Source organism: Mesorhizobium sp. 113-1-2 (assembly GCF_016756475.1).
Classification (GTDB): Bacteria; Pseudomonadota; Alphaproteobacteria; order Rhizobiales; family Rhizobiaceae; genus Mesorhizobium; species Mesorhizobium loti_C.
This window is the reverse complement of sequence record NZ_AP023242.1, coordinates 7,742,370-7,799,240: the sequence shown is the minus strand read 5'-3', so window position 1 is coordinate 7,799,240 and position 56,871 is coordinate 7,742,370. Positions and strand designations below refer to the sequence as shown.

At 59.6% G+C, this 56,871-nt stretch carries 50 protein-coding genes, 8 pseudogenes and 1 riboswitch (1 of these 59 cut by a window edge); of the genes and pseudogenes, 21 read left to right on the top strand and 37 right to left on the bottom strand.

The genetic code is table 11. The features are described 5' to 3' along the window. The 6 genes from thiC to JN279_RS38895 form a co-directional block, all read right to left on the bottom strand. Positions 1-399 carry the 5' end (the start) of a phosphomethylpyrimidine synthase ThiC gene (gene thiC / locus JN279_RS37445; protein WP_202351653.1) on the bottom strand. 1,437 nt of this gene lie to the left of the window's left edge, so the window shows 399 of its 1,836 coding nt (coding positions 1-399); it begins with the start codon at positions 397-399; its stop codon lies off the left edge, out of view. Positions 400-502: 103 nt separating this feature from the next. Continuing rightward, a riboswitch (TPP riboswitch) is annotated at positions 503-619 on the bottom strand. Positions 620-900: 281 nt separating this feature from the next. Beyond that, complete coding sequence (gene queE, locus JN279_RS37440) at positions 901-1,638, bottom strand: 7-carboxy-7-deazaguanine synthase QueE (protein ID WP_202296411.1); 738 nt, start codon at positions 1,636-1,638, stop codon at positions 901-903. After that, positions 1,635-1,991 (bottom strand): 6-carboxytetrahydropterin synthase QueD, encoded by a 357-nt coding sequence (gene queD, locus JN279_RS37435; RefSeq protein ID WP_044548957.1) that lies wholly within the window; start codon positions 1,989-1,991, stop codon positions 1,635-1,637. The genes queE and queD overlap by 4 nt, the downstream gene beginning before the upstream one ends. Beyond that, on the bottom strand, positions 1,991-2,689 hold the full coding sequence (queC, locus tag JN279_RS37430; RefSeq protein WP_202296409.1) for a 7-cyano-7-deazaguanine synthase QueC: 699 nt from the start codon (positions 2,687-2,689) through the stop codon (positions 1,991-1,993). The genes queD and queC overlap by 1 nt, the downstream gene beginning before the upstream one ends. A 413-nt stretch (positions 2,690-3,102) precedes the next feature. Further along, positions 3,103-3,363 (bottom strand): hypothetical protein, encoded by a 261-nt coding sequence (locus JN279_RS38900; RefSeq protein WP_342216307.1) that lies wholly within the window; start codon positions 3,361-3,363, stop codon positions 3,103-3,105. After that, positions 3,357-3,599: a Fic family protein gene (locus JN279_RS38895; protein WP_342216397.1), complete on the bottom strand. Its 243-nt coding sequence runs from the start codon at positions 3,597-3,599 to the stop codon at positions 3,357-3,359. Before JN279_RS38895 ends, JN279_RS38900 begins: the two co-directional genes overlap by 7 nt. Here JN279_RS38895 and JN279_RS38890 point away from each other — a divergent pair. The 3 genes from JN279_RS38890 (at position 3,525) to JN279_RS37415 (ending at position 7,041) form a co-directional block, all read left to right on the top strand. Beyond that, positions 3,525-3,722, top strand: a complete 198-nt coding sequence (locus tag JN279_RS38890; protein ID WP_342216398.1) for a hypothetical protein — start codon at positions 3,525-3,527, stop codon at positions 3,720-3,722. The two genes, JN279_RS38895 and JN279_RS38890, sit on opposite strands and share 75 nt — an antisense overlap. A gap of 470 nt (positions 3,723-4,192) precedes the next feature. Further along, on the top strand, positions 4,193-5,626 hold the full coding sequence (locus JN279_RS37420; RefSeq protein ID WP_202351652.1) for a phosphomannomutase: 1,434 nt from the start codon (positions 4,193-4,195) through the stop codon (positions 5,624-5,626). Then, the gene (locus tag JN279_RS37415) at positions 5,626-7,041 is read left to right on the top strand and encodes a mannose-1-phosphate guanylyltransferase/mannose-6-phosphate isomerase (protein ID WP_202351651.1); all 1,416 of its coding nucleotides are present in this window, start codon (positions 5,626-5,628) and stop codon (positions 7,039-7,041) included. The genes JN279_RS37420 and JN279_RS37415 overlap by 1 nt, the downstream gene beginning before the upstream one ends. A gap of 1,021 nt (positions 7,042-8,062) precedes the next feature. Here the strand turns inward: JN279_RS37415 and JN279_RS37405 are convergent. Continuing rightward, positions 8,063-8,434, bottom strand: coding sequence for a transcriptional regulator (locus JN279_RS37405; protein ID WP_244734336.1), 372 nt, complete (start codon positions 8,432-8,434; stop codon positions 8,063-8,065). Between the two features lie 676 nt (positions 8,435-9,110). Here JN279_RS37405 and JN279_RS37400 point away from each other — a divergent pair. Continuing rightward, on the top strand, positions 9,111-10,196 hold the full coding sequence (locus JN279_RS37400) for a cytochrome-c peroxidase (protein WP_096453556.1): 1,086 nt from the start codon (positions 9,111-9,113) through the stop codon (positions 10,194-10,196). A 626-nt stretch (positions 10,197-10,822) separates the two neighbouring features. Beyond that, entirely contained in the window at positions 10,823-11,506 is a 684-nt protein-coding gene (locus JN279_RS37395; protein ID WP_080511922.1) for a transposase, read from the top strand. A 303-nt stretch (positions 11,507-11,809) separates the two neighbouring features. Here the strand turns inward: JN279_RS37395 and JN279_RS37390 are convergent, their stop codons facing one another. From JN279_RS37390 to JN279_RS38635, 7 genes and pseudogenes are all read right to left on the bottom strand, one after another. Beyond that, entirely contained in the window at positions 11,810-13,303 is a 1,494-nt protein-coding gene (locus JN279_RS37390) for an NAD-dependent succinate-semialdehyde dehydrogenase (RefSeq protein ID WP_010913527.1), read from the bottom strand. A gap of 551 nt (positions 13,304-13,854) precedes the next feature. Further along, positions 13,855-15,513 (bottom strand): chaperonin GroEL, encoded by a 1,659-nt coding sequence (gene groL, locus JN279_RS37380; protein WP_202351650.1) that lies wholly within the window; start codon positions 15,511-15,513, stop codon positions 13,855-13,857. A 65-nt stretch (positions 15,514-15,578) separates the two neighbouring features. Beyond that, a complete protein-coding gene (groES, locus tag JN279_RS37375; RefSeq protein ID WP_010913529.1) occupies positions 15,579-15,875 on the bottom strand; it encodes a co-chaperone GroES in 297 nt (98 codons plus the stop codon). Between the two features lie 362 nt (positions 15,876-16,237). Beyond that, positions 16,238-16,729, bottom strand: a pseudogene (locus JN279_RS37370) (Tn3 family transposase); the annotation flags it as partial. Between the two features lie 268 nt (positions 16,730-16,997). Next, positions 16,998-17,810: an arylamine N-acetyltransferase family protein gene (locus JN279_RS37365; protein WP_010913531.1), complete on the bottom strand. Its 813-nt coding sequence runs from the start codon at positions 17,808-17,810 to the stop codon at positions 16,998-17,000. Between the two features lie 325 nt (positions 17,811-18,135). Further along, positions 18,136-19,455 carry an oxygen-independent coproporphyrinogen III oxidase gene (gene hemN, locus JN279_RS37360; protein ID WP_010913532.1) on the bottom strand — a complete coding sequence of 440 codons (1,320 nt, stop codon included), beginning with the start codon at positions 19,453-19,455 and terminating at the stop codon, positions 18,136-18,138. 245 nt (positions 19,456-19,700) lie between these two features. Then, positions 19,701-20,162: a hypothetical protein gene (locus tag JN279_RS38635; RefSeq protein WP_244734335.1), complete on the bottom strand. Its 462-nt coding sequence runs from the start codon at positions 20,160-20,162 to the stop codon at positions 19,701-19,703. On the opposite strand from JN279_RS38635, the gene JN279_RS38630 reads away from it, so the two are divergent. After that, positions 20,131-20,316, top strand: a complete 186-nt coding sequence (locus JN279_RS38630) for a hypothetical protein (RefSeq protein ID WP_202362419.1) — start codon at positions 20,131-20,133, stop codon at positions 20,314-20,316. The genes JN279_RS38635 and JN279_RS38630 overlap by 32 nt on opposite strands. A 65-nt stretch (positions 20,317-20,381) precedes the next feature. Here the strand turns inward: JN279_RS38630 and JN279_RS37350 are convergent. After that, positions 20,382-20,641 (bottom strand): annotated as a pseudogene (locus JN279_RS37350) (MFS transporter); the annotation flags it as partial. A gap of 104 nt (positions 20,642-20,745) precedes the next feature. On the opposite strand from JN279_RS37350, the gene JN279_RS37345 reads away from it, so the two are divergent. From JN279_RS37345 to JN279_RS37330, 4 genes and pseudogenes are all read left to right on the top strand, one after another. Continuing rightward, the gene (locus JN279_RS37345) at positions 20,746-21,135 is read left to right on the top strand and encodes a hypothetical protein (protein WP_080511923.1); all 390 of its coding nucleotides are present in this window, start codon (positions 20,746-20,748) and stop codon (positions 21,133-21,135) included. Between the two features lie 41 nt (positions 21,136-21,176). Beyond that, a complete protein-coding gene (locus JN279_RS37340; RefSeq protein ID WP_244734334.1) occupies positions 21,177-22,694 on the top strand; it encodes a radical SAM family RiPP maturation amino acid epimerase in 1,518 nt (505 codons plus the stop codon). A 290-nt stretch (positions 22,695-22,984) separates the two neighbouring features. Beyond that, positions 22,985-23,280, top strand: a pseudogene (locus JN279_RS37335) (acyl carrier protein). Further along, positions 23,281-24,488: pseudogene (locus tag JN279_RS37330) on the top strand (beta-ketoacyl-[acyl-carrier-protein] synthase family protein). Here the strand turns inward: JN279_RS37330 and JN279_RS39065 are convergent. Continuing rightward, positions 24,475-24,618 (bottom strand): annotated as a pseudogene (locus JN279_RS39065) (LysR family transcriptional regulator); the annotation flags it as partial. The pseudogenes JN279_RS37330 and JN279_RS39065 sit on opposite strands and share 14 nt — an antisense overlap. Positions 24,619-24,780: 162 nt before the next feature. On the opposite strand from JN279_RS39065, the pseudogene JN279_RS37325 reads away from it, so the two are divergent. Beyond that, positions 24,781-24,945 (top strand): annotated as a pseudogene (locus JN279_RS37325) (SDR family NAD(P)-dependent oxidoreductase); the annotation flags it as partial. A gap of 305 nt (positions 24,946-25,250) precedes the next feature. Continuing rightward, positions 25,251-25,442 carry a hypothetical protein gene (locus JN279_RS37320; protein WP_010913541.1) on the top strand — a complete coding sequence of 64 codons (192 nt, stop codon included), beginning with the start codon at positions 25,251-25,253 and terminating at the stop codon, positions 25,440-25,442. Positions 25,443-25,887: 445 nt separating this feature from the next. Here the strand turns inward: JN279_RS37320 and panD are convergent, their stop codons facing one another. From panD to JN279_RS37250, 14 genes are all read right to left on the bottom strand, one after another. Next, positions 25,888-26,340, bottom strand: coding sequence for an aspartate 1-decarboxylase (panD, locus tag JN279_RS37315; RefSeq protein WP_010913542.1), 453 nt, complete (start codon positions 26,338-26,340; stop codon positions 25,888-25,890). A 58-nt stretch (positions 26,341-26,398) separates the two neighbouring features. Continuing rightward, positions 26,399-27,382 carry a beta-ketoacyl-ACP synthase III gene (locus JN279_RS37310; protein WP_010913543.1) on the bottom strand — a complete coding sequence of 328 codons (984 nt, stop codon included), beginning with the start codon at positions 27,380-27,382 and terminating at the stop codon, positions 26,399-26,401. Next, positions 27,379-28,644, bottom strand: a complete 1,266-nt coding sequence (locus tag JN279_RS37305; protein ID WP_202351649.1) for an adenosylmethionine--8-amino-7-oxononanoate transaminase — start codon at positions 28,642-28,644, stop codon at positions 27,379-27,381. Before JN279_RS37305 ends, JN279_RS37310 begins: the two co-directional genes overlap by 4 nt. Further along, positions 28,644-29,279, bottom strand: a complete 636-nt coding sequence (gene bioD, locus JN279_RS37300) for a dethiobiotin synthase (RefSeq protein ID WP_202351648.1) — start codon at positions 29,277-29,279, stop codon at positions 28,644-28,646. The genes JN279_RS37305 and bioD overlap by 1 nt, the downstream gene beginning before the upstream one ends. Further along, positions 29,276-30,415, bottom strand: coding sequence for an 8-amino-7-oxononanoate synthase (locus JN279_RS37295; RefSeq protein ID WP_202351647.1), 1,140 nt, complete (start codon positions 30,413-30,415; stop codon positions 29,276-29,278). Before JN279_RS37295 ends, bioD begins: the two co-directional genes overlap by 4 nt. Beyond that, positions 30,412-31,407 (bottom strand): biotin synthase BioB, encoded by a 996-nt coding sequence (gene bioB, locus JN279_RS37290; RefSeq protein ID WP_010913547.1) that lies wholly within the window; start codon positions 31,405-31,407, stop codon positions 30,412-30,414. The genes JN279_RS37295 and bioB overlap by 4 nt, the downstream gene beginning before the upstream one ends. A 145-nt stretch (positions 31,408-31,552) precedes the next feature. Then, positions 31,553-31,900 (bottom strand): hypothetical protein, encoded by a 348-nt coding sequence (locus tag JN279_RS37285; RefSeq protein WP_044548973.1) that lies wholly within the window; start codon positions 31,898-31,900, stop codon positions 31,553-31,555. Between the two features lie 10 nt (positions 31,901-31,910). Continuing rightward, positions 31,911-32,792, bottom strand: coding sequence for a carboxylating nicotinate-nucleotide diphosphorylase (gene nadC, locus JN279_RS37280; protein ID WP_199201479.1), 882 nt, complete (start codon positions 32,790-32,792; stop codon positions 31,911-31,913). 1 nt (position 32,793) lies between these two features. Then, entirely contained in the window at positions 32,794-34,335 is a 1,542-nt protein-coding gene (locus JN279_RS37275; protein ID WP_202351646.1) for an L-aspartate oxidase, read from the bottom strand. After that, the gene (gene nadA / locus JN279_RS37270) at positions 34,332-35,306 is read right to left on the bottom strand and encodes a quinolinate synthase NadA (RefSeq protein ID WP_006333927.1); all 975 of its coding nucleotides are present in this window, start codon (positions 35,304-35,306) and stop codon (positions 34,332-34,334) included. Before nadA ends, JN279_RS37275 begins: the two co-directional genes overlap by 4 nt. 64 nt (positions 35,307-35,370) lie before the next feature. Then, positions 35,371-36,330 carry an NUDIX hydrolase gene (locus tag JN279_RS37265; RefSeq protein ID WP_010913550.1) on the bottom strand — a complete coding sequence of 320 codons (960 nt, stop codon included), beginning with the start codon at positions 36,328-36,330 and terminating at the stop codon, positions 35,371-35,373. 576 nt (positions 36,331-36,906) lie between these two features. Then, a complete protein-coding gene (nifA, locus tag JN279_RS37260) occupies positions 36,907-38,622 on the bottom strand; it encodes a nif-specific transcriptional activator NifA (protein WP_199201481.1) in 1,716 nt (571 codons plus the stop codon). A 654-nt stretch (positions 38,623-39,276) separates the two neighbouring features. Next, positions 39,277-40,308 (bottom strand): LacI family DNA-binding transcriptional regulator, encoded by a 1,032-nt coding sequence (locus JN279_RS37255; protein WP_010913552.1) that lies wholly within the window; start codon positions 40,306-40,308, stop codon positions 39,277-39,279. A 318-nt stretch (positions 40,309-40,626) separates the two neighbouring features. Then, a complete protein-coding gene (locus tag JN279_RS37250) occupies positions 40,627-42,060 on the bottom strand; it encodes a dicarboxylate/amino acid:cation symporter (RefSeq protein WP_202353886.1) in 1,434 nt (477 codons plus the stop codon). Positions 42,061-42,334: 274 nt separating this feature from the next. On the opposite strand from JN279_RS37250, the gene JN279_RS37245 reads away from it, so the two are divergent. The 3 genes and pseudogenes from JN279_RS37245 (at position 42,335) to JN279_RS39060 (ending at position 46,151) form a co-directional block, all read left to right on the top strand. Beyond that, positions 42,335-44,188, top strand: a complete 1,854-nt coding sequence (locus JN279_RS37245; protein WP_202327598.1) for a sensor histidine kinase — start codon at positions 42,335-42,337, stop codon at positions 44,186-44,188. Further along, complete coding sequence (locus JN279_RS37240; RefSeq protein ID WP_172352494.1) at positions 44,185-45,552, top strand: sigma-54-dependent transcriptional regulator; 1,368 nt, start codon at positions 44,185-44,187, stop codon at positions 45,550-45,552. Before JN279_RS37245 ends, JN279_RS37240 begins: the two co-directional genes overlap by 4 nt. Positions 45,553-45,611: 59 nt before the next feature. Then, positions 45,612-46,151: pseudogene (locus JN279_RS39060) on the top strand (IS3 family transposase). A 223-nt stretch (positions 46,152-46,374) separates the two neighbouring features. On the opposite strand, the gene JN279_RS38095 reads toward JN279_RS39060, so the two are convergent. Continuing rightward, a complete protein-coding gene (locus JN279_RS38095) occupies positions 46,375-46,644 on the bottom strand; it encodes a hypothetical protein (RefSeq protein WP_167316198.1) in 270 nt (89 codons plus the stop codon). On the opposite strand from JN279_RS38095, the gene JN279_RS39055 reads away from it, so the two are divergent. Together JN279_RS39055 and JN279_RS37225 are read left to right on the top strand one after the other, a co-directional pair. Continuing rightward, positions 46,535-46,849 carry a methionine adenosyltransferase domain-containing protein gene (locus tag JN279_RS39055; RefSeq protein ID WP_446720445.1) on the top strand — a complete coding sequence of 105 codons (315 nt, stop codon included), beginning with the start codon at positions 46,535-46,537 and terminating at the stop codon, positions 46,847-46,849. The genes JN279_RS38095 and JN279_RS39055 overlap by 110 nt on opposite strands. A gap of 132 nt (positions 46,850-46,981) precedes the next feature. Next, positions 46,982-48,148: an NAD(P)/FAD-dependent oxidoreductase gene (locus JN279_RS37225; protein ID WP_044551214.1), complete on the top strand. Its 1,167-nt coding sequence runs from the start codon at positions 46,982-46,984 to the stop codon at positions 48,146-48,148. Positions 48,149-48,221: 73 nt separating this feature from the next. Here the strand turns inward: JN279_RS37225 and JN279_RS37220 are convergent. Further along, positions 48,222-48,617, bottom strand: a pseudogene (locus JN279_RS37220) (IS481 family transposase); the annotation flags it as partial. 462 nt (positions 48,618-49,079) lie between these two features. Between JN279_RS37220 and JN279_RS37215 the strand changes: the two are divergent. The 4 genes from JN279_RS37215 to JN279_RS37200 all read left to right on the top strand — a co-directional run bounded on the left by JN279_RS37215 (position 49,080) and on the right by JN279_RS37200 (position 53,131). Next, the gene (locus JN279_RS37215; RefSeq protein WP_096453585.1) at positions 49,080-50,069 is read left to right on the top strand and encodes a nodulation protein NodZ; all 990 of its coding nucleotides are present in this window, start codon (positions 49,080-49,082) and stop codon (positions 50,067-50,069) included. A gap of 142 nt (positions 50,070-50,211) precedes the next feature. Continuing rightward, positions 50,212-51,312: a GDP-mannose 4,6-dehydratase gene (gmd, locus tag JN279_RS37210; RefSeq protein WP_010913561.1), complete on the top strand. Its 1,101-nt coding sequence runs from the start codon at positions 50,212-50,214 to the stop codon at positions 51,310-51,312. A gap of 72 nt (positions 51,313-51,384) precedes the next feature. Further along, positions 51,385-52,353: a GDP-L-fucose synthase family protein gene (locus tag JN279_RS37205; protein WP_202351644.1), complete on the top strand. Its 969-nt coding sequence runs from the start codon at positions 51,385-51,387 to the stop codon at positions 52,351-52,353. A gap of 235 nt (positions 52,354-52,588) precedes the next feature. Next, on the top strand, positions 52,589-53,131 hold the full coding sequence (locus JN279_RS37200) for a hypothetical protein (protein ID WP_202351643.1): 543 nt from the start codon (positions 52,589-52,591) through the stop codon (positions 53,129-53,131). Between the two features lie 302 nt (positions 53,132-53,433). Here the strand turns inward: JN279_RS37200 and JN279_RS37195 are convergent, their stop codons facing one another. The 5 genes from JN279_RS37195 to nifB all read right to left on the bottom strand — a co-directional run bounded on the left by JN279_RS37195 (position 53,434) and on the right by nifB (position 56,720). Continuing rightward, positions 53,434-54,345, bottom strand: a complete 912-nt coding sequence (locus JN279_RS37195; RefSeq protein ID WP_044548978.1) for an SIR2 family NAD-dependent protein deacylase — start codon at positions 54,343-54,345, stop codon at positions 53,434-53,436. Between the two features lie 40 nt (positions 54,346-54,385). Next, entirely contained in the window at positions 54,386-54,598 is a 213-nt protein-coding gene (gene nifT, locus JN279_RS37190; RefSeq protein ID WP_010913564.1) for a putative nitrogen fixation protein NifT, read from the bottom strand. Further along, the gene (locus tag JN279_RS37185; RefSeq protein WP_096453587.1) at positions 54,595-54,921 is read right to left on the bottom strand and encodes a nitrogen fixation protein NifZ; all 327 of its coding nucleotides are present in this window, start codon (positions 54,919-54,921) and stop codon (positions 54,595-54,597) included. Before JN279_RS37185 ends, nifT begins: the two co-directional genes overlap by 4 nt. 90 nt (positions 54,922-55,011) lie before the next feature. Then, on the bottom strand, positions 55,012-55,206 hold the full coding sequence (locus JN279_RS37180) for a 4Fe-4S binding protein (protein WP_010913566.1): 195 nt from the start codon (positions 55,204-55,206) through the stop codon (positions 55,012-55,014). Between the two features lie 32 nt (positions 55,207-55,238). Next, positions 55,239-56,720, bottom strand: coding sequence for a nitrogenase cofactor biosynthesis protein NifB (gene nifB, locus JN279_RS37175; protein ID WP_202351642.1), 1,482 nt, complete (start codon positions 56,718-56,720; stop codon positions 55,239-55,241). Positions 56,721-56,871: the final 151 nt, after the last annotated feature.

Below are 56,871 nucleotides of genomic sequence, written 5' to 3'. Positions count from 1 at the left end.
GATGCCGGCGCGCGCATAGGCTAGCTGCGTGACCGCCTTGCCTGCCTTGGCCCTGAGCGGCCGATTGCGAATGGGAAATTCCGGCGTCAGGCGCTCGCCCGTGACGAATCCATTGTCTTCCGGCCGGACATGGCGGCCGTCATAGGCTTCGACATCGCCGCGCGCCGTGACCCATTCGTGGCGAAGCCGGGCAAGGCCCTTTTCGATGTTGGTTTCGACAGCAGGGTCCGTATAGGGTCCTGACGGATCGTAGACGGTGATGGGCGGTTCGCCGGCCGTCGGATGGACGGAGATTTCGCGCATCGGCACCCTGATCTGCGGGTGGAGGACGCCGGATTTGTGGATTTTCCGCGAGGCGGGCAGTGGTCCCGTCGACACGGCGGGGGTGAGGGCATTCATCGTGAGGCTCCTTTGCTCATGCATTGGAGACCCAGTTCTGTGCCGGAAGGATGAAAAGACGCTTCTGCCAACCTGCCGAAACAGGACCTCGGGCGTAAACTCCCGCAAAGCGCTTGCACCGTCCCTACGCCAGTATGAACTGGATCAGGTTCAACGGGTCACTGCGCCGCGAAAGCCAGCAGTATCTCAGCCCCTTGCCGGGACTCCCCTGGTGAATGCATCGAATTGAACGGCCCTTCGCTATTTTGTCAAGCGCATTCGTCCCGCAGCGGTGATCGGCGACCAAACAAACCCAGCGGAAAAGCATGGTAGTATCGAGAGCAAGTCACGCTCCAGAGGAGCGGTGAAGCGCCCCCAATAAGGCGAGCCCTCATGCGGATTTCGGTGCCTTTTCCAGCACGGTGTTTTCGGGGCTTTCCGGAACGACGCTGCTGCCGCCCAGTTGGGTGAGATTGCTATAGAGGTCTGTCTTGCTCATCGTCGGCAATCCTTCCCCTTCGGCTAGACGCCCCGTTTGTTTCCCCAGAGCAGAACATGAAGCTGCGGCAGTACACGCGCCTCGAACCACATGTCACGGGTCACTTTTTCAACCAGCCATTCCATGCGCCTCATCACACCGGCCATGTCGATGAACGCGTCTTCGTTGCCGGGACGCGGCGGCGTGTGATTGCCGGGCTGCAGATAGACGGGTAATTGCGGGTAGCGCGCCGCGGCGTCTTTGGCATAGGCATAGTCATCTTCGTCGAAGACGACGAGCTTGAGCGCCGTCTGCGGCTTATCCTGCGCCGCCTCTAAGCAGGCGTCGAACGCGGCCCAATCTGTCGTCATTTCACTTGAGGGCGGCTTGGGGCTGAGTACCAGCACGTCGAGATCCGCGAACCATTGCTTAGACACCGAACCTTGGGTTTCCAATGCAAAACGGTAGCCCTCACCATGCCCGCGGTCGATCAACTGGCCAAGCGGCTGGATGGCCGGATTGCCGCCCGACAGCGATACCATCACGGGCTGACCGCCGGAAAGTGCAATGACCTTTTGCCAAACCGCGTCGGAAGACATCATCTCCCAATCATGGCGGAAGCGACGGTCCACCGCATGCAGGCTGTCGCACCAGGAACAGCGATAATCGCACCCGCCGGTTCTTACGAACACCGTCGGCAAGCCGATCAGCACGCCTTCGCCCTGAATGGTCGGCCCAAAAATCTCGCTCACCCGGATTCCGGGATGCAACGCGCAAGTCATGGTCGGTATTCCGCCCAGGTTTTCGGCGTCTCGCTCACCCGCACGGCGGAGGTTTCGGGTAGCCGCACCTTGCACCAGTCGTAGAAGTGCCTGGCCAGACATTCCGCTGTGGCATGGTCATGCCCCAGCACGTCGTTAAGATGCCGATGGTCGAACGTCCCATCGATGTAGTGCTTGAACGCCGCCAGATCTTGGTAGTCGCGCACAAAGCCGTGTTCGTCCAGTTCGCCACCTGAAAGCTCCACTACGACGATGTAGTTGTGGCCGTGCAGACGTGCGCACTGATGATCTGGTGGCAAGGAGGTGAGCTGATGCGAGGCCGAGAAGTGGAACTCTTTGGTAATGCGGAACATCACGCGCTCCTTGTCTGGATAGCGTGGAGCCAGAAGTCTGCGTCCTCATAATCTGTCGGGTCGGTGATGCCGGCCAGATCGAATGCTTCGCGCCGTTCGACGCATGTCCCGCAGCGACCGCAATGAAGTGCACCGCCCTTGTAGCAGGACCACGTCGCCTCGAACGGTGTGGCGTACTTTGCCCCCTCGCTGACGATGTCGGCCTTCGACATATTCACATACGGAGCGTACAGGCGGATATCGGCGTAGCCTGCGAGGGCATGGTTCTGCATCGTCTGAAAGGCGTCGATAAAAGCGGGCCGGCAATCGGGATAGATGAAATGATCTCCGCCGTGGACGGCAGTGGCCACCGCATCGGCCTTCTGCGCGGCGGCAACCCCGAAGGCGATGGCCAGCATGATGGCGTTCCTATTCGGCACCACCGTGATCCTCATGGAGTCTTCGGCATAGTGCCCGTCGGGCACGTCCACATTATCAGTCAGCGCCGAGCCGCTCAGGTTCCGGCCAACATCGCGGATATCGACGATCTGGTGCGGAACAGCCAGCCGCTTGGCGCAGATAGCGGCAAAGCCGAGTTCCTTTTTGTGCCTCTGGCCGTAATCGAACGAAAGCAGGCCAATGAGTTTCTGCTCGGTCGCCACCTTGTGAGCGAGCGAAACAGAGTCCAATCCGCCGGAGCAGATGACGAGGGCTTTCATGGTTTGAATCCTTGTTTTGACCGGGTAAGGCTGCGACCGGAGATTTCTCTGCGTTCCCACTACTCCACGGAGCCGGTTTTGTGAATGGGGTGGACGCGATTGAGCGCACGTACCTTGTTGTCAGCGTCCCCAAGATGACTTGCACGCGACTTGTCGCGTATCTTCGACCGCTGGGGTGCTGACGCCGACACTGCGTATATAGGCGTATAGATGATGCAGAAATCACTGCCGTGGCGCAGCAGCATTCCCGACACACCTTCGGCTTGTCCGGTTTGCCCCAGAACTTGACGTCCCGAGTTTCGGCGCTAACGCAAGGGTCGACCGGCAGTCCCAGGGAGAGGCTTCTGCCGCGTGCTTTGCCGTTTTCTGGTCTGCGCATAGATCGCCTCGAGCCGCCCGCGCTTCGTCATTGGTCAGAGCCGGTAATTCCTTTCCGAGGGCGCGGCTCGATAGGGGCCACCATTCTGGTTAAGGAAACGGAAGAGCAGATCGATCAGCCGCTTGGGCGTGTCGATAAAGGCATTCACCAGTTGCCGGAATTGATCGTAGCGCTGCAGAAAAGCTGTTTCGTAAGGAAGGTACCGTTCGATCGTCCGCCGAAGGCAGGCATAAAGAAATTCGGCGTGCGGGGTTGCATCGAAGTATCGGTAGAAATCCCCGGTGTCATTCAGCACCCGGACGTTGAATTGCGGCGTCGGTTCCCATTCGACCAATGGCAGAAGGCGCGTCGAATTGCTCTCCAGCACGCGCCTGTACTCGTCGATCTGGTCCAGGATCGCGGCCGAGACGGGAAACACCACTCCCGGCGATTGAAGCGGTGCATGGCTAGGACGTGGTGGATCAGGTAGCGGTGAATGCGGCCGTTTCCGTCCTCGAACGGATGGATGTAGACAAAGCCGAAGGCGAAGATTGCGGCGGCGACGACTGCATCAAGGTTTTGCGCTGGGCCTTGATCGAACGCAATTCCAGAAACAACTTTCTGAAGGGCGTCGCAAGGCAAGACATTGTCGGCGCTGATCGTCGCCCCAACTGATCCAAGCATCGGTTCCTGCTTGGGTCCAGCGCCCTAGGCGACGCCATGGTCGGCGAGCGCTCTGGCCGACCTTAATCCATTACCCAAGAATCACAGGGTTCCATTGCGCTGATCGAGACGGCTTTCTAGCCCTATCCATGCCATGGATGCGTTCCATCCAAACAACCAACTTTACGGACCTGCCATGATGCTGCATAGCCAAATACCGGCAGGCACCGATCGATCACTCCACTTCCTTGATCATTAGATGAGCGCGCCAAAAGATTCCATTAGAAGGAGAACTGTGGATGCCCCTGTGCCAGTGGATGCCCTGCTGTTCGGCGGAACTCTGAGGGGTCCTTACGCCACACCGTGTTGTAGAGACCGCATACCTGAACAGCAGGTGCCTGAGAACGATGGCGCTTGCAGTAGAAAGTACTAGCCCATTGCAACATTACCCCACCCTGCCTGTCCACTAGCAAAGCGAAATCATGAAATTCGGGTCAAGCGGCGTTCGAGGTTTGGCTTCGGAATTGGTCGGCAAGGCCAGCGGACTTTATACCGAAGCTTTCGCTTGGCGTTTGATTTCCAGCCGGGTTCAGCCGAATAGTTCAGTCTTCATAGGCCGCGACCTACGTGACAGCAGTCAGGCGATAGCCACCAATTGCATGGCGGCGTTGGCCGCAAATGGTTTCCAGCCGATCGATTGCGGCACCATACCCACGCCTGCCCTGGCACTATATGCATGCAAACACGGCGCGGCGGCTCTTATGGTCACCGGGTCGCACATTCCAGCCGATCGCAATGGCATCAAATTCTATGGCCCCAATGGTGAAATCAGCAAGGCGGATGAGGCCGCGATTACGCGCTTTGTAGCCGAAAGATCAATTGCGTATTGCTTACCAACGGCTTGTCTGGGAACGACGTGGCCTATGCACCGTGAAGAAGCGATCGCCTCTTATCGAGAGCGCGCCCATGACATGCTGGAGCCGGGCTCACTTTCCGGCATGAGACTTGGTGTCTATCAGCACAGTTCGGTCGCGGCGGAACTGTTGGTACAGGTTCTTCGATCGCTCGGTGCCAGCGTGGTCGCCGTCGGGAAAACCGGGACCTTCGTACCTGTCGATACCGAAGCCGTGGACGCAGCAACAATCGCAAAATTGAAGAAGTGGGTCCGCGAATTCGGTCTCGATGCCATCGTGTCGACCGATGCGGACGCTGATCGGCCACTCATCGCTGATGAAAATGGCGATCTTCTTCGCGGCGACCTGGTTGGGCTTGCAACGGCTCTTTTCCTGAAGGCAGACACGATCGTGACGCCAGTGACCTCCAATTCGGGAATTTCGAAGGCCTTTGGTTTCGCGGTCCAGAGGACAAAAGTCGGGTCTCCATTTGTCATTGAAGCAATGGAAGCATTACACGGCGCCGGCGGCGTCATCGTCGGCTTTGAGGCCAATGGTGGTGTTCTGCTGGGCTCGGATTGTGTGGTGAATGGGAAGACATTGACTGCACTGCCGACCCGGGACTCATTCCTCCCGATTTTGGCCGTCCTCAGTACCATGGCGTCGACAAAAAAGAAGCTGTCGCGACTGCGCGGGCTTTGGAATCTTCCTGTGTGCGCCAGTGACCGGCTTCAGAACTTCCCCGCGGAAAGTTCGCGCAGATTGATGGATCATCTCGCAAGCCGGAACGCACTGCAGCACTTTCTTGCCTCGTTCGGGACCGTCGCCGAAATTGACGAAACCGATGGCCTCAGGGCGCGGATGCTTTCAGGTGAGATCATACATCTGCGGCCTTCCGGCAATGCCCCGGAACTGCGCTGCTACTCGGAAGCTTCGACCGAGAGCAGGGCCATGGCGATCGTCGCCTCGACGCTGCAAGGGGCACATGCGTTCGCGCTTACAGACGAGATAGAGGACCTTTGATGAAAGTGGTTCCGGTCATCATTAGCGGTGGAGCTGGTTCGCGGCTCTGGCCCGCCTCAAGGCAATCGCACCCCAAACCTTTCCTCAAGGTGGCGGATGGACTTTCGCTCATCCAGCACACCGTGTTGCGCGCCGCTTCGATGCAGCATGTCGTGGAGCTTGTTACCGTGACGTCCACGGGGCACTTCTTCCTTACGAAAGACGTTTTCGACGAGCTGGATTCCGTTGTTTTGCCACGCACCTTTCTGCTTGAGCCTGAGGGTCGGGATACCGCCGCCGCCGTCGCTGCGGCAACCGTCCATGCCAAGGCAACACAGGGTCCCGATGCTGTTCTGTGTGTTTTTCCCGCCGACCATATGATTGGTGATCTGCCCGCATTTCAAACCGCCATGAACCGGGCAATCGAACAGGCGCAGCAGGGGCGTATCGCAACCTTGGGCATAACCCCGGATAGGCCAGACACCGCATTCGGCTACATCGAGGCCGACGGTGAGAAAGTTGTTCGGTTCGTCGAGAAACCGAACGCCGAGACTGCCAAATCTTATGTCGCGTCCAAACGTTTCTTCTGGAACGCCGGCATCTTCTGCTTCAAGGCGCAGGTCATGCTCGACGAAATGGCTGCGCATTGCCCGCAGGTGATCGATGCCGTTCTCGATAGCTATGATAACGCTCGCGTCAGCCACGGCGAACATGTTGCCAGCGTCGAACTCTCATCTGAGCACTTCGCCATGGCGCCGCGTATTTCACTCGACCATGCGGTGATGGAAAAAACCCACAATCTGGCTGTCGTTCCCTGCGAAATGGGGTGGAACGACATTGGATCTTGGAACGCAATGGCCGAACTGGTCGCCGCTGACGGGAGCGGCAACAGGATTCGCGGCGATGTCCATGTGGTCGACACCGTGGGCAGTTACATAAGCTCGGACAAACGCGTCATCGGCACCGTCGGCATCAGCGACCTGGTGATCGTGGATTCCCCCGATGCATTGCTGGTTGCATCCCGCGATCGCGTCCAGGACGTCAAGAAACTCTTCGAGGGACTCAAGGCTGCGGGACATGAAGCGCACTTGCTTCACAGTACCGTGCACCGGCCCTGGGGCACCTACACGGTTCTGGAGGAAAGCGAGCGCTTCAAGATCAAGCGCATCGAGGTGAAGCCGGGCGGACGCTTGAGCCTGCAGATGCACCATCACCGCTCCGAGCACTGGGTCGTGGTCAGCGGCACTGCGAAAATAGTCAACGGCGACCAGGAGCTACTCCTGACCACTAATCAATCCACCTATATCCCTTGCGGCCACAAACACCGGCTCGAAAACCCCGGCAATATCGGACTGGTGATGATCGAGGTCCAAAGCGGCGAGTATCTCGGCGAAGATGACATCGTGCGGCTTGAGGACGTATACGGTCGAACGTGACAGTCCAACGTCACATGCCCTACGGTGGCTGGCAGACCGAACCTGCGTCGGCATGTGGGCTGTCAGGCGACCGGCGGCTAGGCAAGGCGAGGCAAACCAGAACAGGTTTTATGAGTATGGCTAGTGAGCGATGTCGCAACGACAGGCTGGCCGAATTGTTGAGACGGCAGTTTTCCGGCGAGATTGTCAGACGACACTTGCGCATCCGATGTAACGGCATGCGCTGCTACAGCCGCTCGAGTTGCGGAAGGTGATCGGCAATATCAGTCGATCAGATGCGCGATAAGGTTCGTTGCCATGTACGGCAGGCGCGACATGAGCGGCCTGGCACTCTGACGGGGTAGGCCAGCATGCGCCGGGCCTGACTGGCGGGGGCTCGCAAGAGAAACGCGGCACCGGCTGACGAAGATAATACGCTCCTGCGCGCCGGTGACGGACCGGGGCCATTAGGCGTAGGCGCATCGCTATCGCCATGCCACATGGACAATCCTATTCGGGCTCGGCAGATGGACGGTAATTCCAGCTTTCGACGGCGTTGACTTCGTCGATGCAGACCGGCCCCGATGCACCGCAGTCCTCGCATTTCATCACAACGCGCGCCTCGTCCGTCTCATATGGCCTAACCTCGCAGCTTGTGCAGAACGGGCAAGGGATCGCTTTCATCGTGACGAACCTTCCTGATGGCCTCGGGTGGTTTCGCCGAAATCTTTCGTCTAAGCGCTCGACTTCGCAAGCGCTGATCGTTGTGCCGTAGTTCGGCGCCACCATCGGGTAGGGATATTTTGTCCACATGCCCTCGTACCATCAACCGGCTAGCCGGTTCTCTCTATCCACAGATCTGGCCTCTCGTGCGGGCCAAGGTTACATCCGTGTCGCCCAGCATGAGGCCGATCTTCCGCAGAGCGAATGGATTCCGTAGAAATAAGAATTCTGCCACCGCCCCGCCGCCGTAAGGGTATTGATATACCCTTGGGATTTTGATCCGACCTGGCAGGCGGCGGGTAATCTTCAGAGGCCGACGTCAGGCAGCGTTCGGGATACCCGAGATTTCATCGAAGATACTCTCAGCCAAGCCAAGCGCCCGAGCGATCCGATCGCGATAGCCCTTGTCGAAACAATGGCCAGATTCGATCAGCCCGACCTCCTCGACTGTCAGACCGCTGGTCACGGCAATGTCCTCGGTCGAATAGCCAAGATGTTCCCGATATGCCTGAATTACGGGTTTTCCGTTTGAGATTGCGGTAAGCACTGCCTCGGGCAGCGCGAAAGGCGTTGCGGTCATTTTGCCTCCAAATGCAGAGAACGGCCATTCGATGACTCGAAACAAGCGGCGGCCGATGTTGAAATAGGATGCCGAAACGGCCCGAGCCGGCGGCATCAAAAATGCGATCACTCTCGAACGTGTGAGAGGCGCTACGCTAATATGGCGGCCGCCGCCGTTTAGATCAAGAACCTTGGCTCGCTATACGAGGATTGCTCCAGTGGCCACAATTCGACGACACAGTGCGCAGCGCCGTCATCACGCTCACATCGATGATTGCGCGGCCGCTTTAACGCGCCGTCGGCTTGCGGCGCGATTGAGGAGCCGCGATCTGGCGGTCGGGCACTAGGCGCACCAGCTCGCGGACCAGCGTCAAAGTATCTGCGGGGACTGTCTAGCGATGCTTGCCGGCGGCGTTCATCTTGAGCTTTAATACCGTGTGGTCCCCTCCCACCCATGCAGGAGGCCGGGTGCCCATCGGACAAGACGCTGAGGGACCAACATCTCTCTGTTTCAGCCCGACTGTTGGCTGTCAGATCCGCGACACCGCATTAGGGCTGCGCTTTGCTGCGAATTCCTTCAACCTATTGAATGATGACCAGAAAATCCCCGGAGGTTCCTTCTGCTCAGTTGGCACGACTTTTGATGCTTCTCGAGAGGCGACAGGAGATACCGACTGGCGTTCATCGTGGGTGATATCGCGCAATGCAACGAAGGAAGACAATATGTCAGGTCCGCGTCAGAATCGATTTTATTCAAAGAGGATTGCCGCCTTTAGCGCAAGGCGTTCACGAACCGCATATCAACAATGGCTTCCGTGCAAAACGCAGGGAGATCACTTGTGAAAATCCTATTCACTACGGTGGCTGTCGCGTTGCCGGCCATCGCTTTTGCTGCGCAAACGATCCCCGTATACCTCAGAGAAACAGCACGGGCCACCTTCAAGCCTCTACCATCCATCACGCCGACAGTCGCCAACAACCCGATCACACCGGAGAAGATAGCCCTAGGCAAGGCAATGTTCTTCGATCCACGCGTCTCGGCGTCAGGCGTCTTGTCGTGCAATTCGTGCCACAACTTGGCCACCGGGGGCGACGACAATCAAGAAAGCTCGATCGGCCATGGTTGGCAGAAGGGACCGCGCAACGCGCCGACGGTACTGAACGCTGTCTTCAACATAGCGCAGTTCTGGGATGGTCGTGCTGAAGACCTGAAGGTTCAGGCCAAGGCACCGATCCAAGCCGCTGTCGAAATGGCCAACACACCAGGTCAACTCATCGCCACGCTCAAGTCGATGCCGCAATATGTCGAGTGGTTCAATTCAGCTTTCCCGGGCGAAGCCGATCGCGTCACCTTCGAAAACGTCGCCAAGGCAATCGAAGCCTTTGAGGCGACACTGGTCACACCGGCGCCCTTCGATGCCTTCCTCAACGGCGATGACGCCGCTATGACTTCCGAGCAGAAACAGGGCCTGACGCTTTTCATGGACAAAGGCTGCTCGTCCTGCCACGGCGGTATCAACGTGGGTGGGGAGGGCTATTCCCCATTCGGCCTCGTTGAAAAGCCCAACACCGATGTCCTGCCGGAAAACGACAAAGGCCGATTTGCCGTGACCCATGAAGCCGACGATTCCTATGTTTTCCGCGTGGCGCCGTTGCGCAACGTAGCACTCACCGCGCCATACTTTCATTCGGGCAAGGTTTGGGATCTGAAACAGGCCGTCGCCATTATGGGGACCACCCAGCTCGGCCAAGAATTGACGGAAAAAGAAGTCGACCTGCTCGTTGCCTTCCTTAATTCGCTGACCGGAAAAGTACCGGAGGTCGCCTATCCCGTCTTACCCGCCGAAACGCCGACAACGCCTCGACCTGTATTGCATATCCTCCCGCAATGATTGGCCGGAGCTGGCTAGTGAAGGTCGCAATCACGAATGATTGCGACCTTCACTGGGACGAGACGATCATGACTTCCGGCGAGGCCTATCCAACTGGAAAGCTAGGGGGACTTTCATTTCCGAATTCAATTGAAACGCTAAATGAAAACCTGACCCGTCGACGCCCACTTGCGTCACGACAGCATGACCCGCCTTGCCGGCCACGTCGATCAGACGCTCCGACTAGCCGACTGTGTCGTGATGTGTCGTTACATGTACCCCCTACCCCCGCTTTAGATCCGCTGACAAGCTCGCAACCACCTGATCGAGCCATCGCGGACAATATTCCGCGAGCCGCTGGCGTGCGCCCAGCAGAAACCGGATGCCTTCAGATCCACCCCTTCAAAACGTGCTCGATGGCGTTGCGACGCGCGAGCCGCTGTTCCAGCTCTGCAAACGCATCGATATGAAAACAAAGCTGCGGCCAGCCAGCGACGTGGCCTGAGCATTTGTCAATGCACACCGCAAGTGCCGCTTGCTCTCGGGCTATCTCATCCATATAGCTCGGCGCAACAGAGGAAGCGCCAGTTGTTCAGTCATCGTCAGCCGCGACCTCCTGTGCAATTCGTTCTAACAAGGAAGAAACTATGAGGCGGCAGACCCGACCGTTCACTGTGGAGGTCAAACAAAAGCGCAATTATCAAAAACGGGGCCATTCCATCTGGAGCGATGTCGATCTCTCCGCGGCTATAGCCGACACAACAAGGGAGCTCAAAGATATGGATCTGCCAAATCGTCGGCTGATTGACTCTAATGTCATAGCCCTTGATGCTGAACACGCCCACAAACCGCGAGCGGAGTATCTCATGGCAAATCCCCTAGAAGCTGAATCAGTAGAAGCTGCAACCGAACACGCTCCCAAAGGAAGGACGCCGGAAACGAAGAAGAAAACCCAACCTTCGCGGAAGGCCAAGACTGATCCTGGTCGCAAGAATGGCGCCAATGCGGCGTCCCCGGCGGAAGCAACAGCAACAGCAGCGGCCGTGCGGAGCGCCCGGAAGGTCTACTCCGGAAAAGAGCGCGCCCAAATGCTCGCTCAGGTCGAGACGTCGATCAGCGGCGGCACCACTCTCAAGAGCGCCGTAAAGCAGGCGGGTATATCGGAACAGACCTATTATCACTGGAAGAAGGCCGCGGCGCCTAGATCCGATGGCGACGATCTGAAGGACCTGGTCGCCCTCGAGAAAGAAAACAAGCGATTGAAGAGCCTGCTCGCGGAACGCCTACGCACAGAGAACGCGGAACTGAAGAGGAAGCTAGGACTGCAATAAGGCTTAAGATGCCGCCATTCGACCAGACGGTAGAACTGTGATCGAAGGCTCGCCGGCTGTCGGATGGACGGAGATTTTGCGCACCAGCACCCTGATCTGTCGCGGCCGAGACAGGACAAACCACTCCCGGCGGATTGAAGCGGCACATGGCAAGCAAGTGTCAATCAGGGATCGGTGAACGCGGCCGAAGGCAAGGATGACAGCATCAAGGTTTTACGCTGGGCCTTGATCGAAGGCCACCATTCCATCGATGGCCGCGGCGGATTATCAGGGCGAAGTCAATGGGACGCGGATGCTGTGGGATTATAGCCCACCCATGCACAGGTACTTCATTTCGAGATAATCCTCGAGGCCGTGGCGCGACCCCTCACGACCGATCCCTGATTGCTTCATTCCGCCAAAGGGTGCGGCCTCGGATGACATGCGTCCCGTATTGATGCCGACCATTCCGTATTCGAGGGCTTCAGCCACGCGCCACACGCGCTTTAGATTGGAAGCGTAGAAGTAGGCTGCAAGACCGTAAATCGTGTCATTCGCCTCGCGCACCACCTGGTCGGGATCGTTGAAGCGGATTATGGGAGCCAGCGGTCCGAAGGTTTCTTCCTGAGCGACCCGCATTGTCCTTTCGACGTCGGTGATCACCGTGGGCTCGAAGAAGGTTCCCGATTCGCCGATACGGTTGCCACCGCAACGGATCTTCCCACCCTGCCGCACAGCATCGCGAATATGATCTTCAATCTTTGCAAGCGCGCACTTATCGATCAGGGGACCGATCGCAACTTCTGGCTCGAAACCGTCACCGACGCGCAATGCACTGACGCGCTTGGTGAATTTGTCGCAGAATTCATTATACACGCTGGACTGTACGTAAAGCCGATTGGCTGAAACGCAGGTCTGGCCTGCATTCCGAAACTTTGCCTGTAGCGCACCATCGACGGCAGCGTCGACGTCTGCATCATCAAAAACAATGAAAGGAGCGTTACCACCAAGTTCGAAGCTGGTTCTTTTGATCTGATCCGAACACTCCCTCATGAGTAGCCGCCCGACCTCGGTCGACCCAGTGAAGCTGATCTTGCGGACCTTCGGGTTCGAGCAAAGTTCACGCCCAACCGCATCGCCTTCCGATGCGTAGATCAAGTTTAGAACGCCATCGGGAAAACCTGCCATCCGGGCAAGCGTGAACATAGCACCCGCGACAAGCGGTGTTTGCTCCGCGGGTTTCAGAACAATCGCGCAGCCGGCGGCAAGCGCAGGCGAAATCTTGCGAGCCACCATCGAGGCGGGAAAATTCCAAGGAGTAATGGCGCCGACAACACCGATCGGCTGTTTGATTACCAGCATACGCCTGTCGTTAGAAGGCGGCGAAATCGTCTCGCCATAGATGCGATTGGCCTCCTCGGCATACCATTGGAGGTAGGCTGCGGCATGGGCGATTTCAGACTTCGCCTCTGCAAGCGGCTTACCCATTTCAGCCGTCAAAATGGCTGCAAGATCCTCGCTGTGGTCGAGGATCAGTTGGTGCCATTCCCATAAGATGTCGGAGCGCTCGCGCGCGGTGAGCGCCGCCCAATGTTCCTGCGCAGCTTCAGCCTTATCGATTGCCTTGGAAACGTCCCGGACATCCATATCTGGAAGCTCAGCCAACAGCTCGCCCGTTGAGGGATTGAACACCGAAAAACGCCTCGTGGATTGCTCCGCCTTCCGACCAGGCACACCGGCCAGATCGTCAAATAGCTCGGGATTTTTGAGACGTCTCGTCAGCGACTGTGTCACGGTCAAACCGTCGTCCCCCTTCATGGTTAAGTTACTAGCTTCGCAACGTACTAATAAGCACAACTTGTGCCAGATGATCGGACGAAATCGTTCCGGCCCTCCGTCATTGCAAGCGCAGCTTCCCGACTGATTAGCCCATAGCAATGACAGCCTCAATCACGAGTCGCGCTAAGGCTTTCGCTCCATAACAGGCAAGCGCGGATAGAGCTCGTGAAGAGCTGGCATAGGCGGAGTCGATCATCGAAATCGCCGACGTTGGCAACAGCACTGCGGTATCATTCTTTGAGCGGCTTCCACGGCCGCTCATATCAGGCATATCGAAAACCGACCGCCATGGTCGAACGTGCCATCGATGTAGTGGCTTAAGCGCTGCTAAGTCTTGATAGTCGCGCACAAAGCCATGTTTGTTCAGTTCGCCACCCGAAAGCTCCACTGCGACGATGTAGTGTGGCCGTGTAGGCGCGCGCACGACAATATCACGCGAGCCCAAACCTTTTCCGACCGGCTCCGTCCCAAAAAAAAGGGGGCGGCGTCGGTGCCGCCCTCTCGGTATCCGAAAGCTGATAGAGGCTAGATTAGAAATCCATGCCGCCCATGCCGCCCATGCCGCCGCCGCCCATGCCGCCAGGCATGCCGCCGCCGCCAGCCGACTCCTTCTTCGGAGCCTCCGCGATCATGGCTTCGGTGGTGACCAGCAGGCCGGCGACCGAGGCCGCGTCCTGGAGAGCCGTGCGCACGACCTTGACCGGATCGACGATGCCCATGGCGATCATGTCGCCATATTCGCCGGTCTGGGCGTTGAAACCGAAGGTCGCGCCCTTGTTCTCAAGGATCTTGCCGGCAACGATCGAGGCTTCCGCACCGGCGTTGGCCGCGATCTGGCGGGCCGGAGCCTGCAGCGCACGACGCACGATGCTGATGCCAGCGGTCTGGTCGGAGTTTGCGCCGACAGCGTTGATGCTCAGCGAAGCGCGCAGCAGGGCAACGCCGCCGCCGGGAACGATGCCTTCTTCGACGGCTGCGCGTGTCGCGTTCAGCGCATCGTCAACGCGGTCCTTCTTTTCCTTGACTTCGACTTCCGTCGCACCGCCGACGCGGATCACCGCAACGCCGCCCGCGAGCTTGGCGAGACGCTCCTGCAGCTTCTCCTTGTCGTAGTCCGAGGTGGTCTCCTCGATCTGCTGCTTGATCTGGGCGACGCGGCCCTGGATCTCTTCCTTCTTGCCGGCACCGTCTACGATGGTGGTGTTCTCCTTGGAGATCGACACCTTCTTGGCGCGGCCGAGCATGTCAAGGCCGACGTTCTCGAGCTTGATGCCGAGGTCTTCCGAGATGACCTGGCCACCGGTGAGGATGGCGATGTCTTCCAGCATGGCCTTGCGGCGATCACCGAAGCCCGGCGCCTTGACGGCGGCGATCTTCAGACCGCCACGCAGCTTGTTGACGACCAGCGTGGCCAGGGCCTCGCCTTCGACGTCTTCCGAGATGATGACCAGCGGCTTCGAGGTCTGCACGACGGCTTCGAGAACCGGCAGCATCGCCTGCAGGTTCGAGAGCTTCTTCTCGTGCAGCAGGATGTAGGCGTCCTCGAGATCGGCAACCATCTTGTCGGCGTTGGTGACGAAGTAGGGCGAGAGATAGCCGCGGTCGAACTGCATGCCTTCGACGACTTCGAGTTCCGTCTCGGCGGTCTTGGCTTCCTCAACCGTGATGACGCCTTCGTTGCCGACCTTCTGCATCGCTTCCGCGATCATCTTGCCGACCGACTCGTCGCCATTGCCGGCGATTGTGCCGACCTGGGCAACCTCTTCCGAGGTCTTGATCTTCGTGGCGTTCTTGATCAGCGTCGAGACGACGTCGCTAACCGCGAGGTCGATGCCGCGCTTCAGGTCCATCGGGTTCATGCCGGCAGCAACCGCCTTGTGGCCTTCCTGGACGATCGACTGCGCCAGAACGGTTGCGGTCGTGGTGCCGTCACCGGCGATGTCGTTGGTCTTCGAAGCAACTTCGCGGACCATCTGAGCGCCCATGTTTTCGAACTTGTCTTCAAGCTCGATTTCCTTGGCGACGGTGACGCCGTCCTTGGTGATGCGCGGGGCGCCGAACGACTTGTCGATAACGACGTTGCGGCCCTTGGGGCCGAGCGTCACCTTCAGCGCGTCGGCGAGGATGTTGACACCGCGCAGCATGCGCTCGCGGGCGTCACGGGAGAATTTTACGTCTTTGGCAGCCATTTTGTACTCCTGGGCATTTCGCCCGAAATTCAGATTGGATGGTACGGATGAAAGGCAGCGGCGTGTTAGCCGATGATGCCCATGATGTCGGCTTCCTTCATGATCAGAAGGTCTTCGCCATTGAGCTTGACTTCGGTGCCCGACCACTTGCCGAACAGGATGCGGTCGCCGGCCTTGACGTCCAGCGGAACGAGCTTGCCGGCTTCGTCGCGGGCGCCGGAACCGACGGCGATGATCTCGCCTTCCTGCGGCTTTTCCTTTGCCGTGTCGGGTATGATGATCCCGCCGGCGGTCTTGGATTCGGATTCGACTCGGCGAACGACCACGCGGTCATGAAGCGGCCGCAAATTCGACTGTGCCATTTTTACTATCCCTGGTGCGCAGGTTGAAGGTTCTCCGTTGCCGGAGGGTGGTTAGCACTCGCTATTGGGGAGTGCTAAGATGATCGTGAGATAGGCTGTAGGTTCGTACTTAGTCAAGACGGGCGGGGGGACGGACCGGAGGGCAAAAGATGTGGAATCGGCGCGGAAGCCGGACCCCCTTTACGGCGCAATCCCACTGCCTACGCGCGTTTCGGCCGTAAGCTTTGGGCCGACTTTTGTGTCTTATTTGGAATGTGAAATTATGTGAAATTAACGGCCGAGCAGTCGGCCGGAATCGACGGCCAGCCGAACAGTCTTGAGCCTTTTGCAATTCATCCCTAACCTCGGGTTGCATCGCCAAAAGGAGCGCTCATCGCTTCGGAGAACGTGCGGAACTTCCGGTCCTTGAGGTTGCGTAGTCGCGGCGCGAAGCGTTTGCCGATCAGGGCAAACAGCCCGAAGACGTGATCGCTCGCGCCGCCCGTATCGGTGAAGTGTTCCTGGATGTCGAGGATCGTGTCCTGGTCGAACAGCCCACCGAGCACATAGGCTGCCTCGCTTTCGGTCGGGCTGATCGGCAGGATGCTGAAGTAGCCGTACTGATCTGACAGATGGCTATAGAACTTCGAGCCCGGCTCGCTGCCATAGTGCAGATTGACGTCGCCGCGCTTCGCCGCTCGGTCGCTCGCGCGAAAGAACTGCCCATCGGATGACGCGGTCGTTCCATTGCCCCAAAATCGAGAATGTGGATGCCGGGTGTGCGCATCGGTGATGCATGCTTGCGCCGCGCGATAGGTCTCCGACCGGGCATGGAAGGTTCTCATCCAGCCGATCTGGTGAGCGCTAGTAGCGCGCGGTGGACACGGCAGCGCAGCCTGATGCTGGGTCGACTGGTATGCTTGATCGCTTGTGGCGACACCGTAACCGACGCTCACCTTTCCAATTCGGAGATCATGGTTAGAGCTGCCGATTGGCTGCCACCGCTGACGGCTGGTGAGCGGTCTTAAGCGAGCAGGGTCATTTACGTATGGGGCTTCGAGTGATGCCACACACGGTGCCTGCAAAAAGGGCAAATCCGACTGCTGAAAACCGCCGCAGTGCAAGGCTTGACGGCCTTCTTTCCTATACCCGTCCACGCGACCCAAGCTTTTCCCACAACGAATCAATCGTGGACCGAGGAAGGTGCAGCCGAAAAACATCGGACAAGACTCGCTGCAGTTCGCTCTTCGTTTTGAGGGTTTCTGTTTCCTCAATTTGGTTCCGAATCAAGCTGAAATCCTTGTTGAACAAGTTCGCAGGCCCTTCGGCTGTCAGCACGCTCATCATGAGGCTGGATGGAAACGGCGAACGGTCCCAGCGAGCGCAGATGAAGTTGGCGCCCTCAAAATCTGAGGGCAAGGCGGTGGCTCGATCGAAACCATAAAGAGGGAACCATTCATTCCCGTTCTTGCGTTCAACGACGAGTTCTCCGCTGGCGGAGTCAGCTCGCAGGCGAAACACGTCACGGCCAGCTGTTTGCAGTTCCTCTGTATCGATCCGTAGCGGTGCAATCGGTGCTGGACCACCGAAGCCAGCGTCGGCGAGCCAGTCGACGCCCTCGATGGTTAAGATGAATGCCTGGTGTGTGCGTGGCCCACCCTCCGCAGCACCCATACGCACTCTGCAAAGGATGGGCTGGATCGTGAAACCGAGTGCTTCGAGCGCCAAGCCAAACAACTTGTTCAATTCGAAGCAATACCCCCCTCGCCGGGCATTGATCAGTTTGGCCCAGATCGAATTCTCAGTCAGATTGGGTATATCACCCAACAGCACATCGATGTTTTCAAAGGGAATCGCGCGCATTTGAGCCTGCTGAAGGGCAACAAGACCGTCGACCGTTGTCGGCACTCGAGCAAGGCCGATACGATTCAGATAGATCGCAATATTGAATGCCATGGGATGTCCTTAACACCTAGGATTCGTATTCGTTGAACGCCTGCCGAAAGCGCGATGACGTCCCAGGGTTCACGGAGCAGAGTAAGGTGGCCATCTCCCCCTATAGAAGTGAACATGCCGACCATTCCTCGTGTTCGCACTGAACCAAAGCGGCGGTTCGAGCGCTGCAAATACCCCTCGTGATCCGGAAACGCGGGCATTGCTCGTACAGGGCACTGAACATCACGGTGCTGCAAAAACGGGTACACAAAGGACTTCCGATCCACAGCGGATTGCAACAGTCGACCTTCTCAGGCCTCCGCTCATGGTGACTCGCTGTGGCTCACTACGATTGGTCGAGATAAGCGTCGAACGCGGCAGCAACAGAGCGAAGCAAAATGCGATGGCCATGCCGCACGCGGATGAAGCCATTCTCGACGTCCACTATCCCGTCGTCGGCCAGCATCGCCAAGCGCTCAGCTGAATCGAGAAAATGGGTCCAATCAAATCCGTGGGCGGCACAGATTGCCGGTACGTCGGCCTCGAGATCACACATCAGTCGCTCGATGATTGCGCCTCGGACGCGGTCTTCGCCGATGAGACGGTAGCCCTTCGACGTTGCCAAGCGACCAGCTGCGATATGCTGACTATAGGCCTCCAGCGCGCCTGCGTTCTCGACGTAACCCTCTCCAACACGCCCGATAGCCGACGCACCAAAGGCGATCAGGGTTTTGCAGGTGTCGGCAGAGTAACCTTGGGAGTTGCGCCGCAGGCGACCGGTTTTCTGAGCCAATGCGAGCTCGTCGTCCGGCAAGGCGAAGTGGTCGACCCCAATCTCTCGGTAGCCGGCAGCAACCAGCGTCTCGGCGACGGCCGCAGCTTGTTCGGCGCGGGCAGCGCTGTCCGGTAGTCCTGCCTTTTCGATGAGGCGCTGATGTTTATTAGAAGACGGCGTGTGAGCGTATCCGAACACGGCAATCCGCTGCGGGCGCATCGCCACCGCCACCGTGGCGGTCTGGACGCAGGACTGCATCGTCTGATTGGGAAGACCGTAGATGAGATCGATGTTAATGCGGTTTATTCCCTGCTGGCGCAGGTTTTCGACGGCAGTCGCCGTCTGCTCTACACTCTGGATACGATTGATCGCTTTTTGAACACTGGGGTCGAAACTTTGCACGCCGAGGCTCGCGCGGTTCACCCCGGCTGCACTTAAGGCTTCGGCCATCTCCGCGGTGAACGTGCGCGGATCGATCTCGACGGCGATGGCGGTCTTTTGCCTGAACGCGAAGCGGCGGCGTAGAAGCTCCGTCAAGGCGAGGAATTCCGTTGGCTCAAGGAGCGTGGGCGTTCCGCCGCCAAAGTGCACGTCGCTCACGGGCAGCGCCTGCGGCGTTAGCTCTGAGACCAAATGGATCTCGCCGCGCAGCGCCGCCACGTAATTTTGGTTCGGCGGGTCCCGCTGGGTGATGGTAGTAGGGCAGCCGCAATACCAGCACATCGACCGGCAGAACGGAATATGGATATAGAGCGATACGGGATCGTTAGCCGATAGGCCGCCGAGCCATTCCCCATAGGCCTCCGCGCCGATCGCTGCGGAGAACTGCGGTGCAGTTGGATAATTGAAATACCAAGGCAGGCACGCCTCGCTATGTTTTGTCTGTAGCATAGCCGTTTCTCATCTTGATGTTAGCTCCATACCTGCCGTCGCGGCGCAACTTGTATTTCCGTCGTGCCAATTAGCCTGTGTACAATAGTCTCCATGGAAGCGCGCACGGGTGCGCTTTATTGGGGCGCTGTTGGCGAAGGGCGGATTTGGTCGGCGCATCTGATGCAGGTGTTCGATTCCACCCGTAGTGCGCGCCACGTCTCCGCCCTCGCCGCCGGCTTCATCTCGCTTCAATCCACACGGTCCTAAGGCTTGCGCACTATTGTCCATGAGTTTTTGAGACATGTGGGTGTATTCGAGGGCGTAACGGCGGGCGTATCCCTGCAGGTTGCCCTCGGCCTTGGACAGTGCATCGACATCGAGGATGGTGCGCCATTGCGGCTTGCCTGACCTGTAGGATTCCCAGTTCGCACGCCGCCACAAGGCTTGCACGTGCGTCCCATCCTGCCAGAGTTGTCGATCATGTCGCCTTGCGCAAGGCCGGGCGAAGCAATACGATCGGTGGCCTGTAGGATCTTCAGAATGTCGGCTTGGTATTCTCTGTAGCGCGGATCTTTCGACAGCTTATTGACGGTCGATAGGTTATGCGCCCTGACCCAGGTCATCGCCTCGACGTCGTCGACCTCGTTCAGATAGGCGCGGGGGTCGGTGGCATCGTTAGGAGCCTCGTTGGGGTTGGAACCGATCGCCTTGGCGATGGTGGTCATCTGGGGCTGGGCGGAAGCCGTCATGGCGGTCGCCGTAGCTAAGGCCGTCGCCGTCATTAAGCTGTTCATAGATGTACTGCTGATGGTTAGCTCTTTCGAAAGCCTCGAAAAACGTAGCCGAAGCGATGGAAATGAACCGCTTCGCCTCTTCTAGGCAAGAGCTGTGCCAGTAAGACACGCTTGAATTCAATGGATTATTCTGGGGCGGTGGGCGGCCGTCTAGGATAAGTCGCACCGTAATTGTCGCAAGCGCGACACGCTTGTCGCTTGGGAGCAGGCTGCCCAAGCGACAGAGGCGAACGCCACCAGCTTGTTTTGAGACGTGATTCGCCTCAGGTAGCCGTTGCTCATGCCCGCGATGAAAGCACCGGTGCCGAAGCCGCCAATAAAATGCCGTAGACGATCCGTCCGCTCTTCAATTGATTCCGGACGACGAGAGGGAGCAGCGCCAGTATGGAAATGCTGGCCAAGCCGAAAATCAGAGATGTGAGGTTGGTACGGAGCTTGCTGGTACATCAGCCGATCGCTTGTGAGAGCGAGATGGCTGGATAGCTCGGACACTGAGCAGAGGCGGGAATTAGCTATGGCGCGAGCTGACGTAGAGCGATTCATCAACGAGTTGGGAAAAAAAGGCAGTCCGCTTGAAAACCTCAAACGGCGTGCTGGAGGGCTTGCATCGATTGTAGAATTTGCAAAGGACCTCGACTACAACATCACACTCGACGAGGTTAAAGGTTTTATCCGATCGAACAGCCGAGAAAAACCAAATAGCAAGAAGCTTCGCGCGACTGCGGGCCGCAAGGGTGGTTCGAGTGTTTCGACCTTGACCAGCCTTGTACACACCAATGCGTTGGCTAATTGCGCTCCGTGTACGTCCATGAGCCCTGTTAAAGTCGATGGAAAAACTGCAGCGGTCGCGGTCGCGGTCGCGGTCGTTGTCGTTGTTGTGATAGTTGTAGCTGTCGCGAGCTAGCTCTGATCGCATTGGCTCGAAGGAGCCGGTCTGACGAGAACATGATCGCAAAGCTTGTCAACGAGATAATGCCATCAGGCGGACAAGGGACCGCTGCAAGGGCTCATCTCTACCCTCGGAGCGAACGCTGGCGGCAGATTTTTGATCGGCGCACGCCTAAGGAACGGCGCAGTTTGTCACATATCAAGCGCTTCATGGAGCGGCTGGCCGGTGATGGGAAATTCCGTACGGCGCTTTCCGAGAACCTCGACAACCCTCGGATAGTGACCGCGCGATACGGCATCGAAGTTGACCCAATGGAGATGCTGCCGCTCTGGTGCGGTGACTACCTGAAGTATCGCTTCAAGCCGGAGTCTGCCCCGTGGCCGCTGGCTATGATGTGGGATGAGTATACGCGGGAGATGTTGCGCCATCGCGACCTCCTGCGCGGCCAAGGCGAAATGTCGACTATCAATCCTCGCTTTCATGCCTGGCGCGAGCGCCAAATCCGGCGCTGTAACGACGAAATGGGCGAATTGGCGCCGTCAATCGCGCACTCTGTCATCGCTTTCGAGCTGAGCGAAGGCTGCACCGTCGGTTGCTGGTTCTGTGGCCTCTCGGCGGGTACCTTCAAAGGTTACTATGAATACACTGAGGAGCATGCAGAGGTTTGGCGCGGCGTGCTCCGTGCGGCGAGCGAAATGTTTGGTTCGGCAGTCCGCACTGGCTTCTGTTACTGGGCCACAGACCCGATCGACAACCCGGAGTACGACCGTTTTCTGTTCGACTACCATCAGATCACGGGCGAATTGCCACAAACGACGACGGCGGCCCCGCTCAAGGATCAGGCACTCACCAACCGCGTGCTCGAACTGTTCGAACGCTACGGTCGCGTGACCAATCGTTTCTCAGTGCTAAGCACGGACCATCTTAATCAGATACACGCGGCGTTTTCGCCCGAGGACCTGATGGGGGTCGAACTCATCTTGCAGGGCAAGGACGGGCCGACCGCAAAGGCTTTCACCGGGCGCGCACGAGCGCGGAAGGAGAAACTCAGGGCAGCCGGCAAAGACGCCGCAATCGCCGTGCCGGAGGGCTGTCCCACGACAATCGCCTGTGTTTCTGGCTTTCTCGTGAACATGCGGCAGGGACGTTTACAACTGGTGACGCCGGTACCGGGTAGCGAACGCTGGCCTCTTGGGTACCGAATCGTGGCTCAACGTTTCTTCAGCACGCCCGACGAGTTCCTGGAAGGTCTCGATAGCATCATCGACGAGAATATGCTCGAAAGCCCCCCTCCCAACCGGCCAATTCGCTTCCGCGGAGACCTGCAATACGAGGCAGGGGACCACTGCTTCCATCTCCGCTCACGCAACAGTGAGCATCGAGTGCTCGACGGGGTGGTTCCGATTCCCATTGGCCATCTAATCGCGAGCGGGAACTGTACAGCCTCGGAGCTGATTATGCGGGCCACGGACGGAGCGAGCGTCCTTGCAGTCGCCGACTTGCTCGATCAGCTATACGCGGCTGGGGTGATCGAAGAGGACCTCGACGACATTTCGCTTGGCAAAACGGGATGACGGGCGCGGGCCGCGGGCTTTTTTGTCCGCAACGCCACTGCCCTGCGTCCCGCTCGGGTGAAGCGGGCTATCGCGGCCGGCCTCGACGAAATCGAGGTGCTCGCCGAAGGCTTCGCCAATGACAATGGCGCCAAGCTTACCGGACCGCTCTATGCCGACGGTTGGCATTGAAGTCATTGGCGAGCCAGGCCGGCGTGGCGTTCCCCTCACGGATCATCTGGTCCCACCTCCAGGTCATCGAACGCGATGTTGCCCGCTCGGCTCTCGCGGATGAAGGCCTGAAGCGGCTGATGACCATTCCCGGCGGGGCTGCGAAGCCCCTGAGCCACGCGACCGAAAGCGGCGCAACAGGGAACCGCGTCGAATCGGAAAGCGGCGAGAGTGTGTCCACCATCGGCGAAATAACGACTGCCACGGAACTGACCTCGCTCGGAGTCGATTCGCTGGGTCTGGCGGATCTCCTCTGGGATGTGGAGCAGGCCTACGACATCAAGATCGACATGACGCGGCTGACGCCTGGTCGAATCTCAAGAATGTCGGCGACATGGTGGAAGCCGTCCGCGGTTTGCTTGCGAAGGAGGTCTGATTGGACAGGCGAGTCGTCATTACTGGGATAGGGGGGCTTTGCGGCTAGGCAACAACGCCGCCTCTATCTGGAAAGAGATGCGCGAAGGTCGCTCCGCCATCCGCCCGATGGTCACTTCCGCGCTTCATGAGATGAAGGGGACTGTCGGTACCGAGATCAAGGAGCTGCCCCAGCACGACATCGGCCGCAACCAGCTCGTCTCCATGGACCGCCACAGCTTGCTCGCTGTGCTTGCAGCGCGCGAAGCCATGCAGCACGCCGGACTTTCCTGCGATAAGGGAAATCCGTATCGCTTCGGCGCGACAGTGGGCGTCTGCGGCTGGGGCTGGGGAACGGTCGAAGAAACCTACCGTGACCTCCTTTTGGGCGGCGCGAAGCGTGCTGGCATTTACACTGCACCAAGGGGGTTGCCGAGCGCCGCTGCCAGCCAGGTCAGCATGAGTCTCGGCCTGCGCGGCCCGGTCTTTGCCATCGCCTCCGCATGCGCATCAGCCAACCATGCGATCGCTTCGGCCGCGGATCAGATCAAGCTCGGCCGGGCCGACGTGATGCTTGCCGGAGGCGCCGAAGCGCCGCTCGTATGCCTTCAGATGAAGGCATGGGAAGCAATGCGCGCGCTCGCTCCAGATACGTGCCGGCCCTTCTCCGCCGACAGGAAGGGAGTGGTGATAGGCGAGGGTGCGGGCATGGCCGTGCTGGAAAGCTATGAGCATGCCGCCGTGCGCGGTGCCACAATCCTTGCCGAGATCGCAGGCATCGGCCTTTCCGGCGACGCCTTCCACATCGTCGCGCCGTCTGTCGAGGGGCCGGAGGCCGCGATCCGCGCTTGCCTTGCCGACGCCGGGCTGAATGCGGAGGACGTGGACTACCTAAACGCCCACGGCACCGGCACCAAGGCCAACGATCAGACTGAGACGGCGGCGATCAAGCGCGTCTTCGGAGACTATGCCTATTCGATGTCTGTCTCGTCCACCAAGTCCATGTACGCGCATTGCCTGGGCGCAGCGAGCGCACTTGAAATGATCGCCTCCGTGATGGCGATCCAGGAGGGCATTGTGCCGCCGACCGCGAACTATCGCGAGCCAGACCCCGATTGCGATCTCGACGTCACGCCCAATGTGGCGCGCGAGCGCAAGGTGCGCGTGGCACTGAGCAACGCTTTCGCCATGGGCGGCATGAACGCAGTTCTGGCGTTCAAGCAAGTGTAGAAGGCATGCGAGATGCCTCCAGTAACTCTATCTCTCGTTTCCAAATGCTTGCCGGATCACGATTGTGAAGGACGTGCCCTTGGACCGCCTCGGTGAATGCGCCAAGTGGCAGCGGAAGCTGGACAAGCCGGGGCCCCATCTTTTGCAAAATTCTCAACTGTTGAAGCGACGTCGACGTACCGCTACCCGGAAGGTTAAGCGAGCCCTTCGAGTTCGGCTCGATGGCCTGTCCAAAGCTGTATCCGATAATATCTGAAAGGCGCATGGCCGCCAGTGACCGCTTCCGTGGAAGACCGGCCGCAACGCGCTCGTCACCGGAGCAAGTGGTGGAATCGGCGAGGCCGTGGCGCGGACGCTGCACGCGCAGGGCGCAACCGTCGGCCTGCACGGCACGCGTGTCGAAAAGCTCGAGATGTTGGCTGCCGAGCTTGGCGGGCGGACAAGACTGTTTCCGGCGATTGCCGGGTGATCGCGCTGAGGCACCAGAGCGGCAGATTTTTTGCAGAGGTAATCTCGGACTGAATACGCGTTCCCATTCACATTAGCTGTGGATAACAAGGCTGAATTAACATGCAAATCTGCGCATCTAAATCGATTTGAGCACTCACGGACGTTGCGGACCAGAATCGCCGTCACCCTGAAATCGACAAGGCATCGGCTATCCCAAAATCGGGGCTTGACGTTACGTAAGGTCCTATGTTTTCCGATGTGCGGGAACGACTTCCAGTCTCAGCCCAAGGGCGACGAAAATGAGGGGCAGCAATGGTGGCTGGCGAACCTAATGACGTGCGCGTCAAGCGTTGTGGTGGGGGATGGGTTGTTCATATTGTCGAGGACGGCAAACTGACAGTTCTTCGGTTCAAGACACAGTTTCCCGCCGAAAATTACGCCGATGGCCAACGAGCCAGGCTCGGTCTTGCTGCCAAGCCACCGATCGACGAACCTGATATGTAACCGGATCAGGCGTCGGATGGCTGGTGAGCCTTGGCGCCGGCGGGAAACACTTGCCGAAGGCCCACCTCAATGCTGCTTGCGGCCGTTCGGCTAGCCATATTCGCGATGATGGTTGGCACCGCTGCCGATGCGGAAGACGGTAGCCTGCTTGATCGACACGGCGGCAAAGATCATGAAAAGCCAGGTCGTCAAGGACCCGGCCGCGGCGCTTGAGAAAGCAGCAAGAATTTGCAAGCCGCCACCGCAAGTAACCTGAGACAAGGGTCAGACATGCAAACCGCTGTTCGCGGATCAGCAGCTGCGAGACATTGCGCCATCCCACGAAGGCCCACGGTGCCCAAGGCGTGGTGGGCATCAGCCTTTCGAAGCTGAGCATCAGCAACTTCGTCGAGTCTTAGACCAGACGCTCTTCAGTGCCGAGGCTCGCACATCTGTGGAGCGCGGCTCACGCCCCGGAGACCAGGGCAGGAATGACCAAAGGCTCATCCGCCTCGTCAAGAATGGCGAAACTGTAACGGCCGTCTGTGTCAATATCGACGGAGTAGCTCAGGCGGTCGAGTATGTGGTTATCCTGGTCGAACGTGACGATGCGCGGCTTCAGCGAAGTGATATGCGCTTCGTCCAGATAGATGGAGTTGCAGACGATAATCGGGTCGTCGGGCTGACAGGTGCGAGCCGCCGCTCCGTTGAGGATGCAGCACCGTGAGCCGCGCTCGCCGAGGATGACATAGGTCGAAATCCGCGCACCGGAATTCTTGTTCCATATCTCCACGAATTCCATCGGCAGGATCCCGGCTGCCTCGCAGTGGTCGGGGTCGAGCGTTATCGAACCATGGTAGTTGAGGTTCGCTTCTGTGACGTGGATGCCGTGCAGCTTGCCGGCGACTAGTTTTCGCATTGGTCGTTGTCCCTGTATTCATCGTTCAAGGTCAGTCTTGGCAGTTCGGTTCGCGCGGCTAAATTCCAACGACGAGCGCACCGCCGCTAAGACCCGCACCCGCGGCCGCCAGAAGAACCTTCTCCCCCGGCCGGAACGGCGCCGCCCGATGGGCGAGCGACAGCGAGAGCGGGATCGTCGCGGCGGAAGAGTTGCCATACTCGGCGATCGTCTTGACGATCGCTTCATCGGCGATGCCGAGGTTTCGCCCGACCGCATCGAAAATGCGGGCATTGGCCTGGTGCGGCACGAACCGATCGATGTCCTGCGGCCGCATCCGGGCCGCCGCGAGTGCGTCCTGCGAGCAGGCAGTCATCATCTCAACCGCCTTGGCGAACACTTCGCGGCCGTCGGTGATCGTCATGCGGGTCTGCTCGAGATCGAGCTCGCCATGGAACGGGGTGTTGCTTCCGCCTGCCGGGATCTGGATCAGCCCGTAGCGCGAGCCGTCGGAATCCACCGAAGCGCCGAGAATACCCTGATAGGGATCCTCGCAAGGACCGATCACCAGGGCGCCGGCGGCATCGGCGAAAAGGACTGAGCTCGCGCGCTCGGCGGGATTGATGCGGCGGCTGAGGATGTTGGCGGCGATGACCAGCGCTGGTTTGCCGTGCAGGCGGGTGAACCCGTCCGCGAACATCAGCGCATAGACGAAGCCGGCGCAGGCGCCGGTCAGATCGACCGCGCCTGCGCGGCCAAGGCCGAGCTTGTGCGCGACCAAGGGTGCACTGGGCGGCAGAAGGTGATCGGGTGTCGAGGTGGCAAGCAACAGCAGCCCGATGTCGCTGCGGTCAATACCGGCGTTCGCCAGCGCGATGTCGCCAGCCTGCGTGGCAAGACCAGACAGCGTGTCTCCGTCCGTTGCCCAGAAGCGCGAACGGATTCCGGTACGCCTTTCGATCCAGCCCGGCTCGAGGCCGAGATTGTTCTCGATCTCGGCATTCGCCACCTTGCGCCCAGGCGTATGATGACCGAACCCGAGAATGCGCGACGACTTGCTCATGGCCTAGACCCGAAGCGTTCGGCGGCCTCCTCGATCGCGTCGTAGAGTGCGTCCAACTCGCCGCCGGTGATGCAATAGGGCGGGAGAAGATAGAGGACATTGCCGAGCGGACGAACAAGCAGGCCGCGCTCGAGGAAGAACGCGCGCAGTTTCGGACCAATCTCGGCGAGATAGCCGGCGGAACCGGTGCGCAGGTCGAGGGCAGCGATCGTGCCAGTGGCTCGGCAGTCGGTGAAATATGGGTTGTCCCGGAAGCGTTGCAGCCCGGCGGCCTGCTTCGCGCTCAAAGCCGCGACCCGCTCGGCCACCGGCTCGTCGCGCCAGATCTCGACATTGGCGAGTGCTGCCGCGCAGGCAATCGGATTGGCGGTGTATGAGCTCGAATGAAAGAAGGTTTTCTTACGGTCTTCGGAATAATGGGCCTGGAAGATGGCATCGGTGGCGAGCGTGGCCGCCAAAGGGATCGCGCCACCGGTCAAGCCCTTCGACGTGCATAGGATGTCCGGAGAAATGGACGCCTGCTCGCAGGCGAACATGGTTCCGGTCCGCCCCCAGCCGGTCATTACTTCATCGGCGATCAGCAACGTGCCGGAGGTTTCTGCGATCTTCTTCAATTCGGCCAGAACCCAGGCCGGATACATCAGCATGCCGCCGGCGCCTAGCACGAGCGGTTCGACGATCAGCGCGGCCGCGCGCCGGTCGCGGGCAACTGCCTCGAACCGATCCAGCGTCTCTTGTTCGCGTCCCGCGGCCGGGAAGGGGATGGTGTCGACCTCGAACAGCAAAGGTTCGTAGGCGGCGTTAAACGCGCCACGGGCACCGACGCTCATCGTCCCGATGGTGTCGCCATGATAGCTGTGCTCCATGACGACGATGCGCGAGCGCGGCGCGTCGATGTTGCGGAAATAGCCGAGCGCCATCTTCAGCGCGACCTCGACGGAGGTCGAGCCGCTGTCGGAATAGAACACCCAGTCGAGTCCGGCGGGAGCGAGGCCGACAAGTGCCTTGGCCAGGCGCTCTGCCGGCTCGTGGGTGAAGCCAGCGAAGATGATCTGGTCGAGGCTAGACGCGGTCGTCTCGATAGCCTTGATGATGCGGGGATGGCGGTGGCCGTGCGTGACGACCCACCAGGAGGAAATGGCATCTAGGATGCGCGTGCCGTCGGCCTTGTAGAGGTAGGCGCCTTCCGTCCGGGCGATTTCAGGGATGGCGGGCTCGAGCGCGTGCTGGGTGAAGGGATGCCACACACGGGACTGCGGCATCATTCGCCTCCTGCGATCGCTGTGAGGTCGAAGCCGGCAACCATCGCATCCCGCAGCGTCTCACTCGTCAGCGGATCGATGTGTGGCAGCCTGCCAAGCTGGCGCACGCCGCTGAATTCCACGATTGTTCTCTGCGTATCGGCCACCTCATCGCCGATGAAGGCAATGCCGATGAGCGGGATGGAACGGGCTCTGAGCGCCTCGATCGACAGCAGCGTGTGGTTGATCGTGCCGAGCTTGGTACGGGCGCACAGGATGACCGGCACCCGCCACTGCGCGAATATGTCGATGAACTTGGTGCGCCGATTGAGCGGCACCATCAGTCCCCCGGCACCTTCGATGACGAGCGGACCCGGCAAGTCCGGAAGCGAGAGCCTTGCCACGTCTATCGCGACGCCATCGAGTTCGGCCGAACGATGCGGCGACAGCGGCTCCTTCAGGCGATACACTTCCGGCAGCACGCGCCCCGGCGGAAGGCCGGCGAGCCGTTCCACGACCTGGCTGTCAGTCTCCTCGTCGAGCCCCGATTGCACCGGCTTCCAGTAGAAGCTGTCGAGCAGGCCGGTGAGCCCGGCCGAAAACACCGTCTTGCCGATGCCGGTATCCGTTCCGGTGATAACGATGCGCTTGGTCATGCCGAGGCCAGCACCTCGACGAGTGCCCCGACCATGGCCGAAATGTCGGCTTCGTCGACGTTGAGCGTCAGCGAAATGCGCAGTCGCGATGTGCCCTCGGGTACGGTCGGCGGACGAATGCCGCGTATGTCGAAGCCGCGCGTCTGCAGCGCCGCCGCCACCGCCATGGTGCGCCTGTTGTCGCCGATGACAAAGGACTGGATCTGCGAGCCGCTGGGCTTCACGCCGCAGCGCTCGGCCAATTGGCGGCCCGCGAAGGCTACGCGCTCCTGCAGCTGGACACGGCGTTGGGGCTCGTCGGACAGCATGGCCAGCGCTTCGCGCACTGCCACCGCCATCAGAGGCGACGGCGCGGTGGCGTAGATGAATGGCCGGCAGCGGTTGACGAGATAGTCGCATAGCGTTCCCGGCCCGGTGACGAGTGCGCCGGACGCGCCGAGCGCCTTGCCGCATGTGTGAAGTGCGACAGTGTTGTCGCGGCCCTCGAAAGCGGCGGCCAGCCCGCGGCCGTTCGGTCCCCAGATGCCGGTGGCATGCGCCTCGTCGACGACGAGGAATGCCTCGTGCCGATCGGCAAGCGCGATAAGGCGCGCCATCGGGGCGCGGTCGCCATCCATGCTGTAGAGGCTTTCGACCGCGATCCAGATGCGGCCCATGCCGCCTTCGGCGCGCCAGCGGGTGATCGCATCCTCGACAGCATCGCTGTCGTTATGCGCGGCGAGCTTGAACTCGGCGCGGCCAGCGCGGGCCCCCTCATGCATACTGGCATGAGCAAGGTCGTCGAGGATCAAGAGGTCGCCCTTTTGCGGCAGCGTCGTCAGCAGAGCGAAGTTGGCGATATAGCCGCTGCCGAAGAACAGCGCGCGTTCGGCGCCGAAGAACGCCGCGGCGTCTGCCTCCAGAGCCTCGTGCTCCGGTGAGTTGCCCCTTAACAACCGCGATCCGGTCGCGCCGACCGGCGTCCCCCGCGCAATCGCCGCCGCCACCGCTTCGCCAAGTCTTTTGGAGGCGGCAAGCCCGAGATAGTCGTTCGACGAGAAGTCGAGCCCGGCGCGCGGTGCAAGTGTGCGCAGCCGGTCCTTGCGCGCCAGTCCGCGCAAGGACGCGTCATACCGGACAAGAAGTGCCTCGTTCATTGCGTGCCGATTTCCATCGGCTCGATGCCGAGACGCTGGAACAGCAGAGTATCCTTGTCTTCGCCGGGATTGTCCGCCGTCAGCAGTGTGTCGCCGACGAAGATCGAGTTGGCGCCGGCAAAAAAGCACAGCGCCTGCATTTCATCGGTCATGGCGGTGCGGCCGGCGGAAAGACGCACGTGCGACTTCGGCATCATGATGCGGGCCAGCGCGATCACGCGCACGAATTCGATCGGCTCGATGGGTTTGGCCTCGGCCAGCGGGGTGCCCTCGATCGGGATCAGCATGTTGATCGGAACGCTTTCGGGATGCTCCGGCAGGTTGGCCAGCGTCACCAGCATGTCGATCCGGTCCACCGGCTCTTCGCCCATGCCGACAATGCCGCCGCAACAGACCTTAATGCCGCTGTCGCGGACATTGGCGAGCGTATCCAGCCGGTCGGCAAACGTGCGGGTCGAGATGATCTCTGAGTAATAGCGCTCGGAGGTGTCGATGTTGTGGTTGTAGTAGTCGAGACCGGCCTGTTTCAGACGAGCGGCCTGCTCAAGATCGAGCATGCCGAGCGTCATGCAGGTCTCCATGCCGAGTGCCTTGACACCCTCGACCATCGCCACCACCGCGTCCATGTCGCGCGCCTTCGGGTTTCGCCAGGCCGCGCCCATGCAATAGCGGGTGGCGCCGGCATCGCGTGCCTTGGTCGCCTCGGCGATGACGCGCCGGACCTCCATCAGCTTTGACGCCTTCAACCCGCTTTCGTGATGTGCCGATTGGCTGCAATAGCCGCAATCCTCCGGGCATCCGCCGGTCTTGATGCTGAGAAGCCGGCTCAGCTGGACCTTGTTGGGATCGAAGTTCTGCCGGTGAACGGTCTGCGCCTGAAACAAAAGGTCGTTGAATGGCGCGTCGTGGAGCGCTTGGGCTTCCGCTCGCGTCCAAGGGGGAAGCGCCCAACCGATTGGATCCGAGGTCAGGTCTGGGCTGAGTTCGTTCATAAAATCTTGTTCTCCATAATCTTCCGTCCTTGACCTGGAGCGTTGCAGTGGATGCTGAAGACCAGGCGCATGCCAGCGGGAAGTCTTCTATCGAAACGCGACTGGTGGCGCTCTTGAGCGGACTCTCCAACTGCTGCCCGCAGGCTCAACTCACGTCATCCGTGGGGATTACGGTTTCCGTTATATTACTCTGAGCACAGGAATGCTCCTTTCTGATCGCGTCGCAGGATTCGGTGAAGGCGACGTCCAGCAGATAACCCAGAAGTTCCAGCCCGTGAGAGGCCGCCAACTGGCGCATCTCGTCGAGTCGGCAGATGATGACGCCAAGGGCTGCGACGCGGCTTTCTGTGCCTTGCTGGTCCGTCCCTCCCGCCTCCGTTGTTGAAGCGTGTCGCCTGGCGCCGAGAAGGCTTGCGTCGGCTGTTGGTGGAACCTGGGACGTGCTGACGCAGGTTAGCCTGCGACCAAAGGAGTTCCTGCGATCCCGGTTCATGTCCTCTCCATCAGTTCAGATGCCTGTTGCAATTTCGGTCGGCCGGCATGTCGAGACCAATGTCGAGGATGGGCGCGCTGTGGGTAAGCCAGCCGACCGATATGAGGTCGACGCCTGTCGCCGCAATTGCCCCGGCGCTCGCCCGCGTCACCCGGCCCGAAGCCTCGGTGATCGCGCGGCCACCGACCATAGCCACAGCCTGCGTAAGGTCCTCGACCGACATGTTGTCGAGGAGCACGGCGTCGACACCCGCTGCCAGCGCCATCTCCAACTGGTCCAGCCTGTCGACCTCGACCTCGATCTTAACCATGTGACCGATGGCGCTGCGCGCCCGCTCGATTGCGGTGCGGATATCGCCGGCAATGGCGATGTGGTTGTCCTTGATCAGCACGGCGTCGTCGAGCGCGAAGCGGTGATTGGCACCGCCGCCCGCTCGTACCGCATACTTTTCCAGGACACGCAGGCCGGGCGTCGTTTTGCGTGTGCACACGATTTTTGCGTTATGGCCCCTCACCGCGTTTACGAGCGTAGCCGTTGCCGTCGCGATGCCGCTGAGTTTGCATAAGAAATTGAGCGCCGTCCGCTCCGCGGTCAGCAGGCTGCGCGCCGGCCCGTTTACGATCGCGATGGTCTGGCCGGCCGAGACCTTGCCGCCCTCAGGACACCGCAGCTGGATGCTGATCCCGGGATCGACCAGCAGGAAGGCAAACATGACCAAGTCGAGCCCGGCAACAACGCCTGCCTGCCGGGCATTCAACGCCAGCGTCGCTTTGAAATCGGCGGGGATGATCGCATCGCTCGTGATGTCGCCGGCTCTGCCCAGGTCTTCAAGCAGGGCAGAACGCACGATGGGCTCCATGATGATCTGGGGAAGTGGTGCAAGTGAAGTCATGTCAACGGCTCCGTTCGGATGCTTGCCATCTGAGCGTGACGGCATTCTCAAAAGCTGTGCAGAGCGTCAATCGTGAGGGGAGGGCGGCGGGATCGCGCCCGGGGAAATCGGATCGAAAGTGGGAGCCGCGGCTCTCCTCGCGCCGAAGGGCGGCGATCGCCATCAACAATGCCACCAGGGCCGGATCGGCCGCGGCCGTCTCGCAAACAGAGATCGGCAGCAGTGTCGCGACCGTGTCGCACAATGATTTCCCATTCCGAACAATGCCAAGCGCATTGGACACAATTGGGCGAATAGGTGAAGGGTCGGGCCGGATGGGAACAGTTGCCGGAAGCCTAGGCCACTGCCAACCCGCAGAGGTACCCGCGACGCTTTCAGCCACCCAGGCGGCGGTTGCAACCGCTTCGGTCAGCGAGTTGCTGGCAAGCCGGTTGGCGCCATGCAGTCCTGTGCATGCGACTTCGCCACAGGCCCACAGGCCGCTAACGGAAGTTCGCCCCTCGGCGTCAACGGCCACGCCGCCCATGTGATAGTGAGCAGCGGGCCGTACGGGAATGGGTTCCACCGCCGGATCGATGCCGGCATGCTTGCAAATAGCGTCGATTGCCGGAAAGCGTCTTGCGAATTTCTGCCCGAGACAATGTCGGGCATCGAGATAGACGCCATGCCCGGCTGCGAGCTGATCGGAGATCGCCCGCGCGACCACATCGCGCGATGCGAGTTCTGCCCCGGGCGTGTCTGCCAGGAAGCGATGGCCGTGCTCATCGATCAGCACCGCGCCTTCGCCACGCACTGCTTCGCTGACAAGCGGCATTGGCCGGCGCGCAATGTCGAGGGCCGTCGGGTGGAATTGCACGAATTCGAGATCGGCTAGTTCCGCTCCAGCACAGGCTGCCAGCGCCAGGCCGTGCCCGAATGAGGAGAGCGGATTGGTTGTATCGCAAAACAGGCCGCCTATCCCACCGGTCGCCAGCACCACGCGGCGTGTGGGCAATGCGAACACGGCGCCATGCAGGACAGTCAGCAAGCCAACAATGCTGCCCTCCGCGACAACCAAGCGAAGCGCTGTCATGCCTTCCATGATCGTGATCGAACGGGTTCGCCGCGCCACGCCGAGTAGCGCCCGAAACAACTCGCGGCCAGTTGCGTCGCCGACGGCGTGCACGATGCGGCGACGCGAATGCGCCGCTTCCAGGCCCAGCTGCAGCCTCCCGTCTAGCGAGCGGTCGAAAGGAGTACCAAGACGAATGAGATTCTCGACGGCTTGAGGTGCGGCCTCTACCACCCGCCTGGCCATTTGTTCGTCGCAAAGCCCATCGCCGGCAGCAAGCGTATCGGCGAGGTGCAGGTCGGGGCTGTCGTCCTCCCCCAGACTCGCTGCGAGCCCGCCCTGGGCTAGAATGCTCGAGCCTTCGGTTCCGAGCGAGGTCCTTGACAGAAGGACGACTGGTTGCGGCGCCAAGTGTAGCGCCGTCATGAGCCCGGCGATACCAGCGCCGATGATGACCGGCGCTCCGCCAATGTGATGGATGTCCGCCGTCATACAAAGAGCATGCGTTCCACAGCCCAGCGGGCCCGTTCAGCGACATGAGGATCGATCGTGACGACGTGGCGGTTCTCCTCGAGCGCGGTCCGGATGTTGGCGAGCGTGATGCGCTTCATATGCGGGCACAGATTGCATGGGCGCACGAAATCTACTTCCGGATGCTCGACCGCGACGTTGTCGCTCATGGAACATTCCGTCATCAGCACCACACGCGCCGGCCTATGCCGCGCGACATAGTCGGACATCGCCGCCGTCGAGCCGGCGAAGTCGGCTTCCGCGACCACTTCAGGCGGACATTCGGGATGGGCAAGTACACTGATGCCGGGATGGGCCTCACGCAGCTCGCGGATGTCGGCCGCGGTGAAGCGTTCGTGCACCTCGCAGCGCCCCTTCCAGGCAATGATCTCGACCTTGGTCTGCGCCGCGATGTTCTTCGCCAGATATTCATCGGGCAGCATGATCACACGCGGCGCGCCGAGCGATTTCACCACCGCGAGCGCATTGCCCGAGGTGCAGCAGATGTCGGATTCAGCCTTCACCGCGGCGGAGGTGTTGACGTAGGTCACCACTGGAACGCTCGGATAACGCTGCCGCATCAGGCGCACGTCTTCGGCGGTGATCGACTCGGCCAGCGAACAGCCGGCGCCGAGATCCGGGATGAGCACGGTCTTGTCCGGATTGAGGAGCTTGGCGGTCTCGGCCATAAAATGCACGCCCGCGAGCACGATGATTTCGGCATCGACTGTCATCGCCTTGCGGGCCAGCGCCAGGCTGTCGCCGACGATGTCAGCCACGCAGTGAAAAATCTCCGGCGTCTGGTAGTTATGCGCCAGGATGACCGCATTGCGCTGTCGCTTCAGATTCAGGATTGCGTCGATATCCTCGACGAAGACCGACCACTCGATCGGTGGGATAACGCGCCGAACGCGGTCGTACAGTGAGGCGCTCGAAGGCAGGACGGCACTCATCGAGCCTCCAGTTATAGTCCATCTGATTATAAGATATATATAATCGTTGTGACTATAAGGGGTGTCAAGCCCGTGCGAGCGGTAATTTTGTGCCGGCCACAGGCCTCTCGTCGAGAATAGTATGGTGGAAGCGGTAGAGCTGCGCAGGCCGGCCGCCGGTCTCGGCGGTCGTCGCCCCGGTCTTCTCAACCAGTTCCTGCTGCTCTATGAGCCGGCGAAAGTTCGGCTTGTTGATGAGCCTGCCGGAGAGCGCCTCCACAGTTCGCTGTAGCTGCAAAAGCGTGAAGAGCGGCGGCATCAGTTCGAACACAACAGGCCGGTATTTAATTTTGGAGCGCAGTCGTGCAATAGCCGTTGCCAGAATGCGGCGGTGATCGGCGATCATCGATCTGCCCGGCACGGAAGGGAGGATGGCCGAAACTCCGCCGCGCTTTGCTTCCTCCACCAGGGCGGCTTCGTAGAGCAGCTCGTAGCGCTGCAGCGCGAGTTCTTCGTTCCATGCCCGGCCGTCCAAGGCAAAGGCAACCGCCGCTCGCCGTCGGCGATCGAAGCGCGTCGCGCCGTCGTCCGCGCCGTCCGCCCATTCGATAAGGCGCGGCCGCAATTCTTCCAGCACTATCGGGGGCCTGCCGGACCGATGATCCTCCCACGGGAAATAGTCGTACCAGCTGGCCCAACTGCGCCTGCCCGAGGCGCCCGCATCTTCTTCGCGGGTGAGTGCGAGATAGCTGATCGAGATCACGCGCTGGTTGGCGCCGACCCGATCGCGATCGGCAAAGGTGTAGAGCTGCTCGATATAACCGAGAGGCTGACCGGTCTGCAGTTCCACCCATGCCCTAAGCCCCGACTGGAGCGAACGATGAGCGAGCTCAAACGGGCCCGAGGGAAGAGCGGCCCCCTGTTCGATGGTCAGAACACATGGTCCAGCGTCGTTCACGGCGACCACGACTGCGATCAGGTCGGCGTTGACATTGTTGGTCTTGCCTATGGTTCTGCCTTTCCTTGGTCCTTTGGCCTGATCCATGGTTCCTGAGCCACTTGGGTTAGACCTCCGTGCGAACTGTCTAAACCGATTTAGTTCTGTTCTTTATCATACCAATCGTCGCGTCAACACCACGCGCTGTGGCGACTTTACCTCTTCGAACCTGCACAAAAATATGCCAAACGCGACACTCGCCGTGGGTGACGCTGGGTGAGGAGAGACGTCGATTGAGCGTCGGAGGTATCGTAAAAGGCGATCACGCCGCCGGATATGCGTGCGCGAAAGGCAGCACGGCGCTTATCTGCCTGACGACCTACACCACTCCGGTAAGGTTGGTTGACGGCGCACTGTTCTCCGTTTCAATGGCGAGACATCCGGCACGGGGCCGGCGGAGCGACATGGCCATCGGACCGACCATGACGGCGCTGCGTTTGCGCCAACTTGACTGGGATACCAAGCGCCATGCGGTCGAGCGGGCCGTGGATTGCGGCCGGCGCCAACAGGAGGGCTGCAACGCCTCACCGACGGAGGTCCGAGCCGTACCAATCAACGCTAATTTGTCCCAGCTATTCGCCTCGCGCGCTATCTCGTGGCCCCGCTTGAAATCCGACAGCAGGTTCAGAGATTCTTGATCTCGATACCGTATTTCCTCAGCGCGTAACCAATCTGGCGCGGCGTCAGTCCAAGCAGGCGCGCTGCCTTTGCCTGTACCCAGCCGGATCTTTCCATGGCCGCGATGAGACGCTCGCGATCGGTCATCTTCGCGTCGCTTACGAGGCCTAGCCGAACAGGCGCTGGCAGTGCCTGCTCGCTGTCGTCATGCGGGACCCCAATGGCGGCCGAAGCAAAAGCACCAGACGATTGCATGGCCGGGTTCAGTGGCAATGGTGCGATCGGCTCCGATTTCGGCGCAGTCTCCTTCGATGCGTGCTTCCATAGCATCGCGGAAAGGCATCGGCCATGGCAGCAGTCAAAGTCGTTTCTGCCGATTGACGCTCCCGCTGCCAGGGTCGCCGTCCGCTGCACGCAATTTTCAAGCTCGCGGACATTTCCGGGAAAAGCACAGTTCATCAGCACTTCAGTCGCACTCGCATCGAAGACCATCGTACGGCCGTTCTCGCTGTTGAAATTCTTGAGAAACTCAGCGGCAAGGAGCGGAATATCACCGCGCCTTTCGCGCAATGGCGGCACCAGCAAGGGAACAACGCTGATGCGATAATAAAGGTCGGCGCGAAACTCGTTCCTTGCAACCGCGTCTTCCAGGTTCCTGTTCGTGGCGGCAATCACGCGAACGTCGACCTTAATCGTCTGGTTGCTGCCGACGCGCTCGAACTCCTGCTCCTGCAGCACGCGCAGCAGCTTTGCCTGGAACGAGGCCGAAATCTCACCGATCTCGTCCAGAAACAACGTTCCCTTGTCGGCGAGCTCAAAGCGCCCCTTGCGCGAGTTGAATGCACTGGTAAAGGCACCCTTTTCGTGACCGAACAGTTCGGATTCCAGGACTGTCTCAGGGAGCGCTGCGCAATTGAGCTTGATGAACGGCCGCTTGGCGCGTCCCGACATCTCGTGAACGGCCTTGGCGACCAGCTCCTTGCCGGTCCCCGATTCCCCGCGCAGCAAAACGGTGCTGTTGGACCTGGCTACTAACGCGACCTTCTCAAGCAGCCCGCGCAGCGCCGGGCTGTCGCCAATGATCCCCTTGACATGAGCCCTTTTGCCCTCATGCCCAGGCTGCTTGAGTTCGCCGAATTGCTTTTGCATCCGGATTTTTTCGGCCATCAGTCGCTCGCGGTCGGACGCGAACAGGCGATGCAGCTTCACTGTCTGTCCAACCAGATTAGCGATTGTGGTAAGGAGGCGCAGGTCGTAATCGAGGAGGGAGCCTGATTTGTTGTCCAGGATGCGGTCGATGGTCAGCGTGCCCACGACGTTCGCATCGACGCGAATGGGTACGCCGATGAACGACACTTTCATGTTGTCGGACGCCCCGAGCACCTCCTTGTCGGCGGCGTTGAAAGCCGGATCCAACGCTATGTTCTCGGCGACGAGCGCCATGCCCGTCGTTATGATCTGGTCGATCGCCGCCCGTGGCAGATGCTTGCGGTAGCGCTCATCGCTGCCTTCGCTCCAGCCGGCGCCGACGGTCATGTCCGGTATGCCGGCACCGTCGCAGAGCGAGATGATGCCGTGCCGCACCTGCACCAACGATGGCAGGAGGTCGACGACGTTGGCCAACGTGGCTTCCAGCCCAGAGGGAGCGGTGAGCGCTATCGACGTTTCAAAGATGTCCGGCGCCCTCTCGTGCAACGGCACAATAGGGACCACGTTATTCATCTCGGACTTTGAATTAGGGCTTTTCATTTTTGGAAGCGATATGCAGCGTGACGAGATCTGCCTGGCACTTTGCTCGGAGTTGCGAGTATCGTGCATGTGATCATCCATCTCGCGCCATGAAATCGATGCCCGAGGCAAGTGCGCCTATTGTCCAGCGCGTGGATGTCCTTGGCGAATCGCATTCGTCGGCGTCTTCGCTCCGCAGGCCGCTGCACAATCGACGAGTTTGCTCGCCTCGCCCTTGCACGCGGGGATTCATTGAAACACGAAAAGGCGTTGATGAAGATAGTCGTGACGATTGATCCGTCAGCAAGACGGACGTCTGCAGCCGGCTTTTCGCGCGCAATGAAATTGCCATTGAGATGATAGCTAATGTCGATGCCAGTCAGGCCCCGGCCGCGAGCAAGTGCGGCCCTGGCAAGATGGGGCGGCGTCATGCGGTCGATAGCAAAGCGGAGCGATGCTTGACGCATGGCTTTCCTCTCTCTTCATGAAGTGCGGGTCGTCGTTCTCGGCTGACTGGCTTCCGCCGCGCAGCAATCATTCGTTGTTAAACGAGACCGGAATGAGGCAGGTGAGTCAATCAAACTCCCGCTGCTTTTCTTTCATGAATGAAAGGAAATTAGGCTCTCATGATAGTATTTTATCAGTTTTTCAGATGTTTTCCGGCAGATAGATCTCAAACGGCAGAAAAGTCTGCCCAAGCGTCTCCGAAGTGCCGACCTTGATGGCCTGGGCCATCAGCGTCATCAGTTCCTGGCAAAGCAGGCGCTGGGGCGTGGCGACCGACATCGTGATCATGCCATCTGCGAGTGCAGCCCGTGACTCCGGCGTGATCTCGTTAACGATCGCGACGAGACCCCGGCTTTCGCCTTCTTCACGGAGCGCGGAGATCGCTCCCTCCATACCTCCGCCGGCCACATAGAAGCCGGTGAGTTCGGGTTCCCGTTGCATGAGATCCAGCGTGGCCTCGTAGGTGATCTGCCGTGCCTCAAGGTTCACGAGCGGATCGAGCAGCTCGAATGCCGGTGCATTCTCACGGAAATAGGAGCGAAAGCCGACCTCCCGCAGCTCCTGCCCCTGAAAACGGTGGCTGCCGACAAAAACCGCCACCTTGCCCGGCCGTCTTGCGACCTTTGAAAGCATCCACGCTGTCGTCCGCCCGACCTTGCGGTTGTCGAGGCCGATATAACCCTCACGAACACCTTCGGCGAAATCGGAAAGCAGCGAGAAAACGGGGATGCCTTTTGCCTTGAGTTCTTGGACGGCTGCCGTGATCGCCGGATGGTCCGGCGCCACCATGGCGATCGCGTGGCAGCGCGCTCCGAATTCCTTGAGCAATGGAATAAGGTCGCATGGCATGTGCGACGGCGCGAATTCGATGAGCGAAGTGCCATGGAAGCACTTCGCCGCGTTGACCGCCGCTTCGACCTCACGCGCGAAGCCCTGGTAGAAGTGGTGAGTCGGTTTTCTCAAGATGAAGCCAAGCCGATATTGCGGCAGGTCCGGCTGCAGGCGCTGCTTGATAAGACCTGCGGCGTGATATCCGATGGCCTGTGCCGCCGCTAAGACCCGCTGCGCAGTCTCCTTCCGCACCGGATGACGGGCATTCAGAACTCGGTCAACGGTGGCAACACTAACCCCGGCTTCCCGGGCGATATCAGCAATTATGGGTCGCTTCGCCATTGTTCGAGTCTGATTAAACGACATCAAGAAGAAATCCGGCAAAGGTCGATTCAGTAAAATCTGTCATTCCTGCATTGATCCTGTTCGCTACCGAATTCTGGTCGTGGCATGGTGCGAGGTAGAAGCCGAAATGTAGAGCCTGGGCGAATTGTTCAGCCGTGCCGACGGCTCCGACCCAGCTCCGCGCCCGGTTCCACGAACCGTCGCAAACTTCGGAGGCATTAAGCGCATCATCGAGGGCTTGTGTGTCGTGACCGGTGCAAGACCTTCGCAAGGCGCAGATGATTTTGCACCCACTGCATTTCGGGATTGTTGATTTCATCGGCCCGCGAGAGTTTGTTTGGAACCCGCGGCCCGATCGTCCGGCGTTTGGGACCAGCCAGGCGATTCAACCGGCAGCGATGCTGCCGAGTTGCTCGGCGCGGGCGTTATCAGTGGCTGGCCGGTTGATGTCTCGGCAGGCTGGTGGCCGCAGAATGCAGCTTTCAATTGCGCCTGATCCAGTTCGCCTTCCCAGCGGGCGACGACGAGCGATGCCACCGCGTTACCGACCAAATTCGTCAGTGCCCTGCATTCCGACATGAAGCGATCGACGCCAAGGATCAGCGCCATTCCAGCAACGGGAACTGCCGGCACTACGGAGAGCGTAGCAGCCAACGTGACGAAGCCGGCACCTGTGACACCTGCTGCACCCTTGGAGGAAAGCATCGCGACGAGCAGCAGCAGGACCTGATCGCCAACTGACAAATCCGTATTCGTCGCCTGCGCGATGAAAAGGGCCGCGAGGGTCATGTAGATATTGGTGCCATCCAGATTGAAGGAATATCCGGTCGGGATAACCAGGCCCACGACCGAGCGCTTGGCGCCGGCCTTTTCCATTTTCTCCATGAGAGAGGGCAGCGCAGCCTCGGAGGAGGACGTTCCGAGGACCAGCAGCAGCTCTTCCTTTATGTAGCGGATAAGAGAAAAGATCGAGAAGCCATTGTAGCGACAGACTGCACCGAGAACCCCGAATACGAAGAGGAAGGCCGTGAGATAGAAGGTCCCGACCAGCATCGCAAGGTTGGCTACCGAACCGATGCCATATTTGCCAATCGTGAAGGCCATTGCTCCGAAAGCACCGATCGGCGCGGCTTTCATCAGGATGCCGACCAATTTGAAAACGGGTGCAGTGAGGTCCTGAAGGAAGGAAAGAACCGATTTGCCCGATTCTCCGACCATCGCCAGCGCGATGCCGAAGAGGACGGAGAAGAACAACACCTGTAGAATGTCGCCTTCCACAAAGGCGCCGATAATCGTGGTCGGGATCATGTTCATGAGGAAGCCGGTCACGGACTGCTCATGGGCCTTTGAGGCATAGCCATTGACGGCTTGGACGTCGAGCGAGGTCAGATCGATGTTGAGGCCGGCGCCAGGCTGAATGACATTGCCGACGATGAGGCCGACGATAAGCGCGAGCGTCGAGAAGGTGAAGAAATAGACCATCGCCTTGCCGGCAACACGGCCGACCTTCTGAAGATCGCTCATGCCGGCAATTCCAGTCGACACGGTCAGAAAGATAACGGGCGCGATGATCATCTTGACGAGCTTGATGAAGGCATCGCCGAGCGGCTTCAGGTTTTCTCCGATTTGCGGATAAAAATGGCCAACCGCGACTCCGAGCAGGATTGCGACAAGCACCTGCACGTAAGGCTTGGCAAAAAGGGTCTTGCGGGGTGCGCGCTTTACGCTTGGAGCCAGTGGGGTCAACATGTAAGTTTTCTCTCCCTGACCGGTTTGGGGCGGGCTGTTCCTCCCCGCGGCTTCTCCCATCGCGGCGCCCCGGTCGAACGCTGCTGCGTTGTTGACCGCAATAGCCGTGCCAAGCCAAGAGAGCGCGGAAATCGCCGGAGCCTCAGGTATCTTCAACAAATCGCGCAGCAAGATTGTGCGGTTTTCCGCACGGATCGCCTTCCCTTCTGGCGGAACCCCGCACTATGGTTCGTCAATGATCGGTTTTAAGAATACGATGGCGGAAGAAGAAGACATGGGTAATGGCGCCTTCCAGCGCGCCCCATTGGTCTTCCCTGGTAGATCCGGCGGTCGATCTCTCTGGCTTGTGATTTTGCTTGCAATTCTTGGTGCGGCGCTCTGTTTCGTCGTCTTTGCAACGGGACGCATCGCCGGCACCAGAGCAGAGTATGCCCTACGCGACCGTGCTCTTGCCGCGTTCCCGCTTGCAGCCGACAGTTTGAAAGGAGAGATCGAGAAGCAGCGAATGATTCCGCTGGTTCTGGCACGCGACGGTGCCGTTCAGGAGATGCTTCGCAGTCCGAGCACTGCCAACGAAGCCGCGCTTGATGAGAAGCTTCGCGCCATCGCGCGCGACGCCGGCTCTTCTATACTCTACATCATTAATCCTGAGGGCGTAGCGGTCGCTGCGAGCAACGCCGGCGAGCCGACCAGTTTCGTCGGCAGCGATTACCGCTTTCGCCACTACTTCACCGAGGCGATGGCGGATGGCGCGGCTATGCAATATGCGCTCGGCACGGTTAGCGCGCGCCCTGGTCTCTATCTGTCGAGCCGGGTCGATGGGCCGGAGGGGCCGCTCGGTGTGGTTGTGGTGAAGGTGGAGCTCGACCGCGTCGAGTCGCGTTGGCTGGAGAGCGGCTTCGTGGTCTTCACGACCGATGAGCGAGGCGTGGTTCTTGCCACGAGCGTGCCCCAATGGCGTTTTGGCGCTCTCTCACCGCTTTCCGCAAAGGAGAAGCAAACCGCTCGCGATCGTCTGCAGCTACCGGGCGTGACTTTCGAGCCGGTGCCGCTTTCCCGCCGCGGCGACAACCTGGTCACCGCAACTCCTGAGAGTCGATCAGCCGGTTTCGTTGCGGTTTCGCAGGATCTCGGCAAAGCAGTTCCGGGCTGGCGCATGTCGTTGCTCATCCCCGCCGACACCGAGATCTCCTCGGCGGTCATGACAGCCCGCGTGACAACGCTGCTTGCCCTCGTTCTCGTTGGATTCGTCATTTTCATCATTGTTCGACGGCGGCGGGCGGCCCGGCAGCGGCAAGAAGTGCTTGTGTTGCTGAATGCGGAACTGGAGCATCGCGTCGAACTGCGCACGGCGGAGCTCCAGAGCTCGAACGCAGCGCTCGCCGGTGAGATCGCCGAGCGAGAGAACGCTGAAGCAAGAGTGCGTCGCCTGCGCGACGAACTCGCCCAGGCGAACCGCTTGTCAATCCTGGGACAGATAACGGCCGGGGTCGCCCACGAGATCAACCAGCCGGTCGCCGCAATCCGCACCTATGCTGAAAATGCCGCGCGTCTTCTAGGGATCGGCCGGTCGCAAGAAACCGCCGAGAATCTGACCTCGATCGTCGCCATGACCGGCAGGATCGGCACGATCACTGAAACGCTAAGGTCCTTTTCCCGCCGCGCCAGCGGATCGATGGGACCGATACTGGCGGACGACGCGATCGACGGCGCTCTGTCGCTTCTTTCAGGCCGAATTCGCGATTCCGGGGTGACGATTGAACGGAAGCGGATCGATCCGTCTCCAATTGTCATGGCAAGCCGCATGCGACTGGAGCAGATACTCGTCAACCTTCTCCAGAACGCGCTTGACGCTCTGAAGGATCAACCGGAGCCCCGCGTCGAGATAGCGCTCGCCGAAAACGGGGAAATGGTCGCTATTTCCCTTCGGGACAACGGCCCCGGCCTTGCCCCCGACATTCGCAGGAGCCTCTTCATGCCGTTCGTTACCAACAAGGAAAAGGGGCTCGGTCTTGGCCTGGTCATTTCGCAAGAGATCGCACGTGAGCTCGGCGGCTCGTTGCGGCATGATGATGCCGGCCACGGGAGAGGGACTTCCTTCACGGTCGAGCTGAGGCGAGCGGCATGAGTGCTGAATCAGGACCGGTCATTTTTATCGACGATGACGAGGATGTGCTTCGCGCAGCCACGCAGATGCTGAAGCTTGCCTCGTTCTCACCGAGCGTGTTCGGTTCGGCCGAGGCCGCACTCGCCAGAATCGACGGGAACTTCGATGGCCCTGTCGTGAGTGACATCCGTATGCCCGGGCTGAACGGACTTCAGCTCTTCGAGCGAGTGAAGGCGATCGACCCGGAAATTCCGGTTGTCCTGATCACCGGGCATGCCGACGTCGAGCTGGCCGTTGCCGCCATCAAGGATGGCGCCTACGATTTCATCTCGAAGCCATATGCGAACGACCGGCTTCTCGTGACGCTGCATCGCGCTTCGGAAAAACGGCGCCTGGTCCTGGAAAACAGACGTCTTAGGGATGCGGTTGTCCGATCTGCGGGCGATATCCCGCTGATCGGGGAGGCACCGACCATGATTCGATTGCGCGAAACTCTCCGCCAGATCGCCGATACCGATGTGGATGTCCTTGTGGAAGGCGAGACGGGCACGGGCAAGGAGGTGGTCGCGGATCTGCTTCACCGCTGGAGCAGACGACGCACGAAGCCCTTCGTTGCCCTGAATTGTGGAGCGCTGCCCGAAAGCGTCATCGATAGCGAACTTTTCGGGCACGAGGCAGGCGCCTTTACTGGCGCGCAGAGGCGCAGGACCGGTCGCATCGAGCATTCGAACGGAGGGACGCTCTTCCTCGACGAAATCGAGTCGATGCCGCCAGCACTCCAGGTGAAGCTTCTGAGGGTGCTTGAGACCCGGCAGATCACGCCGCTTGGCACGAACGAAACCCGCAGCATCGACCTTCGTGTCGTGTCGGCTACCAAGGCCGATCTCGGCGATCCGGCCGCCCGCGGAGATTTCCGGGAAGACCTTTATTTCCGGCTGAATGTGGTGACGCTCCGCATCCCGCCGCTTCGCGAAAGGCGCGAAGACATCCCGATGCTCTTTGGGCATTTCCTGGAACGCGCCTCCAAACGCTTCAGCAGGCCAGTTCCGGACATCAGCGCTGGCGTGCGCGATCGCCTCGTGAGCCACAATTGGCCCGGCAATGTCCGTGAACTCGTGCATTTCGCCGATCGCGTTGCATTGGGACTTGAAAGGCTAGGCACGCCCATTGCATCAGGTCGAAAGGAACAAGCGGTATCAAGCCTCCACTTGTCCGAGAAGGTCAGCCTTTATGAGGCGACTGTCATCCGCGATGCCTTGCAGGAATGCGGCGGCGACGTGAGGCGAACGATCGAAGTCCTGGGAGTTCCCCGCAAGACCTTCTACGACAAGCTGAAACGACATGGGATAGACACGGCCGATTATCGAAAAACCGCCATTGGCTGAAGCCTTCTTGCTTGCATGTCGCGGAAAAGAAATTTCGCCATTCTCGTCCGACTCAAAGGATGCACTATGGGCTAGGTGAAGCGAGCCTGAGGTCGCTTTCGGAGCGCTATGGCATCAACCCCAAGACGGTCGCGAAGTGGAGAAGCGGAATTCGACCGCGATCTGTCCACCGGCTCCAGGGAGTCGACAGTTCTGTCTGTCGAGGAAAACCGTTGTTGTGGCCTTCCGCAGCAACAAGGCTGCTGCCGCTCGACGATTGCCTCTACGCGTTGCAGCCGACGTCACGCATCTGACGCGCTCCCACCGCTGCCTGCAGGCAAGCATCGGCCGATTGCCAGATGTCGACGGCGACAGGCCGGCGAGAAGAGTCAAGAGAATGAACCGGACCATCAAGACGCAACCGTCAAGCGCTTCCACTACGACGATCGCGACCAACTGCGTCGGCATCTTGCCGACTTCGTCGCGGCCTACAATTTCGGCCGCAAGCTGAAGACCCTCAAGGGCCTCACGCCCTGCGAGTTCATCTGGAAGGCATGGGCTTCCCAGCCCGAGCGTTCACTTTCAATCCGCTCCAGCAAATGCCGGGACTAAACATTTAGCAAATGGCGGATGAGGTGCACGATGCAAGTTAGCACGTCGCCTGGGGAAAGGTGCGCCGATCGCCTCCCTCTTGGCCAACCAGTTCGAGCTTGCCGTCTTACCAGGCCCCCGCCAATCTCGTTGCGTTGTTGTTTAGCGTTGTAACAGATCCTTCAAAGAAATTCATGGAATCGTTGCGAGCGCAAATCGCTGTCAATGGTACGCTCATCACAACTTTCGAGATCAGTGGCGGCAGAAATCTGGTGTCGTTTTATGTTCCGCCGCCAAACAGCATTTGCGAAGAGCGCGAAATGACAAAGCCAGCAGGACGAGGGTACCAGCCATGCGCACATCGATTACACCCAAGTCGCCCGCGATACGATACTCGATATTGGCTACGACGATGCCATCGGCTTTGATGGTCGAAATTGCGCCGTCGTTCTGGCTCTCACCGGGCAGTCGCCCGGCATCAGCCAGAGCGTTGATGAAGGACGATGGCAGGATCTCGAGCAAGGGCGGGATCAGGGCCTCATGTTTGGATTCGCATGTTTTCGATCTCCGACCGAAAGGCATCATCAAGATGCTTGATCTCGTACGCCCGATATACCGCAACACGGCGACATACGGACACTTCGGCCGTGAAGAGCCTGAGTTCACCTGGGAGAAGACGGACAGAGCCGCCGACTTGCTGCGTGAGGCAGGACCGGCAGCTGCGTGAGCGCCGCTGGATCAAGCGCATGCGGCAACCCTTTTCAACTCGCTAGGCCCGCGCCCGCCGCGGCACGCGCTTCGACATCATGCTGACGGCTGTGTGATCGACACGGGCGGTTACCGGAAAGGCGACAAAAAAGTGCGTTACGACATCGTTATCATCGGAGGAGCCATCGTCGGCTCCTCGATCGCCTACTATCTGCGCGAGGAAGGGTTTTCCGGCTCGATCGCGCTGATCGAGCGCGATCCGCAGTTCGCGCACGCGGCAACGACGTTGTCCTGCGCCTCCATTCGCCAGCAGTTTTCGATTCCTGAAAACATCCGCCTGTCGCAATTCGCGCTGAAGCTGTTCCGGCGGCTGAAGGAAGAATTCGGCACGGATGCCGATATCGGGTTCCGCGAGAGCGGCTATCTGATCCTCGCCGGAGAAGCCGGGCTACCGATCCTCAAGGCCAATCACGAGGCGCAGATCGCCGAGGGCGCCGACATCGTGCTCGAGGATGCCGAGCAGTTGACGCAGCGCTTCGCCTGGCTGTCGACCGAAGGCATTTCTGCCGGCGCCTATGGTCGGACCGGCGAAGGCTGGTTCGACGCGCATGCGATGCTGACGCTGTTCCGCAAGGCGCTGCGCGGCAAGAACGTGGACTTTATGACCGCCTCGGTCATCGGCATCGAGCGGCAGGGCCACCGTGTCACCGGCGTCAGGCTCGACAATGGCGAGACGATCGAAGCCGGCACCGTCCTCAATGCCGCCGGGCCGAATGCCGGCAAGGTCGCCGCTCTCGCCGGGCTGGCGCTGCCGGTCGAGCCGCGCAAGCGCAATGTCTTCGTCTTCGAGGCGCGCGAAAAATATGCCGACATGCCGCTGCTGGTCGATCCCTCCGGCATCTATGTCAGGCCGGAAGGCCCGGTCTATCTCACCGGCGGCGCCGAGCCGGAAGAGGGCGACGGCCCGGCCGATCCCCAGGATTTCGAGGTCGACTGGCCGCTGTTCGAAGAGGTGATTTGGCCGGTGCTGGCGACCCGCATTCCAGCCTTCGAGGCCATCAAGCCTACCCGCGCCTGGGCCGGGCACTACGATTACAACACGCTCGACCAGAACGCGGTGATCGGGCCGCACCCCAAGGTGAAAAATTTCCTCTTCGCCAACGGATTTTCAGGCCACGGTCTGCAGCAGGCCCCGGCGGTCGGCAAGGCGCTGGCCGAGCTTCTCGTGCATGGCGGCTACCGCACGGTCGATTGCTCCGCGTTTGGGTACATCCGTGTCGCCGAAGGGCGGGCGTTTAGGGAATTGAATGTGATCTAGCAACAACGGCGCCGCGACGGTCTCCTTTGGTGCCGGCGGGACAGAGGGGCGCGAAGGTTCGCGACAGGCGGTGCCGCGGTACAAAGGCCTTGATGTTTAGCTTGCCCTGTTCGGTTGGGATCTCCGCAATATCAATGTGGAAGAAGCCGATGCTTGCGCTGCAGACATCGGTGCAATGAAGAGCGCGTCAGATGCGGGATCGTCGGCTGCAAGGCCGTAGAGGCAATCGTCCAGCGGCAGCAGTGTGTTGCGGCGGAAGGCCACAACAACGGTCCTCTTCTACGGCAGACAGAACCTTCGATCTCGGCTCCCTGGGGCCGGTGGGCAGATCGGCGGTCGAACTCCGCTCCTCCACTTCGCGACCGTCTTGGGGTTGATGGCATAGCGCTTCGAAAGCGAGCTCAGGCTCGCTTACAGCTCGACGCATCGCCTCTTTCTTTGTGGCGCTCCCATGCAGAACCTGGCCCAGTCGAAGCTTCGTGGCCGCGGCCCGCGCTCATGGCCGGCTTACTTAGGTCGATGCTGCGTGCTGTCACCGTGAGGTTCCGCTGGGGTTAGCGGTGCGTCGAGCACAGCGAGAGGGTTCACAGCCAACGCTCTGGAACCCATGTCACTAGCCATCCATGGCGTGGATGCGTTTCATCGAAACAGACGATTTTACCGATGTTACGGCACGATGCATAGAAAGAATTCAAGAATGTAGCAGCCTTAAGGAAAGTGGTTGATGTTTGCGTTGGCTCCGAAGAGCATTTTCTGGTCTGCGCGGAAGACCAGCCCAGGCGCGCGTCCATCGCGGCCAGGCACTTCCGCGACAGACGCAAGCTACATCGCATTGGCACAGCACGACAATCTTCCCCGAATTGCGCAGGCGCTTGCCTCAAACGCAGCAGCAAAGCTGAGGCTTGTGGTGTTCTGGAGAGAGGCAATTTAGATGCTTGTTGATCGCTCAAGGAACGATCGGTTCGTTGTTTCTCGACGGCGCACGGGTCTCGGTGATTGCCTGTGGTCTCTCGCGTCGGCTTGGGACTACGCACATCGGACGGGACGAGCTTTAGCAATAGATTGGCGCGGCTCTTGTTACCTTGACAACCCGTTTGCGAATGCCTTTCCAGCTTTCTTCAAGCCAATTGAGGATATCGGTGGTGTACGGGTCATTTGCGATGACCAGATCAACCACGTCTCATTCCCTGGTCCCTTCTTCCCGTCGTGGTGGAACAAGCCATCCATCGACTGCGTGTACCGTCCGGATGAACAGATTTTCCAAGAACGTGACGAGCTTAACGATCTTTTCCAGGCCCAAGATGATTGTGAAGCCAACACGGTAGTGTGTGATGCTTGCTTGATGTGGCGCTGCGATGAAAAGGCCGAGCGAACCATATTTAGGAGCATCACACCGAGGGTCGAAATTGAGGATCGCATTGAAGCGCTCTACCAGGAACATTTTGACGGGCACAGCATAATTGGAGTCCATGTCCGCCACGGCAACGGCGAAGATATTATGGATCACGCACCTTACTGGGCTGATCCGAAGGTTGCCTTAGAGCAGGTATGCACTGCCATTCGTATGGCCAAGGCGCAACCGCATTCAAGACCTGTAAGGGTGTTCTTGTGTACAGACAGCGCCAAGGTTGTTGATCACCTGTCGGGCGTATTTCCCGAACTTTTCACCGTCCCAAAACGCTTCCAGGCGGATCAGGCCGGCCCCTTACACAGTGCAGCACTGGGCACCGACGGGGGGTTTTCCGCGCTCGTTGAGATGTATCTCCTCGGTCGATGCGACACTGTTATTCGCTTTCCTCCGACTAGCGCCTTCACCCGCTACGCCCGCCTCTTCGTGCCACGAATTGTCGAATTCGATTTGAATGACCCGCGTCGTTTGATCTTGATCGACAACACTTTCGAACGTTCCCCGGCTCCATGAAAGGCTGGCATCCCGATCGAACTCTCCCTTGCCTTCGCGCAGAGGCCCCCGTTCGCCCTGCCCAACACGCCCCTTTCTCGCCACGCAATCCCGCCGCAGGCGAGCGTTTTCATGGGCGCGTCAAAATCAAAAGGATTCAAGCTTGTCAAAGAGAAAAGTAGCTTTAATCACCGGGGTTACGGGACAAGACGGTTCCTACCTCGCAGAATTGCTTTTAGAAAAGGGCTATTCTGTGCATGGGATAAAGAGACGATCGTCTCTTTTTAATACGGGCCGTATAGACCATCTCTATCATGACCCTCATGAAAGTGGCGTTGATCTTACACTTCACCACGGGGACTTGACAGACTCGTCGAGCCTTACGCGCGTCATCCAACTGGTTCAGCCGGACGAAATTTACAATTTGGCAGCTCAGAGCCACGTTGCAGTCTCCTTTGAAGAACCAGAATACACCGCGAACTCCGATGCCTTGGGTGCGCTGCGTATCCTCGAGGCAATTCGGATCCTGGGGCTCGTCAAGCATACGCGCTACTACCAAGCCTCGACGTCTGAGCTCTACGGGCTGGTGCGGGAAACGCCACAGACCGAGACGACACCGTTCTACCCCCGGTCCCCCTACGCTGTTGCCAAATTGTATGCTCACTGGATCACCGTAAATTATCGAGAATCTTACAATTTGTATGCATGTAACGGCATTTTATTTAATCATGAGTCACCTGCGCGCGGAGAAACATTTGTAACTCGCAAAATCACGCGCGCCTTGACTCGGATTAAGCTTGGAATGCAACGCACTCTATTCCTCGGCAACCTTAATGCGCGTCGCGATTGGGGGCACGCTCGAGACTACGTCCAGATGCAGTGGTTGATGCTGCAGCAGCAGCAACCTGAAGACTTTGTGATCGCTAGCGGTGAGCAACATTCGGTGCGCGAATTCGTCACCGTCGCGGCCGCTGAACTCGGCATCGATGTTCGTTGGGTGGGGGAAGGGGTCGACGAAGAGGGGTACGATGCAAAGACGGGAGCTCTGATCGTAAAAGTAGATCCCCGCTATTTTCGTCCTGCAGAAGTCGAGACACTTCTCGGCGATGCCCGCAAGGCGAAAGAAAAACTTGGGTGGGAGCCCAAAATCTCCTTCATCGAATTGGTTAGGGAGATGGTTCGGGAAGATTTGCGCATGGCGGAGCGTGAAGCAGTGCTGATGAATCAGGGTTATTATTCACACAGTCCACGAGAGTTATGCTGACAACGGCGGCGCCATGCGGGGTTGTTGTCAGTGCTATGGTGGCCTTCTTAAGGAGCGCCCAGAGCGTTAACAATGGAAAACAAAAAGATGAAGAAAGTCTATGTGGCAGGCCATCGCGGCCTTGTTGGATCGGCCACGATGAGAGCCCTCGAGGCGTTAGGATCCTATGAGATAATAACACGTACTCACGACGAACTGGATCTATTTGACCGGAGCGAGACGCGCAGGTTCTTCATGTCGCAGCGGCCAGATTACGTCGTTATGTGCGCCGCGAAGGTTGGTGGTATACTGGCGAACGCCAGCTCCCCTGTCGATTTCCTTCATAACAACCTCGCGATTCAAGTCAGTGTTTTTGATGCCGCTTACGCTTCCGGCGTCGAACGGATGATTTTTCTTGGCTCCTCGTGTATCTATCCACGCGACTGTCCGCAGCCGATACGGGAGGAATACCTTCTCACCGGTCCGCTTGAAGCGACGAATCGTCCCTACGCTTTGGCAAAAATCGCAGGTGTCGAATCGTGCTGGTCTTTCAACCGGCAGTACAAGGCGCGCTATCTCGCGTTGATGCCGACCAATTTATATGGTCCCGGCGATAATTATCACCCCGAAAATTGTCACGTTCTGCCTGCTCTGATACGCCGCTTTCATCAAGCTAAAATGAACGGCGACTCCTCTGTGGGGGTCTGGGGATCCGGAAATCCTCGGCGAGAGTTTATGTATTCGTCGGATGTAGGCGATGCCATTGCGTTCCTGCTTGGCCTGCCAGATTCGGATTTTGACGCCTTGACAGCCCCCGACACTGCGCCCCTGATTAATGTTGGCGTTGGTGAGGACGTCACAATTCGCGAGGTGGCGGAACTCGTCAAGGCGGCGGTCTGCTGGGAGGGCAATTTGGTGTTCGACACGACGAAGCCAGACGGTACTCCGCGCAAGCTACTGGACGTAACGCGCTTGCGTAACCTTGGCTGGAAAGCCAAAATGTCCCTTGGTGCCGGGTTGCAAGCGACGTATGAGGATTTTCTTCGCCTTCATGCGGCTTGATGTGGAAGCGCGCATCCAGGTTGGACTGCATGTCCGACCGGGTGCAAGCTCGCCCAGTCCGGCCAAACAGATGAGAGGGACGCATACATCTCGAGGCGGCCGCAATAGTGGCCTGTGCTGACTTTGCAGACCGGACCTCTCTGCGACCGGCGATGCAGAGGATCACCCAGAAGCTTGCCCAAGCCAAATGGGAAGGGGAAGGCCGCATAACTGGCCGCACCTGGAACGGCTGTGCGTGAGCGCCGTCAACTCAAGCCGCCAGTTAGAACTGCTCGACCTCGCGGGAGCCGCTGCTTACGAAGCTGGCATCGACAGGAAAGCCAACCAGGCCCGCATCATGCCTCGAGGCAGGCCTTATCCAAGGCGGTGCATACGGAAATGGCGGGCGTCGACGTATGCTTTTCAACTCGCGCTTAGCCGCAGGCGGGATCGTGTCCCCTGCGTGGTGGAGCTGGCGGCATTGGTCGCCGTGCTCTCCGGCATGGGCCGGGCTGATCGGATTGGTTCAGTCTGCGTTGTTAGCGCCGAACTCACTCGCCTCAAGGTCATGGCGCCACAAGCGCGGATTCGCGGCGCCGTGGTGCGGGCGTTACAACTCATGCAGCAGCGGGTCTCGTTGATGGCGAAGCGGGCTGCCCTGAACCAATCGCTCGCGTCTGCGGCGCGCCAAGCTGTCGCGCAACGCGATCATCCTGACGCTCTGGGATGGCAGTGGCAGGTGACCGCCTATATGGCAGTGGCAGGTGACCGCCTATGCGGTGAGCACGCTTGGCCTTAGCTCGATTGGCATCGACCCCAACCGGCCCTGGTCATCGCGCCGTGCCACAGCTTTTACCGCCAAGTGAAGCCGATCAGCTGCGACCGCTCGCCGCGACAACCCTGGCGCCAGACTATGCTCTGCTCGGCTGGTTCGAGCCCGTCGCCGCTGTGTTCATCCGCAGCATCGAATGCCATATCCGCTGCAGCCTCGAATGCAATAACCGTCGTAGCTTTTCAGAGTGCCTCTCGGAGTTGTTGAAAAACCCGGAAGTCAATTGCCCGTTTTACCTTTTCGGCAATGTTGAGGTGTCTGAGAATGGCTCAAACGATACCCCGTTTGGCTTCATGCAATGTCTCGCCCAGTCCGACGAGACGGGCTGCGGCCTGACCCGTCGGCATGTCAATGACCGTGATTGCGCTTGCCGCAAGGAAACGACGCTCGTTCTTGGTCAGCGTCGCTGTATCGATTGCCGCAAAATGTGGGCCATTGGAGCGCTTCATGATCTGCCGGGCATAGGTGCGCAGCATCTGATCGTTGAAGCGGCAGCCGATGAAGAAAAGACCACGACTAGCTCGCCGTTCCTTCACCAGGTCAGGGATCGGCGTCTGGATGTCGATTTCGCTCAGCACTTCAACGTAGTCGGAATCTGCGACGAGGAAGTTTGCGGCCGGCCTGGCACCGCCGTGAGGGGCGTAGAGAACCGTCTTCGCCGCTGGTGCGGATTCGAGTAATATCCCGGACAAATCGTAGGCTTTCGTCCAAATGTCACCGATCTCGTGCGCCCGTGTTACGCCCTGTATTTCGACGACGTCCGTTCGGCGGGTCTGTATTAGAGCCGCGCGCATGGCACCGTCGTACCAGCTGTCGACGATCACGGAGAGCGGCAGCGTTGCAAGCCAGGCATGCAAGATGGTCGGCACCACCGGGGCCGCGAATATTTCGGCCATCCAAACTTGAAGCGTCCGGCGGTGCCGGCGCTGTTCGATATACTGCGCTACCGACCACATGTTGGTGCGAATCTTCGAAGGGGCTGGCGCGCGCTTGTTGAGCGCTGCGGCAACGGCTTCGGGGGTATGCGGTACGGGCGGTCCCGCGGAGCGGATCTCAAGCAGACCCGGGCCGAGATAGGGAATGACCTGATCGGCCGCGAGCCCTTTCTTCAAAAGGTCAAGCTGCCTTTCGGCAAAACTGTCCCGAATGACGACGAGATGGCCCGAGGTCATTGTGTTCATGCTCGTATCCCTTGCCGCTCTCTTTGTGTCAACCCGAAGGTCAGTCCTCGTCGGAAATCTTCCTTGCTTCCACGGTAATCGGCAAAGGCGTATCGCGCGGAAGGTCGGGCAGGACTAGCCGCCAGCCGTTCTTCAGCGTCACGGCGCCACCCCATAAGTGTTCGTTGTCGACCTTGATGATCGGCTCTTCGAGATCCTTTTTGGGAATATATGCCGACAAGCCAGCACGGGTCCTGCGGATCATTACCCTCATCGGGCCGTTCCTTCGTCAAACCCAGCACCGATTTCGGCACTGGAAGGAGTCCGGGCCGTCTCAAGGCTCATGAGTTCACGCGCACGCATGCCGACGACGGTGCCGCGATCGACCCATTCGACCGCATAGATGTAGAACTGCTGGAGAAAGGTGCCGATGTCGCGCACATAGCCCTCGTCGCCTTTGCGCACCAGATTTTCACCGATCTCCTTGCCCGGATAGGTGCCGTCATTTTTTATGTGGCGTGTGGCGCGGACCCGCTCACCCGGCATGAATCGCGGGGGTGTACGGATTTCGATGTCCTGTTCGCGTCCGAGGCTCATGGCCGTTCCTTTCTCTCGGCTGCAGCTTTCCAACAGGAGGTCGATGGTCCTGCGGAGGCGCCTCGACCGTGTCAGTAGCCGAAATGGAGGTCAGGCAGGGACGCAAGTCTTCGACACCGGACATACCGAGGCGCATTGCTGCGTTTCGAAGGTCCCCTCGCATTCGGTGCACTTTTTCGGATCGATCACGTAGGTCTCGCCCTTGAACTTAATCGCGCCCGAAGGGCATTCAAACTCACAGGCACCGCACTGGGTGCATTGGGAAGCGATGATCTTAAAGGCCATTTTCAACTCCGGTTCGGTTAGAATGAGGCGGCTCAGGCCGTCGCAGCCAGTGGCTCACTCCCAAACTCGGCGGCGTAAAGCGCGCCGATCGCGGTCTCGATGTAGTCATACCCGTAAGCCTCCGTTGCTCGGATCCCACCTTCCTTGAGACGATCCTCGGGGCAATTTCCAATTCTCGCGCACAGCACGATGTCTACGCCTTCGAGCGTAGAGATGACGCCGTCGAGGCTCTTGTCCTCGGCCCGGCCGCCGAGGCAATACTGTTCGACCTTGCGATGACCGACGAAGCTGATCCCTTTCGGAGAGGCCTCATAAACCTGGAATTCCTTCGCATGGCCGAAATGCTCGTTGATGCGGCCGCCACCCTTGGTCGCCACCGCTACCAGAAGCGATTTGCCGGAGCCTGCGGTCTTGACCATCCCGAGCGCCTCGCTCTTGGCCGCCAGGCGATCGCCCCGCTCGCGCGCGACCACTGCCCGATATGTCTCGCGCTTGCTGGCGTCGTACGTGACCTTGTCGGGAAGCCGGTCGAGCGTGAATTCCTGGCCACGATCCTCGCCGAGCAGGCCGACAGCATCGGCCCGGCACTGCCGGCAGTGGCGCATCAACTTGGCGCCGCCTTCGAGACGATCCTGAAGGGCCTTCAGCTCCATTGCCTTGGGGCCGCGCTGCCCACTCAGGCCGTAATGCGTACCGTGCGCCGGGTCGGAAATCAGCGGCATGACATTGTGCAGGAACGCGCCGCGCTCCTTGACCCATTTATTCACCTCGATCAGGTGCTCATCGTTTACGCCGGGGATCATTACCGAATTGATCTTGGTGAGGATGCCGCGCGCCGTCAGCATCTCCAGCCCCGACATCTGTCGTTCGTGCAGGATCGTGGCGGCCTCAACGCCGGTATAACGGCGGTTGCCATAGAAGATCCACGGATAGATATTGGCACCGATCCGCGGGTCGACCATGTTGATGGTGATCGTCACGTGATCGACATTCATTTCGGCAAGCTCGGCGACGCGGTCTGGCAGCGCGAGCCCGTTGGTTGAGATGCACAGCTTGATGTCGCCGATTTCCTTGGCGACCCGTTGGAATGTCGCCTTTGTGTTCTTCCAGTCGTAACAGGCATCGCCCGGTCCGGCGATGCCAAGCACGGAAAGCTGCGGCACTTCGTTGGCAACCCCGATCACCTTGCGCAGCGCCTGGTCGGGCGTCAGCCTTTCCGAAACGACCCCAGGCCGGCTTTCGTTGGCGCAGTCATATTTGCGATTGCAGTAGTTGCATTGAATATTGCAGGCTGGGGCGACCGCCACATGCATGCGCGCGAAATAGTGGTGCGCTTCCTCTGAAAAGCAGGGATGATCCTTGATCTTCTCCCAGACGGCCGAGTCCATCTCGTGCGGCTTCGCGGAGGAGCCGCAGGATGAAGATGCGCAGCCACCGGATTTCGCTCTCGCCGGCGACTGATCGAAGACTGTCGTGCCGGAAAGGCCCTGTAGCGAAATCATCGGTGCGGACATGGAGCGGCTCCGTGCGTGGTGTGAACATCGCACTTCAGAGCGCAAGAGATATGCCAACCCCAAAAGCGGTCTTATCCGTCATGTTGGCTTTTACGTCGGCCTTTTGTGTCCAATTGTGTCCGTTTCCTGCGACACGGTTTTGTCAGGTCGC

Excerpts from the sequence above, each read along its gene's own strand:
- JN279_RS38635 (WP_244734335.1), bottom strand. The coding sequence starts at position 20,162 with ATGACCACCATCGCCAAGGCGATCGGTTCCAACCCCAACGAGGCTCCT.
- bioB (WP_010913547.1), bottom strand. The coding sequence starts at position 31,407 with ATGAACGAACTCAGCCCAGACCTGACCTCGGATCCAATCGGTTGGGCG.
- JN279_RS37250 (WP_202353886.1), bottom strand. The coding sequence starts at position 42,060 with ATGTTGACCCCACTGGCTCCAAGCGTAAAGCGCGCACCCCGCAAGACC.
- JN279_RS37285 (WP_044548973.1), bottom strand. The coding sequence starts at position 31,900 with ATGAACCGGGATCGCAGGAACTCCTTTGGTCGCAGGCTAACCTGCGTC.
- JN279_RS37345 (WP_080511923.1), top strand. The coding sequence starts at position 20,746 with ATGGCGCGAGCTGACGTAGAGCGATTCATCAACGAGTTGGGAAAAAAA.
- JN279_RS37395 (WP_080511922.1), top strand. The coding sequence starts at position 10,823 with ATGAGGCGGCAGACCCGACCGTTCACTGTGGAGGTCAAACAAAAGCGC.
- JN279_RS37215 (WP_096453585.1), top strand. The coding sequence starts at position 49,080 with ATGCTTGTTGATCGCTCAAGGAACGATCGGTTCGTTGTTTCTCGACGG.
- nifT (WP_010913564.1), bottom strand. The coding sequence starts at position 54,598 with ATGAGGGTAATGATCCGCAGGACCCGTGCTGGCTTGTCGGCATATATT.
- nadA (WP_006333927.1), bottom strand. The coding sequence starts at position 35,306 with ATGAGTGCCGTCCTGCCTTCGAGCGCCTCACTGTACGACCGCGTTCGG.
- JN279_RS37195 (WP_044548978.1), bottom strand. The coding sequence starts at position 54,345 with ATGAACACAATGACCTCGGGCCATCTCGTCGTCATTCGGGACAGTTTT.
- JN279_RS37390 (WP_010913527.1), bottom strand. The coding sequence starts at position 13,303 with ATGAAGGGGGACGACGGTTTGACCGTGACACAGTCGCTGACGAGACGT.
- JN279_RS37295 (WP_202351647.1), bottom strand. The coding sequence starts at position 30,415 with ATGAACGAGGCACTTCTTGTCCGGTATGACGCGTCCTTGCGCGGACTG.
- JN279_RS37420 (WP_202351652.1), top strand. The coding sequence starts at position 4,193 with ATGAAATTCGGGTCAAGCGGCGTTCGAGGTTTGGCTTCGGAATTGGTC.
- JN279_RS37185 (WP_096453587.1), bottom strand. The coding sequence starts at position 54,921 with ATGAGCCTCGGACGCGAACAGGACATCGAAATCCGTACACCCCCGCGA.
- JN279_RS37400 (WP_096453556.1), top strand. The coding sequence starts at position 9,111 with ATGGCTTCCGTGCAAAACGCAGGGAGATCACTTGTGAAAATCCTATTC.
- JN279_RS37255 (WP_010913552.1), bottom strand. The coding sequence starts at position 40,308 with ATGGCGAAGCGACCCATAATTGCTGATATCGCCCGGGAAGCCGGGGTT.
- bioD (WP_202351648.1), bottom strand. The coding sequence starts at position 29,279 with ATGACCAAGCGCATCGTTATCACCGGAACGGATACCGGCATCGGCAAG.
- JN279_RS37240 (WP_172352494.1), top strand. The coding sequence starts at position 44,185 with ATGAGTGCTGAATCAGGACCGGTCATTTTTATCGACGATGACGAGGAT.
- queD (WP_044548957.1), bottom strand. The coding sequence starts at position 1,991 with ATGTTCCGCATTACCAAAGAGTTCCACTTCTCGGCCTCGCATCAGCTC.
- JN279_RS37365 (WP_010913531.1), bottom strand. The coding sequence starts at position 17,810 with ATGGCATTCAATATTGCGATCTATCTGAATCGTATCGGCCTTGCTCGA.
- JN279_RS37275 (WP_202351646.1), bottom strand. The coding sequence starts at position 34,335 with ATGACGGCGGACATCCATCACATTGGCGGAGCGCCGGTCATCATCGGC.
- JN279_RS37340 (WP_244734334.1), top strand. The coding sequence starts at position 21,177 with ATGATCGCAAAGCTTGTCAACGAGATAATGCCATCAGGCGGACAAGGG.
- JN279_RS37245 (WP_202327598.1), top strand. The coding sequence starts at position 42,335 with ATGGGTAATGGCGCCTTCCAGCGCGCCCCATTGGTCTTCCCTGGTAGA.
- nifB (WP_202351642.1), bottom strand. The coding sequence starts at position 56,720 with ATGTCCGCACCGATGATTTCGCTACAGGGCCTTTCCGGCACGACAGTC.
- JN279_RS37180 (WP_010913566.1), bottom strand. The coding sequence starts at position 55,206 with ATGGCCTTTAAGATCATCGCTTCCCAATGCACCCAGTGCGGTGCCTGT.
- JN279_RS37320 (WP_010913541.1), top strand. The coding sequence starts at position 25,251 with ATGGTGGCTGGCGAACCTAATGACGTGCGCGTCAAGCGTTGTGGTGGG.
- nifA (WP_199201481.1), bottom strand. The coding sequence starts at position 38,622 with ATGAATAACGTGGTCCCTATTGTGCCGTTGCACGAGAGGGCGCCGGAC.
- JN279_RS37310 (WP_010913543.1), bottom strand. The coding sequence starts at position 27,382 with ATGAGCAAGTCGTCGCGCATTCTCGGGTTCGGTCATCATACGCCTGGG.
- JN279_RS37305 (WP_202351649.1), bottom strand. The coding sequence starts at position 28,644 with ATGCCGCAGTCCCGTGTGTGGCATCCCTTCACCCAGCACGCGCTCGAG.
- JN279_RS37265 (WP_010913550.1), bottom strand. The coding sequence starts at position 36,330 with ATGGATCAGGCCAAAGGACCAAGGAAAGGCAGAACCATAGGCAAGACC.
- JN279_RS37415 (WP_202351651.1), top strand. The coding sequence starts at position 5,626 with ATGAAAGTGGTTCCGGTCATCATTAGCGGTGGAGCTGGTTCGCGGCTC.
- groL (WP_202351650.1), bottom strand. The coding sequence starts at position 15,513 with ATGGCTGCCAAAGACGTAAAATTCTCCCGTGACGCCCGCGAGCGCATG.
- hemN (WP_010913532.1), bottom strand. The coding sequence starts at position 19,455 with ATGCTACAGACAAAACATAGCGAGGCGTGCCTGCCTTGGTATTTCAAT.
- panD (WP_010913542.1), bottom strand. The coding sequence starts at position 26,340 with ATGCGAAAACTAGTCGCCGGCAAGCTGCACGGCATCCACGTCACAGAA.
- JN279_RS37205 (WP_202351644.1), top strand. The coding sequence starts at position 51,385 with ATGGAAAACAAAAAGATGAAGAAAGTCTATGTGGCAGGCCATCGCGGC.
- JN279_RS39055 (WP_446720445.1), top strand. The coding sequence starts at position 46,535 with ATGCCATCGGCTTTGATGGTCGAAATTGCGCCGTCGTTCTGGCTCTCA.
- queC (WP_202296409.1), bottom strand. The coding sequence starts at position 2,689 with ATGAAAGCCCTCGTCATCTGCTCCGGCGGATTGGACTCTGTTTCGCTC.
- nadC (WP_199201479.1), bottom strand. The coding sequence starts at position 32,792 with ATGACTTCACTTGCACCACTTCCCCAGATCATCATGGAGCCCATCGTG.
- groES (WP_010913529.1), bottom strand. The coding sequence starts at position 15,875 with ATGGCACAGTCGAATTTGCGGCCGCTTCATGACCGCGTGGTCGTTCGC.
- queE (WP_202296411.1), bottom strand. The coding sequence starts at position 1,638 with ATGACTTGCGCGTTGCATCCCGGAATCCGGGTGAGCGAGATTTTTGGG.